Origin of the sequence: Paenibacillus solani (assembly GCF_001277345.1) — a bacterium.
GTDB lineage: Bacteria > Bacillota > Bacilli > Paenibacillales > Paenibacillaceae > Paenibacillus_AQ > Paenibacillus_AQ solani.
This window is the reverse complement of record NZ_LIUT01000005.1, coordinates 1-57,671: the sequence shown is the minus strand read 5'-3', so window position 1 is coordinate 57,671 and position 57,671 is coordinate 1. Positions and strand designations below refer to the sequence as shown.

37 protein-coding genes, 11 tRNA genes and 1 rRNA gene (1 of these 49 running past the window's edge) are annotated in these 57,671 nt (G+C 47.0%); 6 read left to right on the top strand and 43 right to left on the bottom strand.

Annotation, left to right across the window (positions count from 1 at the left end):
* The 8 genes from AM231_RS20615 to AM231_RS20580 all read right to left on the bottom strand — a co-directional run.
* On the bottom strand, positions 1-383 hold the beginning of the coding sequence (locus tag AM231_RS20615; protein ID WP_054404308.1) for a helical backbone metal receptor. It extends 682 nt beyond the left edge of the window; 383 of the gene's 1,065 nt are visible here — the first part of the coding sequence; it begins with the start codon at positions 381-383; its stop codon lies off the left edge, out of view.
* Positions 384-614: 231 nt separating this feature from the next.
* Positions 615-3,686: a GAP1-N2 domain-containing protein gene (locus tag AM231_RS20610; protein ID WP_054404307.1), complete on the bottom strand. Its 3,072-nt coding sequence runs from the start codon at positions 3,684-3,686 to the stop codon at positions 615-617.
* Positions 3,683-4,945 carry a hypothetical protein gene (locus AM231_RS20605; RefSeq protein WP_053491361.1) on the bottom strand — a complete coding sequence of 421 codons (1,263 nt, stop codon included), beginning with the start codon at positions 4,943-4,945 and terminating at the stop codon, positions 3,683-3,685. The genes AM231_RS20610 and AM231_RS20605 overlap by 4 nt, the downstream gene beginning before the upstream one ends.
* Before the next feature lie 80 nt (positions 4,946-5,025).
* Positions 5,026-5,673 carry a hypothetical protein gene (locus AM231_RS20600; protein ID WP_054404306.1) on the bottom strand — a complete coding sequence of 216 codons (648 nt, stop codon included), beginning with the start codon at positions 5,671-5,673 and terminating at the stop codon, positions 5,026-5,028.
* A gap of 17 nt (positions 5,674-5,690) precedes the next feature.
* Positions 5,691-6,956 carry a vWA domain-containing protein gene (locus AM231_RS20595; RefSeq protein ID WP_054404305.1) on the bottom strand — a complete coding sequence of 422 codons (1,266 nt, stop codon included), beginning with the start codon at positions 6,954-6,956 and terminating at the stop codon, positions 5,691-5,693.
* Between the two features lie 37 nt (positions 6,957-6,993).
* Positions 6,994-9,390, bottom strand: a complete 2,397-nt coding sequence (locus tag AM231_RS20590) for a hypothetical protein (RefSeq protein WP_054404304.1) — start codon at positions 9,388-9,390, stop codon at positions 6,994-6,996.
* Between the two features lie 3 nt (positions 9,391-9,393).
* Positions 9,394-12,783 carry a tubulin-like doman-containing protein gene (locus tag AM231_RS20585; RefSeq protein WP_054404303.1) on the bottom strand — a complete coding sequence of 1,130 codons (3,390 nt, stop codon included), beginning with the start codon at positions 12,781-12,783 and terminating at the stop codon, positions 9,394-9,396.
* A 26-nt stretch (positions 12,784-12,809) separates the two neighbouring features.
* Positions 12,810-14,594: a vWA domain-containing protein gene (locus tag AM231_RS20580; protein WP_054404302.1), complete on the bottom strand. Its 1,785-nt coding sequence runs from the start codon at positions 14,592-14,594 to the stop codon at positions 12,810-12,812.
* Between the two features lie 335 nt (positions 14,595-14,929).
* Here AM231_RS20580 and AM231_RS29235 point away from each other — a divergent pair, with 335 nt between their 5' ends.
* From AM231_RS29235 to AM231_RS20570, 3 genes are read left to right on the top strand one after another with little or no spacing between them, the layout of a single operon-like run.
* Complete coding sequence (locus AM231_RS29235) at positions 14,930-15,082, top strand: hypothetical protein (RefSeq protein WP_165593450.1); 153 nt, start codon at positions 14,930-14,932, stop codon at positions 15,080-15,082.
* Complete coding sequence (locus AM231_RS20575) at positions 15,075-16,010, top strand: hypothetical protein (protein WP_054404301.1); 936 nt, start codon at positions 15,075-15,077, stop codon at positions 16,008-16,010. Before AM231_RS29235 ends, AM231_RS20575 begins: the two co-directional genes overlap by 8 nt.
* A 15-nt stretch (positions 16,011-16,025) precedes the next feature.
* Complete coding sequence (locus AM231_RS20570; RefSeq protein ID WP_054404300.1) at positions 16,026-17,942, top strand: hypothetical protein; 1,917 nt, start codon at positions 16,026-16,028, stop codon at positions 17,940-17,942.
* 177 nt (positions 17,943-18,119) lie between these two features.
* On the opposite strand, the gene AM231_RS20565 is transcribed toward AM231_RS20570, so the two are convergent.
* Both AM231_RS20565 and AM231_RS20560 read right to left on the bottom strand, forming a co-directional pair.
* Positions 18,120-19,217, bottom strand: coding sequence for a hypothetical protein (locus AM231_RS20565; protein WP_131724789.1), 1,098 nt, complete (start codon positions 19,215-19,217; stop codon positions 18,120-18,122).
* Positions 19,218-19,903: 686 nt separating this feature from the next.
* Complete coding sequence (locus AM231_RS20560) at positions 19,904-21,016, bottom strand: MFS transporter (protein ID WP_106406116.1); 1,113 nt, start codon at positions 21,014-21,016, stop codon at positions 19,904-19,906.
* Between the two features lie 210 nt (positions 21,017-21,226).
* On the opposite strand from AM231_RS20560, the gene AM231_RS20555 reads away from it, so the two are divergent.
* On the top strand, positions 21,227-21,850 hold the full coding sequence (locus AM231_RS20555) for a TetR/AcrR family transcriptional regulator (RefSeq protein WP_053491351.1): 624 nt from the start codon (positions 21,227-21,229) through the stop codon (positions 21,848-21,850).
* 118 nt (positions 21,851-21,968) lie between these two features.
* Here the strand turns inward: AM231_RS20555 and AM231_RS20550 are convergent, their stop codons facing one another.
* The 6 genes from AM231_RS20550 to AM231_RS20525 all read right to left on the bottom strand — a co-directional run bounded on the left by AM231_RS20550 (position 21,969) and on the right by AM231_RS20525 (position 26,832).
* Complete coding sequence (locus tag AM231_RS20550) at positions 21,969-22,247, bottom strand: helix-turn-helix transcriptional regulator (RefSeq protein ID WP_207383660.1); 279 nt, start codon at positions 22,245-22,247, stop codon at positions 21,969-21,971.
* A 176-nt stretch (positions 22,248-22,423) separates the two neighbouring features.
* Entirely contained in the window at positions 22,424-22,729 is a 306-nt protein-coding gene (locus AM231_RS20545; protein ID WP_054404296.1) for an AraC family ligand binding domain-containing protein, read from the bottom strand.
* Positions 22,730-22,746: 17 nt separating this feature from the next.
* Positions 22,747-23,991: an anaerobic sulfatase maturase gene (locus AM231_RS20540; protein WP_054404295.1), complete on the bottom strand. Its 1,245-nt coding sequence runs from the start codon at positions 23,989-23,991 to the stop codon at positions 22,747-22,749.
* A gap of 78 nt (positions 23,992-24,069) precedes the next feature.
* Positions 24,070-25,563, bottom strand: a complete 1,494-nt coding sequence (locus AM231_RS20535) for an arylsulfatase (protein WP_054404294.1) — start codon at positions 25,561-25,563, stop codon at positions 24,070-24,072.
* Between the two features lie 48 nt (positions 25,564-25,611).
* On the bottom strand, positions 25,612-26,145 hold the full coding sequence (locus tag AM231_RS20530; RefSeq protein WP_054404293.1) for a chromate transporter: 534 nt from the start codon (positions 26,143-26,145) through the stop codon (positions 25,612-25,614).
* A gap of 12 nt (positions 26,146-26,157) precedes the next feature.
* Complete coding sequence (locus tag AM231_RS20525) at positions 26,158-26,832, bottom strand: chromate transporter (RefSeq protein ID WP_054404292.1); 675 nt, start codon at positions 26,830-26,832, stop codon at positions 26,158-26,160.
* 150 nt (positions 26,833-26,982) lie between these two features.
* On the opposite strand from AM231_RS20525, the gene AM231_RS20520 reads away from it, so the two are divergent.
* On the top strand, positions 26,983-28,191 hold the full coding sequence (locus AM231_RS20520) for an ROK family protein (protein WP_054404291.1): 1,209 nt from the start codon (positions 26,983-26,985) through the stop codon (positions 28,189-28,191).
* 187 nt (positions 28,192-28,378) lie between these two features.
* Here the strand turns inward: AM231_RS20520 and AM231_RS20515 are convergent, their stop codons facing one another.
* The 6 genes from AM231_RS20515 to AM231_RS20490 form a co-directional block, all read right to left on the bottom strand.
* Entirely contained in the window at positions 28,379-35,854 is a 7,476-nt protein-coding gene (locus AM231_RS20515; RefSeq protein WP_207383659.1) for an endo-alpha-N-acetylgalactosaminidase family protein, read from the bottom strand.
* A gap of 199 nt (positions 35,855-36,053) precedes the next feature.
* On the bottom strand, positions 36,054-38,228 hold the full coding sequence (gnpA, locus tag AM231_RS20510) for a 1,3-beta-galactosyl-N-acetylhexosamine phosphorylase (RefSeq protein WP_054404289.1): 2,175 nt from the start codon (positions 38,226-38,228) through the stop codon (positions 36,054-36,056).
* Between the two features lie 15 nt (positions 38,229-38,243).
* Positions 38,244-38,423 carry a DUF6903 family protein gene (locus tag AM231_RS20505; RefSeq protein ID WP_053491341.1) on the bottom strand — a complete coding sequence of 60 codons (180 nt, stop codon included), beginning with the start codon at positions 38,421-38,423 and terminating at the stop codon, positions 38,244-38,246.
* Positions 38,424-38,433: 10 nt separating this feature from the next.
* Positions 38,434-39,327: a carbohydrate ABC transporter permease gene (locus AM231_RS20500; protein ID WP_053491340.1), complete on the bottom strand. Its 894-nt coding sequence runs from the start codon at positions 39,325-39,327 to the stop codon at positions 38,434-38,436.
* Between the two features lie 12 nt (positions 39,328-39,339).
* Complete coding sequence (locus AM231_RS20495; protein ID WP_054404288.1) at positions 39,340-40,233, bottom strand: carbohydrate ABC transporter permease; 894 nt, start codon at positions 40,231-40,233, stop codon at positions 39,340-39,342.
* A gap of 94 nt (positions 40,234-40,327) precedes the next feature.
* Complete coding sequence (locus AM231_RS20490; protein WP_054404287.1) at positions 40,328-41,686, bottom strand: carbohydrate ABC transporter substrate-binding protein; 1,359 nt, start codon at positions 41,684-41,686, stop codon at positions 40,328-40,330.
* Between the two features lie 209 nt (positions 41,687-41,895).
* Here AM231_RS20490 and AM231_RS20485 point away from each other — a divergent pair, with 209 nt between their 5' ends.
* A complete protein-coding gene (locus AM231_RS20485; RefSeq protein ID WP_054404286.1) occupies positions 41,896-42,732 on the top strand; it encodes a helix-turn-helix domain-containing protein in 837 nt (278 codons plus the stop codon).
* A gap of 121 nt (positions 42,733-42,853) precedes the next feature.
* Here AM231_RS20485 and AM231_RS29230 read toward each other — a convergent pair whose 3' ends face one another.
* From AM231_RS29230 to rrf, 21 genes are all read right to left on the bottom strand, one after another.
* Positions 42,854-43,018 carry a hypothetical protein gene (locus tag AM231_RS29230; RefSeq protein ID WP_165593449.1) on the bottom strand — a complete coding sequence of 55 codons (165 nt, stop codon included), beginning with the start codon at positions 43,016-43,018 and terminating at the stop codon, positions 42,854-42,856.
* Positions 43,019-43,196: 178 nt separating this feature from the next.
* A complete protein-coding gene (locus AM231_RS20480) occupies positions 43,197-44,171 on the bottom strand; it encodes a class I SAM-dependent methyltransferase (RefSeq protein WP_082341760.1) in 975 nt (324 codons plus the stop codon).
* A 774-nt stretch (positions 44,172-44,945) separates the two neighbouring features.
* Entirely contained in the window at positions 44,946-46,778 is a 1,833-nt protein-coding gene (gene glmS / locus AM231_RS20475; RefSeq protein WP_054404285.1) for a glutamine--fructose-6-phosphate transaminase (isomerizing), read from the bottom strand.
* A 723-nt stretch (positions 46,779-47,501) separates the two neighbouring features.
* Positions 47,502-48,842 carry a phosphoglucosamine mutase gene (gene glmM, locus AM231_RS20470; protein WP_054404284.1) on the bottom strand — a complete coding sequence of 447 codons (1,341 nt, stop codon included), beginning with the start codon at positions 48,840-48,842 and terminating at the stop codon, positions 47,502-47,504.
* 39 nt (positions 48,843-48,881) lie between these two features.
* A complete protein-coding gene (locus tag AM231_RS20465; RefSeq protein WP_054404283.1) occupies positions 48,882-50,342 on the bottom strand; it encodes a CdaR family protein in 1,461 nt (486 codons plus the stop codon).
* A complete protein-coding gene (gene cdaA, locus AM231_RS20460) occupies positions 50,335-51,165 on the bottom strand; it encodes a diadenylate cyclase CdaA (RefSeq protein WP_053491330.1) in 831 nt (276 codons plus the stop codon). The genes AM231_RS20465 and cdaA overlap by 8 nt, the downstream gene beginning before the upstream one ends.
* A gap of 325 nt (positions 51,166-51,490) precedes the next feature.
* Positions 51,491-52,105, bottom strand: coding sequence for a zf-HC2 domain-containing protein (locus AM231_RS20455; RefSeq protein ID WP_053491329.1), 615 nt, complete (start codon positions 52,103-52,105; stop codon positions 51,491-51,493).
* A gap of 224 nt (positions 52,106-52,329) precedes the next feature.
* Positions 52,330-52,899, bottom strand: coding sequence for an RNA polymerase sigma factor SigW (gene sigW / locus AM231_RS20450; RefSeq protein WP_053491328.1), 570 nt, complete (start codon positions 52,897-52,899; stop codon positions 52,330-52,332).
* A gap of 245 nt (positions 52,900-53,144) precedes the next feature.
* Entirely contained in the window at positions 53,145-55,931 is a 2,787-nt protein-coding gene (ppc, locus tag AM231_RS20445; protein ID WP_054404282.1) for a phosphoenolpyruvate carboxylase, read from the bottom strand.
* Between the two features lie 281 nt (positions 55,932-56,212).
* A tRNA-Gly gene (locus tag AM231_RS20440) sits at positions 56,213-56,286 on the bottom strand.
* Positions 56,287-56,297: 11 nt separating this feature from the next.
* Positions 56,298-56,371: transfer RNA gene (locus tag AM231_RS20435), tRNA-Pro, on the bottom strand.
* A 21-nt stretch (positions 56,372-56,392) separates the two neighbouring features.
* A tRNA-Arg gene (locus AM231_RS20430) sits at positions 56,393-56,469 on the bottom strand.
* 4 nt (positions 56,470-56,473) lie between these two features.
* Positions 56,474-56,548 (bottom strand) — tRNA-Gly (locus AM231_RS20425).
* Between the two features lie 6 nt (positions 56,549-56,554).
* Positions 56,555-56,638, bottom strand: a tRNA-Leu gene (locus AM231_RS20420).
* A gap of 14 nt (positions 56,639-56,652) precedes the next feature.
* Positions 56,653-56,728, bottom strand: a tRNA-Lys gene (locus AM231_RS20415).
* 68 nt (positions 56,729-56,796) lie between these two features.
* Positions 56,797-56,871: transfer RNA gene (locus AM231_RS20410), tRNA-Gln, on the bottom strand.
* Between the two features lie 54 nt (positions 56,872-56,925).
* Positions 56,926-57,001: transfer RNA gene (locus AM231_RS20405), tRNA-Val, on the bottom strand.
* A gap of 135 nt (positions 57,002-57,136) precedes the next feature.
* Positions 57,137-57,211, bottom strand: a tRNA-Glu gene (locus AM231_RS20400).
* 39 nt (positions 57,212-57,250) lie between these two features.
* A tRNA-Thr gene (locus tag AM231_RS20395) sits at positions 57,251-57,326 on the bottom strand.
* A 3-nt stretch (positions 57,327-57,329) separates the two neighbouring features.
* Positions 57,330-57,405, bottom strand: a tRNA-Asn gene (locus tag AM231_RS20390).
* A gap of 10 nt (positions 57,406-57,415) precedes the next feature.
* Positions 57,416-57,532: ribosomal RNA gene (rrf, locus tag AM231_RS20385) — 5S ribosomal RNA — on the bottom strand.
* Between the last annotated feature and the right edge of the window lie 139 nt (positions 57,533-57,671).

The following is a 57,671-nucleotide window of genomic DNA, read 5'->3' as shown; positions in this document are numbered from 1 at the left end:
GCCGGAAGCTGGCTCTGCGTGGAAGGAACGCCTGCCAGCTCAAGGCCCAGCGCGTTATACAATTCCGTAATGGCCACCGAGAGTGTTACCGCCGTTTCCGGGGTTTTTCCACCGAATTGCGCCAACAATTCGCTTACTTTTGCTTCATCAACTGCAACTTGTTCACCCGACGGTTCCTTGTTATCAACCGTGCTGTCCGTCGAAGAATCCTGATTGTCAGTTTCTTTTCCAGCTTCCACCGTGTTATCTGCCCCATCATCCCCAGAAACCACCTGCTGATTCGTCGCAGCTGCCTCACTTCCTGCTGGTTCTGTATTTCCACAGGCTACAAGCAAAATCAAGCTAATGATAAATATGTATAACTTCCATGAACCTATGCGCATTACGAAATCCTCCCATTAATTTGTAGTGTGTAATTGATAATGATTATCATTATACATAGAATGATAATCATTATCAATACTAAAATTTGAAATAAAACCCTTTGAGAACACACACCACGCCTTGTTGTTCTAAGATTTTCAAGTACATTGTAAATCTTGACGTGCTTTATGCCGCAGGGTAATCAAAAAAAGAGCAGACGGATCTACCGTCTGCTCTTGCCGTGCATATATTTATTCTCCTTCATCAGCCGTGCTCTTCGGAGCTTGTTCTTCTGAAAGCGAGCTTTCGTCAGCCAACGTATACGTGATGCCATCTGCAACAACCTTTTCGACTAATGACAAGTCGAGCACCTTATCCAGCTTCAAGACAACCTGACTTGTGTAAGACTGGTTTTCCTGAACATCATCTACGCTGCCCGAAGATAGAACATCTTCGTTCTCAGTGGTATCAGAAGAGCCTGTGCCCGCCCCTGTTGAAGAAGGAGTATCTTTTGCTTTTAACCCACCCTCAACAGCATCATCGGAGCCAGCCTCACTATCTTTTTCGGTGTTCCCAGTGGACTTATCCGCTTGTTGCTCTGTGTCAAGCTTTGTCTCCGGAGAGTCAGGGTTTGTCTCTGCAGGATCGGCATTTGTTTCGTCAGCCGTTTCCTGGGCACATTCCTTTGATAATTCTGAGCCTGTCGTCGAATCATACAAATTGCTTTCATCCTTGCCTATAATCTGAAGCTTGTCCACTTTGAATTCCTGGCAAGCCGCTGGCTGTTTAAAATGGAATATCAACTCGGTCTTATCAGCTTCCTCGCCTTCTCCCTTCACTGTCTTCGCAGTCAGGATTGGCTGCTCAGGATCGGTAACCGGTGAGGCAGGTTGTGAATTAACGGGAGGTGTCCCATCCGTATTCGGATCGGCCTCGCCATCCGCAGGTGTCTTCCCATCTTGGACCATAAAATAGATGCCGCCGGCCATGACAATCACAAGCAAAGCCGAAACTATTTGCACGAGCCGGGAATTCCGCCGCATGAAACGCACGAACGGCGAAGCCAACTCAGCCCTAACCTTCGTATATACCGGCTTAAGAGCAGGTGAAGGAGAACTGAAATAGGTTTTCACGTACTCTTTATTCTTGAAGGCCTCGCGGTCATATGTTTTAAAATATTGGACAATCGCATTTGCATAGGCCGGCACAAGCCCCCGTGCTTTAGAGAAAAGCGGCTGCTTGACAGACCACTCGATGTATTGGTATACCACTTCCGGGCTTTTGCCATGCTTATGCAAATAAAGGAGCAGCCCACGATAATCTACCGCACCGGACTGAATCTCGGTACAGAAGGCTAATGTGATGTCCTTAAAATTGGATGACACCACATCCTGTTGCAGCCACTTCCGCATAATATGCTGGGTTCGTTCCCGCTCCTCGGCTGAGAGATCAGCCAAGACTTCCTCCACCCTATCCTCTCCTGGAGAGCACCACTGGTAGAGCGCAAGCATGACAGCAGCCTTTGAGCGAATTCGGGAATCAAAGCGCTCCACCCACGCCTGGAACTCCTTCGGCATCCGCAGAAACCCAATGTCCAGCAGCTGCTTGCGGCTTAATTGTTCAGGTTCTAATTCGCGCAAGAGAAAGAGATTAGCCGCGTAGATTAAACGGTCCGCAAACGCAGTTCCGCCCGAATAACGACCAATTCCCTGCTTTGGATGATGCTCCAAAGAATCCAGTTGGTCCAGTACGGCATTTACCGCACTTACCGGTTCTGAGTCATGATGGAGTTTATCCACGAGCTGTGCTTCCGCCAGCCGGACATAGTTCTCCTGCTCCAGCAGGAGTGGATGATTCCGAACCCACAAGCTGATCAGATCGATCAGATCCGTAGGGGTTGCCGTTTGCTGCATGCTCTTTTTCATATAGGGATCGAACAGCAGAGCTGGCAGCCCTGGGCTGGTCAGCACCCTGGCATAGAAGGCTCGGCTTAGAGCCGGACTTTCCTCCAGCAATTCATAAATCGCTTGGGTCACATCCTGACGCTGCTTCGATAAGGCATTATTTAATGAGCGGATAAAAAACTCCACAATCCCGTCATTATGCTCCCGGGGGTTGATGTCGTGATAATCACGAACATATCCAGCAATCGCTGCATCCGGTACATGCCCGCCTTTGACAAGCTCAAATTCCTGGGCAAAAAGGATATGGAATAACTGATCCAGCCTTCTTTTTGCATTCAAGGCGCCTACCGGCTTCAAATAGAGCAGCAAGGCTCGCAGCACCGCATGCTTATGCTCACGGTATAGGTCCACTCTGCCTTCCTCGATCTCAAACAGCACACATAAGTCATCATAGCTATCCAGCGAGATCCTAAGTGAAGGCTCCATATCCGCAAGCATCTGCTCCGCAAAGGCATAAAAGCGTTCCGAGCGTTCCGGGTCCAGGAGAGTATCCCACGCAAAATTAAGATACGGCTGCTCGGACTTTTTCAGATCCACGTTGATGACTCTACCCGCCGCCAGTTCGAACAAGTAATCCTTCTCAATGCTGCGATCGCCCAGGCGTAAACCGCCCTTCTCCACAAACATGACGTGCAGCCCCTTCTTGCTCTGAGGCTCCTTGGCATAAGTGACAAAACCAAGCACTCGGCGCAGCGCATAGGGCAAGCGGCCAAACAACACAAAGAGCAGTTGCTCCGCCTTCGCGGACAACTGTTCCACCGGGACATCCAGCACAATGTATACCTTTTTCTTCCCTGCCGCAGCAGAAATGCATGCATACACCAGCTGCTTAAATACCTTCTCATCGATCCCCAGTTCCTGCAGCAAAGCCGGCGCAGCCTGGTTTGATACCGCCGCCTGTGAATCGGCTTGTACCGGAAGGGCTTGAAGCTGCGGTAAATCCATGCCCTCTTCGATATCATAATGATCGGCAAAGGAAGCCTGCAGCCAGGTCTGATAAGCGGAATGCTCATTATCATGGAAACCATCCGGAATCACATAATGATGCGTAAAGAAGGCACTTCGAAGTCCGGTGAAATCTGCTGGCTGAAATACACTTCGTCCCAGCACCGTCTCCCCTGTTTCCGTATGGAACAGATGCAGGGCAGGAGGATATGCTCCCGCTTCCTTCTCACTGCGTGCGGTTAACTCAGCGGGCGCTTCGTACTGGCAAAAGGGATGCAGCACTTTTTTGATAAAGGCGGCATCCAGGCCGGACGAACGGGCCACCGTATCAAAGCCTTCCGCCGAGCGGAATATGCCCCGCCGCTCCCGCGTGTACATCTGCTGCTGGATGGTTCGGGATGGGAAATCCGTCACGATTCTTCCCTCCCCTGAATATACTTCAGCTTATACAGAAGCCAAATAAACGGCTCATCCACGCGAATCGGGCTTACAACGCTCTGCAGCTTCTGATCGACCGGGTTGCTGCCAAGTGCCGATACGGCAAAGTACGCAGTATCCGAGAAATACACATCCATCGTGCCTTTGAACGGTCGGTCGACCTTCTCAATAAACCGGCTGATTTCGCCGTTAATATTCTCAAATTCGGTCATATTCAAATACTTGCGGTGGACCACATTGTTAAAAATATTGCTGTTCAGCTTCACATATTCGCCGTCCTCATCCTTAAGCGCGTGAAGCATATCACTCTTGGTTAAGACGACAGCCGTCGGAATATCCGTTTTTCCCTTATCCTCATAAGCGATGAAATCGCCGAACATTGTCAGCACGACATCCCGCGGCTCATCATACTGGGATACCCATTCCCCGGGCCGATCTCCGAATTTCAGGCGGATCTTCTCCCGGATGGAGCGGATTTGAAGCGGGTCCACCATAAACAGAATGCCTGCGGAATTCTTGATATGCTGACCATGGAGACCCAAATAATCCTCGTCTACCATGCCTTCACCTGCTACGTCAAAAAAGACAAGCGTTAACGGCGGCTTGGTCTCATCCTTGAACACGAATTGGAAAATGAACGGCTCCTGCATCTTCTCTTTCTGCGTAGACGCCAGCAAATCCCCGCGCTCGAACAACGGCTCTTCGTAACCTGTTCGGAACTTACGACTGATCTCGGCATTCAGCGGCATGCAGGCCGCATCAAAATGATCCGCAGTCGTATGCTGCAGCGTATGAATCAGCGAAGTCATATACACCGACTTGCCCACCTGCGAAGCACCGATGATCGAGATGATGTTGCTCGGCACCTTCCCGGCCGTTACCGGAAGCTCATTATGGCACTTCGGGCACAACCGTCTGCGCGTGACGACACCATAACGGTCGTTCAATCCAACCAGTACATGATCCGAATAGATATGCTTTTCCTCCGGTATATCGCTTGGACGGAGGATCGCTTCCATATCATAAACCGAATCCAGTCCGAAGCGTTCACGGTAACGATTCAGCTCTTCGTCTTCCCCAAGCGCATAATCCTCGTCGTCCTCACGGTCGTGGGCAGCCCGGAAGACCACCTCTTTCGGAGCAAACTTACTGAAACAGTAAGGGCATACGATATCATAAAATAGCGGCCTTGGCTCCGGCTCCGGTTTCTTCTTGAATATGTCAAAAATACCCATCGTCTGTACCTCCCTCTGAACCCATGAATTACTCCTCTGGTGCGTTCAGCATGATTACTGCTTCTTCCTATGATGATCTCTTATTTATAGACCAGCTTGTACAGTTGCCCGTACTTCTTCCCGTCGGTAAAAAACAAACGGATATAATCGTTTTTACCAACTTCAATCGCAGGCAGAACATTACGCCCCGCCACAAAATCGGTAACGAACGGATATAAGATTCCGTCTTCTTTATTGAGCGGGAAAGCCCCTGTCTTCTTCACGTAGCATAAAACTTCCTTTGGTACAGGCACTTCAGCAGTCACCTGAATTTCAATCGTCTTATAGGGCTGCAGCCATCGGCTTTTTTCGCGAATGGAGTACACCAGCAGGGCTTTACCCGTGCTGAACTGAATGCGATTAGCTGCGTCAGGCTGCGTAATTAACGTCATCTCTTCGCTGTCCGAAGACAAGGCATATACCGTATACGTAATTTGGCCAATTCCATCCAGCCGGTCCCGATACCCGTTATTTGCCTTATACTCATCGCGGGTATACAAACGCAGGTTGCCTGGCTCCAAGTGCGGGCTGCCTGCCAGTGAATGGAATCCGTCATCCAGCATGCGATGAATGTACACCGCCTGAAGCTCAGGCGGCCAGTTCCAACGGAGGGTACAGTACTCTTCGTCTAATTGATAGCTAAGTCCTTGAATGACCCATTCTCCGGGCTCTGCATTTTTAAAACGCATATTGAACGCTCCCTGCTTTAAAATCCTCGGCTTGTTGAATCATTCGACCGTTGTCCTCGTCCCGTTCGGCCCGGACGCTCCGCTCCTCGAGTTAACTTGTTGTTCTCCTTAACAGGTATTACCAACGTGAATAAGGCTATAACCCCCGCGAGAATGAAGCAGGCAAACAGACGAACTACCGCATCCTTTACCTCTCCACCGGAAAGGCCATATTCCAAAATAACGCCTGCCAGCAAACCGGCTACCGCACCGCCTACGCTAAAGCTAAGCGCAAGATGACGGTTATCAAATATGAGTCCGAGGGCGAGGCCCATGGCAACACCGATTAATAACATGGCCGCGATTCTTCCAAGTTGATAATACACGCTATCTTCCATAGCGCCCGTACGCTTCGTCAGCAATGTCCGGTCCCCGACATCGTTATAGATCTTCTGAAACACAAAAGACAGGTCCGTCGCATTCTGTACGTCATAGTATTGTCCGCCCGTTTCGTCTGCAATGGTCTGCAGCAGCTGGGCTCCTTCCGTATATACAAGGCTGAGGCCTATCGTATTTACCGCAATTTGCTGCTGTTTGTAGTCGGCAAGCACGCGCTCATGATCGGTTTCACTAAAACCGTCCGATAACATAATGACCATGGCGCTGCGGTCGGCAGCATGGCTTTCACGAATATGCGACATGGTATCTTCAAGCGCGAGACTAATATCCGTACCGCCATCCGTTGTGGCCAGGCTGTTGATTTTGGCGACAACCTCATCCTTCGCTGCCTGATCCTTAACAGGCGTAAAAGGCTGCAGCAATGTGGTGGCATGATCGAATACCATCACAGCTACACGGTTATCCTTATCCATACGGTTGATGAGATTCTTAGCAGCTGTAAAACGGTCCTGGTCGGGATCCGTTTCTATCATGCTCCCCGAATTATCAATGACCAGCACAATGTCCTTCACCGGCTTGGTGCTGCCTGGATTCAATTGGTACACCCATTCAAACAGCATGCCAAGCAAGAACAGGGCGACCAATGTAGATGGAATCAGCAGCTTCCATGAGGTGCCTGTGTATCGCTGTCTCCATGAGTTTCCATTCAAACGGGGAGAGATCAACTCGGCCACTAAACAAGCCAGGCCAATACACAAAGCCAGAACCCCGAAATAGATCCCCGTTACCACGATGACCGGGAGACCTGTCCCCCACTGGCGGAGCAGAAATTCCCCAATGACAAATCCAATTCCCCCACCGACTAGACTAAACAGCAGCAGGAGAGGGTTTATTTTTCGTTGCACAATATACCCCTACTCTCTGTATCAGAATCGAAGAACACTAGCGCAGCTCCGGAAGCATGGCCGGTTCTATTCCATGAAACTCATAACCATTTGCCGTATAGGTCTCGTAGTAGGTTCTGCCATTCCGGTAATACATCAGATCCTCCAGGTGGAAGCCCCCCATCAGGTTCAGCTTCTCGACCCCGCTCGAGCGCTTCTCATGCACGATACCCAGCTTGTATACACGCAAGGCTTCATCGGCTCTGATTGCATAGCGGACGAATTCACTATCGGCATCGCCAAAGAAGTATTTCTCCTCGTACCGATGCTCCTGTGTGTAGTCTAGCAGCCTGACCAAAGGAACCGAATGTTCGTCAAGCATACGGTACAGCACCTTAAACAGATCCTCCTTGGCCAGCACCTGTTTATTGTGATAGTCAATCGTTACATTCGCCCGCCGCAGCAGCTCTTCCTCAAACGTCTGCACGAACGGCTCTGCTGTCAATAGATCTCTTTCGCAGACCCGGATCAAATTCGCGAGGATCGGCTCCGTCCCTGCATCGGTAAGAATGGAAAGATTGCCGACATACCGCTCCTCGAAGAAAATACCTTGACCGCGCTTGCTCTCCAGTTCTTGCATCAGCTCTTCAGTGACCAGTCCATAATACTCCATAAGATTCTGGCCGATATAATCGTCCGCAGTACGTATGCTGGACTTTGCCGTTTCCAGCAGCTCCAATTCTAGCTGATCCAGTCTGTTCACCTGCTGCTTATAGTGATTATGAATCTGCTCAAGCCCCGACTCATACTGTCTGTACAAAGCAAGCTCCGTTTGAAGCCGAAGCAGCTCATATCTGCGCTGATAGACCACGCCTACAAAGTAACGAATGAATTGTCGTACGTTCTGCTTATCACGAAAAAGAAGTCTCTTAAACGGCTGGCTTTCTACACTCTCTTCATAATAACGGTCCAGTTCATCCTGCTCCGCCTTCAGAAGACTGCGGAGATCACGGATTCGGGAACGAACCGCTTCAAGCAAAATTCCTGTACCCGCATTATCGGCCGTCCACTCCACAATTTGGTAGCAGCCTATTTGCCGATGGCCGTTCATAGCACGCATAATCGCCACATGAAGCTCTTCAGAGGCCTCCATCTCTCCCAGCCTCTTCTGGATTTCTTGTTCGTAATTGCTATGAAAAAACTGTCGGCAGCCCTCACCGAACAGCGCCGCTTCCGCCTCGCGAATATTCATCTGCTTCAGCCCGGCATAACTGACGGGATGTGACATCATCCCCTTCAGCCCCTCCAGATGCTCAGCGCCTGGCAGCATCCGATCCACTCTTGCCGCTACGGCTTCAGGATCAAGATCGAAGTACGACAGACATTCATGAATCCCTGATTCCGCCCCGCTCTTCATTCGCCGAAGGAGTCCTCGATACAAGTGATACAGGACCGTCAGTGCAATCGGCTCGTTAGGCCGTTTTACCCTGGCAAACCCAGCGGAGACAAAGCCTTGGCGACCGGACTCGGTCATGATATTGCTTTTGAACGAAGTATTATTGTATATCCCTCTGATACCATCATAGGTTTCTTCCTTTTGCTTCCGGTTCTTAAGTAAACCCACATGGCAGATGATATCATAGATATCCTGCATCCCGGCATACCCGGTAATGCCGCGTTCATTCTTGTCGGACAGTACATAGACGAGGTCAAAGAGCGGTGATGGTGGGTGGGCGACCGGGATTGTCAGCCCATCCTCGGTTACTTGAAGCGGTGCGGAGAAACTGTACGTTCGGCTCTGCATCAGCTCCAGCTCCCGCAAGAAAGCAACGCCCAGCGAGCTTGCATGACCAAAGGAGTCAATCTGCTCTCCTTCATTAATAAGCGCGTACAAATCCATTTGTACAGATTTGAACGACTGCTGAAAGATGGACTCCGCCAACAGCGAAATTTCCGGGATGAACACATTACACGGGTCATCGACCCGTGTAATGATAGACAGATGAATTCGATCAAACGACGAATAGCTGCGTCCATAGTCCGAGATCTGATGACTTAGCCTCCGAATTGCTTGGTTCAACTCAGACAGAAGATGCAAATCTTGATAGAAATTCCGGTGCAGCTCTTTGCGCATCGATTTGGATGCTGTGCCGCCCGTTTCCGGCCATGGCAAACGGTATTGGTGCAGACGAGCAGAGGCCTTAGAGGCTTGGGTGCTTTCGGATGCATGTCTGCCTCCCTGTTCCATTCCCACATGAAAGTAGATGACACTTGCGCTGTTCTCCCATTTACGGTCATGAATTTCCATGATTGGTTCAATCGCCGTCGCCGTCTTATCCCCAATGAACAAATATACCTCTGGATAATGGATGACGCTCTGATCATCCCCCATCCGTGTAAGCTGCTCCTCCGACTTGGCATAGCCGGCAGCATACTCGCGAAGAATTTCCCTCATTGTCTATTTCAACCTTCTTCGAATCTCATTTAGTTTCGATGATATCTGTCTGTAGAACTGATAACGCTCTTCCCCATCGGCAAGCTCCACTTTCTCATATTCCAAGCGGTCGCGTGCCTCCAGGAAACGTTCAGCCAATTCATCCAGCTTGGACAGCAGCGGCGCAATATCCTCGGAAGCTGTCAGCTCCTGATCACGGCGGGAAGATTTACGAAGGAGCGTGCTGCGGCTTTTCTCATCCAGCTGACGGAAATGCTTATACACTTCGTATTCCACATCATTCACACTCTTCAGCAGATTGGCGAACGGCTCCCAGGAGTCCTCTTCCGGATCGCGATCATAGACGAAGAGCGCACCCTTCTTCGTAATCGTTCCGGTGTACAATGCTTCTATAAATTGGTCGAGCCATTTCTCCTCATTCTGATTGTTGCTGATCAAAAGTTCGAATTCAGAGATTTTGGCAGCGATGGAAGCATACTTCTTCAGCTCTTCCCGCACGCTGCGGATCATTTCAGGCGAACGGATCAAATTATCCTTGGCCATCTCTTCGTTGATGCTGTTGAAAATATCCTTGGAACCGACCGGCTCCAAGCCCTCGTTCATCAGTCGCTTCAGCTCGCTCCAAGCCCGCTTGACTTCGCCAAGATTAGGCTTAGGGGTGTCCAGCTGCAGATCATATGCCCGGAGCAGTTCGCTCAGATCAAACGGCTTCGTAAATACGACCGCATAGCGGCTGCTTGTATTCTGGTCAGCATCCTTCTCCGTGATGACTTTCATCTCAAGCGCCTGGTTAAACTCGGCGCGAACCCGGGCGTTATAATCTTGAACCCGAGGATTGATATAGGTGTCTCCCCAAGACTTCTCCGGAATCGGCGATGGCAGATACGTCCAGTTATTCCGGTCTGTCTGCACCAAGTGACGCCCTACGCCCTCCTTGTCCAGGATCGTGCGTTCATAGCTCTCCTCATAAACCTTGAGCGGTGTATAGACAAACAACGGCACGCCGTTCTTCGTATTTAACCAGAAGATCCGGTTCTTCACTTCGCTCTCCTTCACGGTAAAGTGTGACTTCCCGACCGAATTGTTCTGATAGTTGCGAATCCCCTTCAGAATGCTTGGCGCCTGTACAGGCACGGACACAAAGCCCCAGGAAGGGAAATATAAATTGCCTGCGCTATTGCTCAGATGGAATACCGGCACAGCTTCATCATCAAGCTTGCTGGCAATGTTGCGTTCGACGAATTTCTCAATGGTGTCCTCCTGCCCGAATTTCATGATCAGGAAATCTTCCATGGAGCGGGTAATCAAATCGCCGAATTTATCGGTAAGAAACTCCGAAATGGATCTGACGATATCAATTTCCTGTTCGCGAATCCAGCGGTTCGCATGGTTCAGCAGCTCCTGTGAGAAATCGCGGATAAGATCGTCCACATCCTTTTGATCCATCAATTTATTGATGACATCGGATATATCAGGCACACTAACCAGATTCCAGTAATACGTCTTGTTCCCTTTATGATCCTGCTGTTCTTCACCGTTGACGAGAATATCCCCGTTCTTGGCGAAAATCGAATTCAGGGCGTTCAGAATTTCTGTGTATACACTATAAATCCGGTTATTCTCCTGGTTCAGCAGATCGTACAGATCTTCATAGAACTCAATCATCTGCTCTGTGCGTTCTACGTCCGCCTCTAACCAATATTCATTGATTTTGGCTTCAATATAGATATTCTTCTTCTTGTCTTTCGAGACAAAAGCACTCTTCGCATCGCCCAGTCGTTCGATTGCCTGTTCTCTCGCCGATTCAATGTCACGAGGGATGCGAGTCAGGTTCTCGCGCAGCGTTTCGATATAAGACAACAGCATCTTCAGCAGGCTGAAGCCCTTCTCCGTATAAATCAGACGAGATACGTAGAATGGTCCTTGCTGTGGATGCAGGAACATCCGGCGAATTTGCTCGCTGAATTGACCTACGATTTCACCGGGAAGCTGCTTCTTCGCTTTGATGTATTCCTCTCGGGCCCTCGCCAGGAAGTTCTGCTCCAATTCCGTGTCCATATTAATGACCTGATTCTTTACAACGTTCGCGTAGCTGAGTCGTTCACTGTTCTGGTATCCAGGCAGCGGCTCCGGTACGCGGGATTCGAAATTCTTCGTCATCGAGTCCAGATCAATGCCCAGCTTACTTGCAAATTTCTCAACATCCTCCTGGCTTGGCGCTTTCTCAAACATGGTTTGCATTTTGCCGAATACACGGTATGCCAGATAAGTTGTCATCTCTTCGATCGGCAGCACAGCCGAGGAAGCACCGATAATGTTGTAGTCATAGTTCGCAGGATACGCCTTATTCATCTGCGCGATATTCGTCCGAATGTTGCTGATATAGTCATGGATCGCGAATTCTTCCCCAGACTGCTTTTCCTCGCTGGCCATGAAGTTCGTGATATTCTCTGCGGTAACGTTCATGCAGTAATCATAAGCATTTTCCAGCAGCTTGCCTTCCGTGTTCGTCGCCGAGATTAGATGGCACAGATTAAACGGAGGAAGCGGTGAGTTTACGGTCAATATATTGCCGTATTGCTGCTTGAACCGCTCACCCCTGGAATCCACGTTCATCCAGTAATCGAGCTCTTTAAGGGCAGCGTAACCGTTCTTCTTGATGTATTCTCGTGTATGCTCACTCAAGCTTTTGTTCGCCAAATTAATATCCGGTGTAAACAGATAGCCAAGCGTGTTCACGCGGTCGATACCGGCAGAGCCATGATCCCGTTCAATAATACCGCGAACGATATAGGCAATGTCCAAGAAGCAGCCGCTGCCTGTTCCGCCAGATAATCCCGTCAGCAGGAAAACCATCAGCTTCTTATTCGTACCGACCGACAATGTCTTAATCTTCTTATCCATGGCTTGAACGACTTGGGTAATCTTCGTGAACAGAAGCAGGCGGCCTGCTTGGCGCACGCCTGCCGCCCCGTTCATACCGTCCGTAATGCTCAGCTCGGGCGACAGCCAATCCGTGATGTACGGCTCCAGGATGCTGCGGTTCTGAAGCAAGCCTCCGATCTCGGCATTGGATAGAAGCACGAATTCATTGATCGGATCAAGCCCGATGCCCTTATAGCGTTTGTTCTTATCCTGTTCATTGGTCTCAAAAGCGAGAAATTCTACGTTATTCGGTTTGTCCATTCTTTTCTTGGACAATGGATCTTCCGGCAGCTTGAAGCGGCGGTTAATCTGATATTTCAAGCGCAGAAGCGCATCGATTCCCGTACCTCCAAGTCCGATAATAAGGATCGGATTGTCAATGGTGTCCACTCGAATCTTCTCACTGACAATCCCGCCTCCGAGTGAAACGTCAAGCTGTTGTATATGTTCTCTAACTACCGGTTTCATAGCTTCCCTCCTGATAAGTCATGGTATTAAACCAAATATTCAAACAGTATCGTTTTGTCCGCCTGCTGAAGAGATACTCTGAGCCGATCTCCACTCTTCAGCTCCATCCCATTCGTTGCATCCTGAGCCCGTCCGGACTTCTCTACTATGGCAGAAGATTGGTTCTTGAGTATAATGCGGTCATTCTTGCCCGGCAAGAACAGAATTTTCTCCGTTTCTGTCAGTTCCGGGGCAAGCTGCAGAAGCTGATGCAGATTGAACTTCCCTTTGAACGAAGTCAGCTTCTTATATTGCGGAGAGGTCTTCTCGCCGGTATTCTCATCCCTAATCTCAATCACAATCTGACCGACAAAGCCTTTATTCGCTTGCTTGATCGCACGAAGTATGAAATAAGCAGCCACTCCAACTATGAGCAGCGCAGCGATGCCTATGATTACGGGCCATAATGGAAAAGGTTTCGCATCCTCGCCTGGGGACAATGCATTTCCACCGTTCCCGGAGCCTGAGGCTGCCGCCTTGGCACTGACTTTCACTGGCGCACTCTCGCGATAGAAGCTCTGCTCCTCCGCCCGTACCTTCAGCTCGTAGTCGTGCTTCTGAGGAATCTTAAATTCTCCTTCAAAGCTGCCTCCTTTATTCTCAAGCTCGACCTCTGACTCATCCCCAGTATCCAGATCCTTAACCAGCAGCTTCGCGGTCATATTGCCGTATAATTCCTGATCCTGCAGCTTCTGTCCATTGCTGACGAGATATGCCTTAATATCGATGGTATCTCCTGCCTTTACGGAAGATGACGGCGGATCCATCGTCAGCTCCAAATCATAGTTGAACACAAGGTTAATGTCGATTTTGTCCTTGGATACGCCCTTCACCTGCAGCTTCCAGTCACCCTGCTGCGGCTTCAGCAGCTTCAGCAGCGAATAGGAATTAGAGGTGGATCGCAGGACATTGGCCGAGGGAATGATGCTCTGCTCAGCGCCGGCAGGATCCATCAGCTTAAGGTCCACGGGGCTTGAGGACATAATCGAAACGTTCGCCTCCAGCACATTAGCGTTAGGCACATGAATAACGACTTCCTGGTAGCTGCCGTTACCGGTAATCGATTGAACCGGTACAATCTTCAGCTGCTGATGGCTGGCAAAAATCTCACTTAATATTTGTGGAAGATCATCGGCTGAACTGGTAATGAAAGACTTGCCCCCCGTTTGGTCGGCCAAGTCCGCCAATGTTTCCTTGTTCAACTTCCCGTCGGCATTGAGCCCAATCGTATAAATCGGAATGCCGCTCCCTTTGGCCTCCTGAACGGCCTGGTTTAAATCATCTGTCGCTTCTTGACTCGACTTCCCTGCCTTCGGCAGATCATTGTTACCGTCAGCCAGCACCACAATCATGGGTGCATGAGCCGGGTCCGCTCCCTGCTGGAGCACCTTCACCGCTTCATCGAGACCTACGGAAATGTCGGTGTACGGGCCGCGATCCAGTTGATCGATAAACTCCTTCAATGCGGTTTTGTCCGCCTCTGACTGAATTTCTAGCAGTGCCTTCTCTCGCTGAATCTTATCGGTATATGATACGATGCCTACCTTGTCACCAGTCGTGGCCAGCATGTCGATGAACATTTTCATCGCCTCGCCGCTAATCCTCTCCGGGTCACTATTTTTCATCGAGTTACTGGCATCCATCACCAGTACAGCATCAATGCTGGAGCCTTGCGGGGCAGCCATTGCCTTAGGCAAGCTGCCTCCGCCCCAGGTTAAGATCAATAGCGCTGTCACCATTAAACAAAGCAGCCATTTATTTGTACGTAGCATCGAATTACTCCTTCATTTATGTAGTTAAGCATCAGGGGATGCCAGCATTTTGTTTGTCGCTTCTCCCGCTACTCTCATTTAAATAATCTAACTATAGGCCATAAGTCTTAAGAAAATATTAAGAAGAACTTAAAGCCATCATCAGAACTTACATAACCTCGGTGGAATCCCACAAAAAATACCATAGGCGTCACTAAAATCTCCCAGCGTTATGTCAATATGATATAATTATAACTGCCAAAGTTCAACATAAGCAGTCGTATTCCCTGACTAAAGTCACCCTGACTGTTGTCTATTGATTTGTACACATTACAATATAGGAAAGGAATATATACATGATTACATACGGATGTCTCGGGATTTTGTTTCTTTTTGTCATCATCAAAATTTCGGCCTATTTCAAACGTAAGAAGAATGCTCCAACACCAGAGCAGCTGCATCAGACATTACTTGAAATAGCCAACACACAGAGGGAACAGCATGGATAAAAAAAAGCCGGTACAACTTCGCCCCTATCATAAAACGAGATACAACTACCAAAAGTTAAGAGTTTGCAAACATTGCCACAATTTTACGATCCTATGGGAAGATAGCTGCGCGTACTGTAAACGTCATGCTCTCGTTCCGGTTATGGAACAGGCAGAGAAAATGGCCAAGCGATCCATGCAGAGCGACCGGCTTCTTTTCTATATTATAGGGCTTTCTGCCGTACTTGTTGGCCAGACTTTCTGGCAGATCGTAATTTCCTTTGCATGTATGGCTGTTCTGCTCGTTCTCTTATTGATGGTCCAGCGTAGAATGCTGCATTCCGAGACTCTGCACGCCCTCAATAAGCTGCTGCGAACTCACAAGGAAAAGATTGTTCATGGACTTGATCTTAACCAATCGACGGCCTCTGCCGCCATGCAGGAGGATGCTCAGCTAGGCTATGAAATCGTCCGGGAGATTGCCTCGCTCGTCAAGAATGACTCGATCCGTTTACAACAAATCGTCCTTCTTCAAGGCTTCAGTCTGCGAAAAGATATGGAGCTGGAGCTGGAACCTCTGCTGCTGGATGAGTTCAACCCTGATTTGGCCGCCTATATCGGGGAGATTGCCAAGCTCAAGCGCGAATTGATTAATAGCAAAGCTATCAGCTACCTGCTCACGCATGAGGCGGAAATTTTGCATATGAAGCAAGGATCGCAGATTATGATTGACGCCGCCGGAGCAGCGGTACGGAAGAAAAATTATATCGATAGATTTCCTGATTTTATTAGCCGCTATGCGGATGGATTACCGAAGGCTCGCTTCCTCCGCTTGTATCAAATCGTTCGCCGCAATCCCGGTTTATCGTGGAACGGCCTGCGGGACCGGGTATCTGCTATTTACAATGAACAATACCGCTCGGACCCTGATTTTCAAAAATGGGATTAGAGGGGCTACACCGATATGACGATGAAAAACACGCTAACCCTGCGTAATTTGTATTTTTTTATATGTATAGTCCTTCTGCTGCTGATCGGATATAAGGGAATTCATATCTATCAGAAAATCGAGATGATAGATCAAGCTGAACGTTGGTATGCAGAGAAGAGACTGATCCAGGCAGAAGATGCATTTCAAAAGGCGCGGAATAACCGATCTCTCCTATATAAAGAAGATCTACTTGCTGCAAGACTGCAAGAACTTGAACCTATTACTTCCATGAAGCAGATTCTCTCTACTTTGGATTATCGATTGAACGAGGTGGGAGAAGCAGGCGATTTCTCCGGCTTCATGAATGTATATGCCGAGCTGCTGGATACAGAATCAACGATGGCAGGGAATCAAGGCCCTTACGCTTCATACTATGATGAAATTGCTGCATATTATGGCATCCCTGATGATGTGAAACGGATATTTCTGCAATTCATCGGCCAACTTACGGGTGAGGCCGACGAGCATCTTGATAAACAGCAATATGACGACAACAGTTTTAAATGGAATCTGCTTAAGATTCCGGACTCCTTCTACGGCGGCGAAGAACAGAAGAATGAGAAGCTGCTTAGCCTGTTTCAACGATACGATGAGTCGGTTATGACTCGTTTGGCAGGTGGCGGTCAGTATACCGAGCTGCTAAATTGGTCACATGCCATGAGTTCCGAATATGCCAGCCGCTCACTGTCCGCTGCCTGGTTGAAGGACAAAACAGATGGACTTGTACACATCATGCTGCAGAAGGACGCAGAGCGTGACCGGCCGGCCGATTTTATATCCCATGCCTTAGGTTACAAAGACTATTTGAGCCGCAGCAAGCGGGAGAACACCGATATACTGAAGTATATTCAGCAGCAGATTAAACAATGGATCGCCTCCGCTGATTCAATGCTAAAAGCGGATAATTACGAAGATGCTGTAGCTCTCTATGAGGTACTGTCCGGATACGAGGATATGACGAATAAATTGCAGGCTGCCCATCTGGCCTGGACCATTCACGATCCAGTTCGCCTGTTCCATATGGCGGGTATGGACGGAAACTTCAGTTTTGTTAGCGGAGGCGGGAACCGTTTTGGAGGATTGGCTTATGCCATTGGAGTCGCTGAGGCAAATACCCTGTATTTCGCAGTCATGAACGATGACGAAACCGTAAAGGTATTCCAAAACCGTGACTTTCCATCCGAAATCTCGATCCAAAAAGTTTCTATAGAAGAATCGCTAAGCACACAGAACAATCCGGTCATCCTGTTAGAAGGTGATACTGGGGGCCTGATATTGTATTCAGCCTATGAAGTTCGAAACTCTAATCTGACAAAGCTCTTCGGGTTCACAGCCGAGGGCTATCAAGTGCAGCCGGATAAATCCTTGCTGGTCATCAATCTGGAAGGAGCGAGCCCAGAGGAGATGGCCATCTTCGAACGCCAAGGCGATCAATACGGATTCACAGGGTATAAGCTCAATTATACTGACATCAATATTCCCAATATCGAGCAGTACCCGAATGAGAAAGTACGGTTCACTGTCAATATCCTGAAAGGCGGCTATGGCCAAGCCCTTGCGGAGCGTGGCGGCCACTATGTTATCTTAAATGGAGTCATGGCTTTCCCTGAGGGGAGCGTGACCCTGATCGGAACGTTCGAAAACGACTACCAGGAAGTAGAGATACCAGGAAGCCAAACTCCAGCTGCTCCAGACCCTATGGAACCGGAGACCAACCAGGTAGAGGAGGACACAACGGATCTCGATCAGACAGAAGACCTTGACGGCTCCCCCGCTACCGAGGAAACCAATCCACAGGGTGACGAGCAGGACAACAGCGGGAATAGTAATAACTATAGAGCTCCTCAGGTTTTACGCGTTCCTCAGGTTTATGTGTATATGATTGAGTAAAAGGCAGACTCTTTCTATGTTCTAATAATGACAAAGGCTTCGCTCCTATCATCAGGAGCGAAGCCTTTTTATAAATTCCATTAGCTAAATATACAGAATTACGGCTCTCTATAACTCTGAACCAGCAGATTTGGTGAGCAATGATGATACCTTATTTATAAAGCCACTATACTTCACCTATTTCTTTGTCTCGTATTTTTCAACTAAGTTCCTTATATCTTCCAACAGAGTAACTTCTGCGTTAATCACATTGTTTAAATGGTCAATGATCGTGTTTTCTTGGTAATTCCCTCTAGATATCGTTAACCGCAACATAGTTATTAAAGCAAACCACATCTTATTTGCATGTTCTAACGAAGACAATAAATGGTTTATGCCTTGTATTTCAAATTGGTTTTGTTTCAAATACTGAAGAAATATATAAGATTTCTGCTGTATAATGGATAGTCTCCATTCGAGTAATTCACAATAATTACAGTTATAAAAATGAGCTTTACCTTCTAAATTGATCATTTCATTTTTCAGGAGTTCGATTAGTTTCTTGAGTCCTTTAATATTTGGATGATGTATACTATTTTCGTTACTCTGCGACTGTGAATCACTGAAAGCGAGTGTTTGCTTACAGAAATCAAGTAAATAATCCACTTCGGTGAAAAGGCTAATTTTATTGGTGTCGATCGTAATCTTGAAATACTTAAGATAGCAGCTAAAAGCAGGTTCGACTTCAGCTAGATCAATAATTCCAAAATTTCTATTTCCGTTATAAGGAACATGGCTTTTATTGAGTAGCGAAGGGTTTTCTATATAAATTAATTTATTGTTTTCAATTTTAATTGCCATAAAAATATGATCAAATACTTCATAGTGTTCTGAAATATTAAATTCACTTTCAACAGAAACAAAGTTTTTATAAAATGGAACCCTTTTTGGGAAAGTACTGAAAGGTACTAAATGTCCTTTGCTTAACTCCAAAGCGAAATTATTAAATAGTTTATTCCCGAGATTTGAATACATTTCAACATCAAAAATATGATGGGTTCTCGGGTTCCAAGGAAACCGGATTATGATGTCCTTTAGCATTTGATTATTCTCATCAATATCTACATAGAAAGAGGGATTTTCTAAAAAAATCGCATAAGGTTCTGCTTCCAACTGCATTCGATCTTTAAGCGCAAAATAAAGAGAGAGCTGATAACAGTCTAAATATCTCCATAGATCATCTGGTCGTCCATTCATTTTAAAATAATCATTTGAATCAACAGTTATATCCATCAAGATTTGTCCTCCTTATCGCTGGCGCAGACCCAGCGTTTTATTATGGAGTGTCTTTGAACAAAAATGACAACTTCATCCATTGTGGACTTATTCGCCATCCTTAAAAATTCATGTATGCGCTCACATTTAATTAAAACTCCGAAAGGATTTCTTCATACACCAACACAAAATTCTGACATATGCAGAGTTATGCCAAATGGTATTGTGGAGCTCTTTATGAATCGATCCAGTGACATGGGAAAATTTCAATTCTAAGGGGGGGATGCTACTTGCTACTATTTGGAAGCTATCGCTCTTCAATTGAGTCAAAGGGACAATTTATAGAGGTATAATTTCACAAAATATTAGCATTTCGCTTGCAGTAATTGTGGAATAAGAGTTATATAAGTTCGGATTCGAGATACTGAGAAGTTAGTAAATAACTCTTAAAATAATACTTTATATTTGATAAAAATTCAATTTTTTTAATTCCTCAGTCTGATTCGCACATATAATAATATTCCGTATTTTATCAAAAAATGCTAGTGTTTTTGTAACACAAATGAGGTCAACCAGATCAAGCTGGTTAACCTCATAATATGATCTGTTTTACGCTTTCTTATTAACATCGGGAGCATTGAACCTAATCTACAAAACTTTTAATTCACCTGAATTCGTAGGCTTCGCTTGTAATTCATCATGTTCTATTATCGGGAGAAACCGTGTCTCTTCGCACTCCACGCGATAATCAATGCTACAATCAGCAGAATCAATAGCACTCCTGGAAACGATTGTACACCCACGAGCTCCAGCAAAGTACCACCTACGATACCTCCGCCAGCAATGGCCAAATTCCATACTGTGGTATTGATGGGCATTGCGATATCTAGGCCTTCTTCACCGCTTGCAACAGCTTGCGCAGTTTGCAGCAACGTGGCTGCGCCGCCGAAGGTAAATCCCCATAACGTCACGGCCGCATAGACAATCGGTGCGGATGCGCCGCCTATCCATAGGGCAACGGACGCAAGTGCAAATCCGAGCAGGCTGATCAATACCAGCAGGCGCAGCATGCGGTCGATGAGCAGGCCAACGACCCAGATGGAAACAAGGGCAGCTAAGCCAAATACCAGCAAGACTAGATCAACTCGTCCTCCGAGTCCAGAAGGCTCGAGAAACGGAGCTATATAGGTATATAAAATATTGTGTGCCAACATCCAAGTGAGCACAACCATGAGAATTGGGCGCATGCCAGGCATAACAAACACCTGCCCTACGGTCATTCTTTTATTGGCAGGTTGCCCGGGATAATCCGGCACTTTCCACAGCACCCAACCGATTAAAAAAAGAGCAAGAAGAGACATGACCCCGAATACGGCACGCCAGCCGATCAGGTCCCCGAGTAAGGTACCGATTGGTACGCCGAAGGTTAGAGCAAGCGGCGTTCCTACCATTGCAACCGCCAAGGCGCGTCCTTTTAAGACACCTGGTACCATACGGCGCGCGTAACCAGCGATCATTCCCCAAGCCGCTCCGGCGGCCACACCAGCCAAAAATCGAGCAACTAACGTCAAGGCATAGCTGGCCGACAAAGCGGTAATGGTGTTGAATACCAGGAAACCCGCAATAATGGCAAGCAGCAGTGGACGCCGCCGAACCCCGCCGGTAAACATGGCGAACGGAATGGCTGCCACGAGCGAGCCTATCGCATATAGGGTGACGAGCTGCCCTGCCATCGCTTTTGTTATGTGAAGCCCTTCTCCGATTAACGGTAGCAAGCCGGCTGGAATGGTTTCGGTAAGAATACAGATGAATCCTGTCATCGCGAGCGCGAGCAGCGCAAGCCAGGGAAGCTTGGCAGGAATGTTAGCCGGTTCTGCCGCACTCGTAATTGATGGATATTGAGACAATCGAGTCTCCTCCTTTAGCTGAAATGAATTATGGATCAATCATTCCATATATTAAATTAACGAAGTTTGCTTGTCAATGAATTCTGGATCAATTAGTATAGAATTAATAAAGGAGGTCATATTATGCCACGAACGGGACGCCCACGCGCATTTAACCGTGACGAGGCGGTTGCTGCCGCCATGCATCTATTCTGGGAACACGGCTTTGAATCCACTTCACTTGCTCAGTTGCGCGCTGCGATGGGAAATATATCGGCGGCAAGTTTTTATGCGGCATTCGAATCCAAGGAAGCGCTGTTCCACGAAGTGGTTGATCAATATATTTCATCTTATGGACAAGTTTCGGAAAGTTTCCGAGATGCAAGTATACCCTCGAAAGAAGCCATCGAGCAGGGATTACGACGGTCGGCAAGGATGCAGACAGAGAAGTCACACCCTTTAGGCTGTCTATTGGTTTTGTCCGCTGTAACCTGTTCTCCTGAGCAAAATCACATCCGACTGATGCTCACCAAGGAACGAGAAAGAGTCCGCAGTTGGTTAAATGACTGTATAGAACGTGCCGTAGCAAATGGCGAGCTGCCCGATTCTACGGATATCACCGCGATGGTCGCCTTGTTTGAAACATTTCTTCAAGGAATTTCGACACAAGCCCGGGACAATGTTCCGTATGAGGCAATTGACGCTGCCATAACTCAACTGATGAGTGTATGGGATGTACTGTCTGGAAAGACGGTGGATCAGGGCTAGATTTGAGAGAGGACAAGTTAGGGTATTATCCATAGGACAGACCTTAAAGTTTGTTTTATCATCCTCATGAAATAAGTATAGGGAGAGTCCAATCGGCTCTCCCTGTCTAATAATTAAATTACGATTTCAAGTGAGTCGATGCGTCGAAATAACCGCATTTTTGAGCGATATGCTCCAATGTATAATCCGTACTCTCCAGCATCTTTTTCGCATGCTGCAGACGCAGCTTTCGCACCATCTGCATCGGCGTTAATTTGTATATTTTCTGAAATGCCCTGCTAAAGTACACGGGATTCATGTGATACAGCTTGGCAAGCTCCTCCCGGGTGATGCCCTCTCCATCCGGTTTTCCATGTATTGTATTGCAATGCCTCGTTGAAACGATCCGTAATGGCATGATCATACGTGGAGCGGCACCCTCCCTGTGTGGCGCTTTCCGCAACTTCATAAAGAAGGTACAAGGCTAATGAACTGATCCGAACATTCCGAAGATTGTCCTCCTCCTGCAGCCACAGGCTTCGCATCTCGTCAAACTTCCGTTCATATTCGTTTCGGTCCCGAATCCGAATTACTTTACCTAACGGGAATAGCTTGAAGAAGTCTTCTTCCTCTCCCACTGCTGACTTGGATGTTAAACAGATAGTGGACTCCGTCTCTTCTGGAGATTACATTGAAAGGATCGTTTGGACGGTGAATCATTACATCCCCGGCCACTGCCACATATTCTCTCTCGGAGGAGGTCGTTGTCACCTCGCCCTTCTGAATGTAAGCGACGGTATAGCAGGATTGGACATCATCGAACAACAGCCGTGTTTTGTACTGGAACTTGATGACATCCAGCACCGTGATGCCAAATTGGCTTTGAACGATTGCAGACAAATATACTCCTCCCCCTTTTAGAGCTGCTGGCAGCAATGTTTGAACTTTTTGCCGCTTCCGCAGAGACAAGGTTCGTTACGGCCCGGAAGCGGTTGGCCACTCTGCCTGTAGTGCTGAATCTGTTCGCCCTTCAGTCTGCTGGCAAGCGCCTTCATTGGTTCCAGGGCATGGGCATAAAACATTTGGTAACTGCGGCAGAAATAATCCACCTCGGACCGGTCGTTTACGTCCAGCCAATTCCGGTTGCGGGGACATCCCCCATGACAAAAGCTTAGGAATTCACAATGACTGCAAACTTCATTCATCCTCGGCTTCATCTGCAAAAAGTCATCATAAACCGGGCTTGCCAGCAAGGTTTCCAAATCACTTTGTCCGATATTTCCCAGCTTGTGTTCCTCGTCAATAAAAAAGTCGCAGGGATAGGCATCTCCGTTCGTTTCGAGCACCATCATCTTTGGGCAGCATGAGCTGTGAACGCACAGCTGTGCCGGGCGATGCAGCATGGTCAGCAGCATATTCTCAAACATACGGACGGAAATTTCCGGCTCCCCATCGTTGTACCACAAATCAAACGTGCGGCACAAAAACTCCCCGTACTGCTCCGGCGTGATGCGAAAGCGCCCGGGCATCCCGCTTTTTTGCGAGACAAAATCCATGCAAGGGATGAATTGAATATAGGCAAACTTCTGTTCCTTATAAAAGGCCATCAATTCATCCGGCTTCGTTACATTATCCTCATGGATCACCGTCAAAATGTTGTAATCCACGCCCGCTTGCTCCAAATGACGGACTCCCCGCATTACCTGTCTAAAGCTGCCTGACCCCGCACCTGTGATGCGATGGGTATTATGGATTTCCTCAGGTCCATCCAGGCTGATTCCGATCAGAAAGTTATAGCGTTTAAAAAATGCCGCCCATCGCGCATTGATCAGCGTTCCGTTACTTTGCAGCGAGTTGCTGATCAATGTGTGGGGAGGCGCATACTTGGCCTGCAGTGAAATCACCTGCTCAAAATACGGAAGCCCGGCCAGCAAGGGCTCCCCTCCCTGCCAGGCGAAAGCCGCCTGTCCGTGGGACCGTTTCATATATTGGGAGATAAAGCGGTCGAGAAGAGCCGGCTCCATCACTCGAACCGGATGATGAGGTACACCTCCGGCAGCGCTGTAATAACAATAATCACAGGCCAAATTGCAGTCCTCGGAAACCGTCTTCCACATGACTTGAAGAGGCTGCCGTGGGGAAGTTTGTACACATGCGCTCATTGAGCTCAATCCTCCATGATGGTATTAAGAAAACAGCTTTCCGTTTGGGTTAGCCTGCGGAAAGCTGCCTCGTTCAGCTTATTCATTTGATCTAAGATGCGCTAAAATGTTAACAGGCTTACGGCCGACAACGAGACGACCGTCTTGCACATAGCCTTCTTCCCTTCCTTCAAGTTCTTGAATCAACACCGAGCGCCAGTAATGAATCCGTTCCTGAGCCTGCGGACTGTCCATCAGGTTATGCAGTTCGCCGGGATCTTCCGCCAAATTAAAGAATTGCTCTTCACCGGTTTGAGAATACCAAATATATTTCTCCCAGCCGTCCGTGATCCACTGTGTGGAATCCATCCCTTGGGCATGCTCCCCGTGCAGGTATTCGCGCCAAGGCCGCTCAAGCGCTTTTCCGTTTGTCCGGGCCAAATCCCATATGCTATTCCCTTCCACAGTGTCAGGAATTTCAGTCGACGCGGCCTCCAATAAGGAAGGCATAATATCGCGCAATTCAATGATCTCGGAAACGACATTACCCTTGTCCAGCCCCAGGCAATCTCCCGGATCGTTAACGATAAACGGAATATGGGTGCTCCCTTCATATGGGAGCGTCTTTCTGAACAAGTGATGATCACCCATCAATTCACCATGATCGGAGGTAAACATAATGATTGTATTATTCCGTTCGCCGTATTCTTCCAGCACCTGCAGGAAACGTCCTATCTGATGATCGATATGGGTAATCAAGGCATAATAAGCAGCCATTGCATTTCTTAATCGCCGTTTGGGAACCAGTCCCTTCGAAGTCACGGGATTGAGCCCGCTTCCTTGCGGATCTTCCTTCATCGCCCAATCTCCGATTACCGGGTCGGGGAAATCCGCATCTTTATACAAGTCGAAATAAGCCTGCGGAGGATCAAGAGGAGAATGAGGTCGAACGAAAGACATCCACAGGAAAAACGGCTTGCTCGGATCGCGCCTGCGCAGGAAATCAATCGACTGGCTTACGGTCCAGTTGGTGGGATGCAGGTGCTCCGGCAGAGCCCAGGGTCTGGCTACGGTAGAGGCATTGCAATCCAGTCCCAAATCCAGAAGATCTGCACCCGGAACTTGTGCGCGCAGCCAAGGCAAATAATCGTCAACTTCATTGAAATGCTCCTGCATCGGAACGCTGTGCTTGTTCCGATTATGATGCAAATAGCCATCATGCAGTATAACATTATGGAACCCCAGCAAACTCCTTGCAGGATAGACGTGCATTTTGCCGACACATTGAGTGTGATAGCCCGATTTAGCCAGTTCCCCGGGCAGGGTCTTGTCATAATTCCAAGGTACCCGGTCCTGATAGCCGACTCTTCCGTGGGAGGTTTGTTTCTGGCCCGTGAAAATGGCTGCGCGGGCGGGAACGCAGGTCGGCGTTGCCGAGTAAGCATGATCAAATCTGACGCCGGTTCGGGCGAGTTCATCTAGATTCGGCGTCTCTATAACGGGATGGCCCAGCAGGCTTAAACAGTCATAACGCATCTGATCGACCGTAATCAGCAAAATGTTGGGGCGTTTTTCATGAGTTGACGTTGTCATTCTTCATATCCTCCTCGACTTGAAAAATCTGCCTATGTAAAAAAGGGACTAAAAAAAAGCAATGCCAAGAATTCCGGAAGCGAAGATAATACTGAGCGGGTGAAGTTTATGCTTAATTAAGCCATATAACCCCAAAACGACAATGATCAAGGTGCCAAGCGTCTGCCAGCTCATAAAGGCTTGTTCTTTTCCCATAAACCCGAAGCGAATCGCCGCAAAAATGATCAAGCCCGTAATGACTGGCCGCAAGCCGTAAAACACCTTTTTTATCCACTGATTATCCCTTGCCCGGTACAATAAAATCGAAAGTACAATCACAATGATGAGGGAAGGCAAGATCATACCGATGGTCGATACGACAGCTCCCCATGTACCGGCAACCCGATATCCAATCAAGGTCGCACTATTGGTTGCTACAGAGCCGGGAGCCATTCCAGCAATGGATACCATCTCTTGAAATTCCGTTTCCGATAACCATCCGCCCTGGAGCGCTTCATGCTGAATCATCGGGATAATGGCGTACCCCCCTCCAAAGGAGAGCAGGCCAATCTTGAAAAAGACAAAAAATAAATTCCAGATCACATGATGCCCTCCCTAGATGTAATATTCGGGGTAGTTCGACTCTTCCGGAGAAGTGTTCTGTCCCTCCTTCTCCATTCTTAGGTCAAGCCCCAGCCATCCTTTAATTTGCAGTATGATAAATCCAATAAATAGACCTGCAAGAATAGCATATAGAGGATTGATCCCAGTGAAGAGCAGAACAACCAACACAACAAGAGCTGTCGCGGCAGTAGCTTTATCAAAAATGGCACTCTTGGCCATTCGATAAGCAGCAACCACGATTAATGCAATGACAGCGGCGTGAATGCCTTTCATTGCAGCAGCAACCTTCGGCTGATCGGCAAGCTGCGTATAGATGGTGCTAAGTAAACAAACGATTGCAAACGTGGGGAGCGTGATACCTACAATGGCAGCAATAGCACCTAAAACCCCTGCCAGCCGATAGCCGATAAAGGCCGCAGCGTTGACCCCTACCCCTCCTGGGGCAGCCCCGGCCAAAGAAAGAATATCGTCCATTTCCTCTTCGCTAAGCCAATTCCGTTTCTCGGAAACTTCCCTCTCGATCATCGGGATCATCGCATATCCACCACCGAAGGTGACTGGACCAATGCGTAAGAATACCCAAAACAATCGGAATAAAAGACTTATCTTCAGGTTACTTCTCGTTATCGTATGGGTTTCAAAACCTCTTTTTATCGTTGTTCTCATAAACTTCATCCCTCTATGTTGTATCTGTCGTAATTTCATTATAACACTTTTTTCCGAAATGGAATTAAGTTTTTGTGAACGTGGAAATACATTTATTTCAATATGGGTTATACTTGATTGGAATAATTAAGGATTACTCGGAGGTATATCGTGGACAAACGCCCGGCATCCATTCCATCGCCAAAAAAACTACTATATGACTATATTGCAGAGCAAGGAACCGTATCCAAACTCGATCTTTTAAATGTATTTTCATTTACGAAAAGTACGATGACACGCATATTGGAAGAAATGACGAACGAGGGTTTGCTAATAGAATCCGGTTTTGGGGAATCTAGCGGAGGCAGAAGACCTATTTTGTATCAGATTAATCCATCCTACGGTTATATCTTGGGGTTAGAGATTTCCCGGGTGTACTCCTCCCTTGGATTATTCGATATGCATATGAACCCAAAATCCATTACGCATTGGCGGATGGATCAGACCTTCACGCCAGAGAGATTTCTGGAGCATGTCAGCCTTCAAACCCGTGCTTTTCTGAGGGACCATCAACTTGAAGAAAGTCAGATCATCGGTATGGGGATCGGAGCGGTCGGTCCGCTGAATCGGGAGAAGGGATTGATTCTAACCCCCCTGCATTTCCCTGCCGCAGGATGGAACAATTTCCCGATATGCAGACTGGTCGAGGAACAGCTCGGGTTCAAAGCCGTTTTGGACAACGGGGCTAATACGGCTCTGCTCGGGGAACGGTGGTCTATCCGTCATGCAAACATACAGCATATGCTGTATGTACATGCAGGAGCAGGTCTACGGTATGCGATGATGTCGCATGGACAGATTGTTCACGGCACGATGGACATGGAGGATGCAATAGGTGAAATGATTATCCAAACGGATGGCCCCCGGTTAAACAATAAGGGGAACTCCGGTGCTTTGGAGGCATTTGTTTCTCTCCAGGCCTTGGAACAGCGGGCACGCTCTGAGGCGAGCATGAGTCGTGATCAATTTCTCGACACCTATAAAGTAACGGCAGAGAATGTGAATTACGATGTATTGGTAAAGGCCCTCAGGGATGATCATCCCTATGCGTTGAAACTATTCACCGATGCCGCATTCCATTTCGGAATTGGTCTTGCCAACGTGATTAACCTGTTCCATCCTGAAACCATTATCCTGGGGGGCGCGCTAATTCAGTCCCATGAATTATTCTTCCGTACTGCCGTAGAGGTGGCACAGAACAATATTTACCGTTATCCCGAATACCGGCCTCAATTTTCTTTGGGTACCTTGAAGGAGGAAGCTGTTGTTACAGGCGCAGCGATTATGGTAAGAAATCAAATGGACCTCGGTATAAAATGAGTTTCTTCCAAACACCTATTCTTGTACATTCACAGCGACTTTGCTTCCGATAGTGTGTATTAAGGCGATTAACAATGGAATGATAGAGCCCTTGTGGAAGCAATCAACCGGTAGATTATAAAAAAAAATGGGTCTTGGATTTTTCTCCAAGACCCATTTTCCGTAGAGACTAAAATAATCGCTGCGATTACTGTTCCAAATACATTAACAATCTGTTGAACAAAACCGCTGCCTCAGCCCGGGACAAGTCACTTTTCGGATTGAGTTTAAAATCCGGTGTGCCTTGAATGAGGCCCAGATCGATGCAAATGGCCAATGCCTGCTTGGACCAGCTTCCTGCCCGATCCATATCTTTATAATTAGCCAGCACCTTGTCCGCATTAACTGACATTTCCGGCAGTTTGCCTTTCAATTCAAGCGCTCTTACCATAATAACAGCCATCTCTTCACGACTTAAAGGTTTCGCAGGTTCGAACAAACCGCCTGCATACCCCTTGAACAAGCCTGCATCCGTCGCAGCGCTAATATCATCTTTGTACCATTTGTCATTGGATACGTCCTTAAACGAGGTGGATCCACTCGCCTTAAGACCAAGTGCCCTGGTTAACATAGCTGCGATTTCTGAACGGTTAATGGTCCGGTTTGGAGCGAAGCTCTGCTCCGTTATGCCCTTGATAATGCCTCGGCTCACAAGAGCCTCAATATCCTTGTTCGCCCAGTGACCGACTGTGTCCACGAATGCCTTAGGCTTATTGGTATCGGTATCTGGCTTCGTTACCGGTTCATTATCCTTACCAGATCCATTGTCCGGATTTGAAGGAGTCTCCGGTTTCGTACCTGTGCCTGGGTTCGGTCCGTTACCTGGATCTGATCCTGTGCCTGGGTTCGATCCAGTGTCTGGATTTGTTCCTGGGTCCGTACCCGGATTTGTTCCTGGATTTGTTCCTGGGTTCGTACCCGGATCCGTACCTGGATTGCTGCTGTCCTTTGCCTTAACGTTTACAGTCGCAATCGCTTTGATGTCAGTCCCATTGACCGAACCTTTCACCTCGAATGTACCTTTCTGCGCATAACTCGAAGGATCTATCGATTCCCAGGCCACAGCAGCCTCCTGTGTTGTCTGATTGCTCAAGACCACCGTCACTTGTGCAGGCAGGATCGGAGCTGTACCAGCTACCGTTTCAACCTTGACATCTTTAATAGAAACAATGTTCAAGGCTGATACCAAACCTTTTATCGCGTTCTCAAGTTCTACTCGTGCTTCATCTAACAATGTGATCGTAGCGGTAGGATCCTTGATAAGCTTCTCGGCTTTATCCAGAGCTGCAGCCACATTGGCCCATGTCTCAGAAGTATAATCCGAACTCTTCAACATAAGAGCCTCATCGATCACTTGTTGCAGAAGCTCCTTCGAAGTGTCCACATCATTTTCCTTAATATAGAAGTTATCCAGAATAAAGGCGTAGTCGGATGTAGGGTTGCCCGCCCCTTTGGACACCATTTTAAAGATGACCTGGTAATCATCTTGATCACCCGTTGAGAACTGCTCCTGGAATCGGTTATAGCCGCCGGCTTCACCGACTTTATTACCGCTATTGGCTAAAGTGCTAAGTGTTTCTTTGAGCACTATATCTCCTGTGGAGCGTGACTGTACAGAGACTTCATAGCCGGCATACGCTTCCAGCGTGTAAATAAAACCCAATTCATATTCCGTGTTTGGTTCCAATTTGACACTGGATTCATTCATTTTAATTAATTGGCCAACATCCGTTTCATTCAATTTCAACGAATTCTCTCCGTCAAGAACCCAGGTCATCACTGGACCGACTTTATTCTCGGATGCTTGAACGATTGGATTATTGTCATGAGGGTTGCTTCGGTCAGATGCAATATGAATTTTTCTGCTTCCGCCGCCATACTCGAACGGCCCCCAACCTTCATACACATTTTCAAAATCCTCGTAGACAACGTAGCCCTTGTTCGTAGGATCCTTCTCCACCGTCGTATGCTTCCAAATGCGAGCATCATCAAATAGTACAGTACCCGCTCCCTCATCAGCTACAAGCCTGACGGTTGCCGTAGTAACCCCCTCAGGGACTTTGAATTCCACGCTCATTCTTTGCCACTTTGTATCCACGTATTTGAAAGACGATTTATGAATGCCGTCCTTCCCTGTCACTTCATTGGAATAGACTTTACCGTTTACCGTAACCTCAAGCGAGGACTTTCTTCCCTTTTCCGTCAGGGTCCATACCCCTACAGTGTAATCCTGACCCGGTTGCAGTCCGGTAATTTCCTGAGATAACACACCGGCTTTGCTGCCGACCTGTGCATATCTATTCCAATTCGAATTGTTCATTTCTTTGGTGATGTCGTATTCTGCATCTCCTTGAACAGTTTCGATTGTAATGTTAGCCGGATCATCGACTGTCCATGACCCCGGTTCATTGAACTGCTCTGAGTTGAAGGCAAAGTCCTTAATCAGGCTACCTTCTCCCCAATTACCTGCGTTAGGCACCAAGGTCAGCGCGTCGGCAGAAGCCGGATACAGTACATATGGCGTGTTTTTCTTTGCCTTGTCGATGGTAAGCGATCCATTCTGCGCATTAAGAGTTTCTACAAGAACTTTACCTTGTTGAGTCAACTCGTACATTTTAAACTGACCCACATCTTTAAATTCATCCGTCAATTCCCATGTGGTTGATCTACCCGTTGTATTCCAGTGGTACAGCTTCGCACCATCGTTAACGCCCAGGGTATTATTGGTCTTAATATCCCAAACCCATGGAATCAGAGAGTTGGCCTCGCCTGTATGACGAACCGATTCGTCGGTAGTCGTCCCCGTATCTTTCCAAGAAGAGATCAGCTTTCCGTTCTTGGTAAGCTCGATCATACCGGTGGCTTTATTCCGCTTAGACATTACTTCGTCATCAAAAGTGATTTGATCTTCCTCATATTTCAGCACACCGAAATGTTGCATATACTTCGTCGGTAGTACCTCATTGAAGAATACCGTTACACCTTGCTGTACATCCGGCTTGGAATCTCCCCAAGTTGTAACGCCCGGAATTTTCTGTCCTTTGAACAAGGCATTACCTACAAAAATATCCAGGTCATTCTTCACCATTCTTGAAAGAATACTGCTATTTCCTTTATTCGGGTATCCCAAATCCGGGCCCCAGTGAACAAAGCTTGCACCCGGCTCCATCGGACCGGCAAATTCTGTTCCGATTTTGATTCCAAGTTCATTGGCGTATTGCAACAACTTATAAGCGTTGTAGTCATTGCCTGTATACACGTCTATATAGTAGAAATCCAGCGCAGGGTCATTGGGGTCGTTAGGGTCCTTCGTGAGATTATACAGATTTGTGAACCGTGATTTCAGTTCCCCACCCAAAACTTCCTTCGTTTGATCTACATAATAGGCCGTATCGATCCAATCCCAACCTTTGGAGAGCCTATCTGTTTTCGGCCCATTCGCTGTGGCCCCGGTAAGGTTGGAGTAATACAATTCGTTGGCATCCAGTTGGTACTCTGTCGCATTCAAGTGAACGCCGACGCTGAGGTTGTACTTATCTCCCTCGTCAATCAAATAGTTGAATTCTTCCAATCCGCCTTGTCTTACGCCGATATTGGAATAGGAAGGAATGTCATCATCGTGCCCTTCCGCCTGATACCCCTTATGGAGGACCATCTGTCCAAAACCATCCGTATAGTTGTACAGAACTTTCCCTGTATCCAAACTGTTCAAGAACGGATCGTTCGCTTGGCTTGCAAAGTTGAAGGCAATGTACATCAGATTGTTCTTCATGTCCTGTGCGCCAAACGGCTCTCTGTAAATTTCCGTCCGGTAAGCGACGGCCGCATCCTGCCAATCCGTTTTCCCGTCGTTATTCCGTTCTCCGGTAATAACCACTTCATACCATGGCAGCGCTTCGGTCTCTTTGCTTTGAAGGTGACGATAAGTCCAACTGCCCGGCTTCACTGTTACTTTATTGACAAGCGGTTTCTTCTCGGTGGCAATAATCAATTTATTACCGCCGCTCATTACGTTGTTCTCTACCGATGCTCCGAGGCCATCTCCGCTTACCATAGCCATCGTAACTCCGCTCGTACCGCTTTGCTTCATAAGAGACAGGTTATCTACCAATTCTTCCGTAATTCCGTGCCACTGTCCATCCGATTTATTCCACGCATACGTTGCCTGATCCATCGAGCTGTTCACGTGGATCAGCGAATTGTTCAATTGGATTGAACGCACTAAGAAGTCTGAGTTCTCGGTAATTTTATCAATTTCAAAACGAACTACATGGTTCGCCTTGACCTCGAGATGTCCCTCCATCACAACGCCGATCTCATCAACCGTCATCGTATATTGATATTTACTGTCGCTCTCTTTTTTCGATACTGTGTGCGGCACATAATCCTTGTTGTTAATCTTCAAGCTGTTTGATTGCTCCACATCGGCCTGTAGCAAGTGATTATCGAGTTGATAATCTACAATACCCGGAAAATCCTTGTATACCGTAACCTTCAGGCCGTCCTTCTCGATCGTATCCGTCTCCGAATTTAGCTGCAGCTTAGGCAGTGACTCCAGTTCCATCATCTTCAATCGGCTGACGGTCAGATCCTTGGAGCTATACCAGGAACGAAGCCCAAACCAGCCTGGCTCTAAGGTCATTTTTTCTTCCGTTACCGTACCCAAATCCGTAGTTACGCCCTGGGAATCGGTAATTTTTAAACTAACCGTCGTTCCTACCAAACGAAGCTCGATGTGATAGAACGTATCTGCTTTCATCTGATAAGTACCAGGGAAGGAGACCTCATTCCCGTCTGCCGTGACTTTCCACTTCCCGTTAATATCGTGAACCACCGATACATACCGGTCGGCAGCCGACCCTCTTAATACAAATCCATACCGGCCACCATCGGATCCTGCAGACACGCTCGTTTTGAAATCAAAACTCACCTGCTGATCCATGAATTTCGGACTGTCCTTATCCACGGCGAGTGTCACTCCAGGCATGGTCAACTGAACTTGACCATCACCATGAGAGAGCACTTCCGGTTTACTACTATCAAGCGGGCCCCAGTTCTGCGCCGAATAGTCCGGTGTGTACACCCGAATTTCTTCAGCCGTGATTGCGTCAATCTGAATCTGGATCGCTTCGTGGCCGGCATTATAAATGCCAAAGTAGCCTTGCGCATATCCATTCACATTCGTACTGCCAACCTTAATTCCATTCACATAAAGACCTAACTCGTTCTCAATGATTTCTACGCGCAGCGTATAATCTTTGCCGGGTGCAAGGGCTGTAGCGCTGCCAATGTCAATGGCATCAGTGCTGCCGTCTTGCTTGTATTTCCAACTTCCCGGAGAGTCTTCATAAATCGAGATGTTCCCTACTTTGATGCCGGCAGCTCCATCCGCCTGCATTTTCACTTGATATATCCCGTTTGCCACTGGGGATACGTCTTTATTGACAGCAGTTGATCCCGCTTCAAGTGTGCCGTGCAGATATCCGCCCGAGATCTGCGGCGTACCGCTTAAACCTTCCCAATTGAGTACGGAATCGCTTTCATAATACTCTTCATACCTCATTTTATCGGCACCCACAGATGTATTCATCTCAGGGAACTCTTCGGTAAAGAGAATATTATCAATATAAATAGAATCCTGGGCACTCACCCCAAAACGTCCTTCTCCGAATTGCTGTCCTCCAGATAAGCTTGCGTGCAATTCAGCACCGTTAATGCTTAAGGTAACGGCTGAATTGGAATACTGGAGACCGATTTTATTCCAGCTATAAGGTTTAGGACTGAAATCGGTAATATCGGATGCAACAAAATCAATGTTGTCGGCACCCTTTTTCAATGTCCACTTCGTGCCTTCATATTTAACAACTGCGTCATCGCCGATCACAAATCCGAGATCATTTGACGTAGGTTTTACATCCAACATAAAGGTCGCACTTTGTAAGGATGGTGCATCCATATTGATTGCTTTGTGCGTGATCCCGGAGAGCTTTAATACTTTATTGCTGCCTTCCGTAAGAATCGTAGCATCGGCACCATTCCAGGTCCCCTTAATTCCATCTTCGAAATCATTGTTGTATTGTACAATTTGTTTGGGTTCAATGATCTGGTTCGTATACTGTACATTGTCAATCTGCAGCTCTACAGTGCTTCTGATGCGCAGACCGAAGCGCCCGGCCACTTCTGTAAATTGATCAAACGTAATGTCGCCTATGAGCTTTTTATTCATGTAAACCGTTATTGTTTTTTCGTTAAAATTGAACATGAGATTGTTCCAGCGTCCTTGAAGCGGGTAAGGGATATTCATCTTGCTTCCCCAACCGCTGCTGGATTCCGGTATCCATTGACTAGGATCTACCCCGATTTCACTAAAAATGCTCGCGTCATCGTTCATTCTGAATCCAAAAGCAAACCCTTGCCCACTCCCCAGCTTCTCCGGATTAATTAGTTTGAAATCTAAGGAGAGAGTGCCTTGTTGAATTTGCGGGGAATCCAAATCGACGCCACGTTCTTTTGACCCTTTTTTAAGGGAGAGTACTCTATTCCCCGTAAGATCAGTCACAACGGTGGCATTTAACCCTGACCAATTCGGGATATAACTCGGATCTTCATAATCTTGAACATAATTAATTACGTTTGAAGGTTTATCCTTCGTACCTGCGCCTGCGATGCGCAGCTCCTTAATGGTAACTTCTCCTGTTGCAAAGCGCTTGTATAGACCAACCTGGCCTAACCCGGACACCTGACTCATTAAATCCGTATCCTCATTGTAATACGTCTCTCCGTCCACAATAACCAAGAGCTTCGTACCGCTAAAGCCGATTTGAATGTGATAATCCGTATCCATTTTTAATTCCGGTCCTTTAAATGTTTCCCATTTGCCAGTCCCGTCCGGATTCTGAATGACCCAGGTAGTGCCGGCGTCATAACGGATAGACATCCCTTTTTGACTGTCGTTGGATCCCAGAACAAAACCGATATTACCTTGGCTTGTACTGGTATAACGCATCGTTGTATCAATGATGCCTGCGGAAAGCCAAGGAGCCTTATCCCATGTTGCTATCGCTCCGCTACTTCCCAAATTACTAATCGCTACTGTCAGTCCGTTATTAACAGAAGCCGATCCGTTTCCATGAACGAATGTCATGGCCTCGGGTTCCATAGACTGATAATTGTTCGTATAAGATACCATTTCTTGACCTTCAGGAACGTTGTTCTTTATTTCATCAAGAAAGCTCTCCAGATCTACCTTATCACTTGGAACCTCAGGCTTATCCATAACCGTGACTGCAGCTTCAGCTTTGACGCTCGTATCCTGCACGCTTCCCTCTACGCTAAAAGTACCCGCCTGCGCATAGTCCGAAGGATCGATCGAATCCCAGGTTACTGCAACTTCCGTGGTGGTGGTATCGCTATACACTGCTTGCACTACTGAAGGAAGTAACGGCTGCTCACCTACGTAAGTTTCAACTGAAATTTTAGGAATACTGACTATTATTTTTTCTTCTGCCGCAATGGGAGAATCTCCGCCGCCTTCTTCTGCTGCAAAAGAAGAGTTCCCCGGAATAAGTATCAACTGACTGAAAGCCATTAACAAAACCATCATCCAGATAAGAAATCTAGGCATCTTGTTATTACTTTTTTTCCGCACGTATTAGCCCCTCCTACTATGGTTTCAAATTGCCTTACATAACACGTAAGCGCTTGCAAATAATTTTTACCACCAACTCCTTTTGGGTTTTCATCTGGATTTTCAGTACATTGGTTGTCCCGGGATCATGTTCCTCTTGCCGGGACAACCTCTTCTATTTACAATGGGCCACATTTTAAATCTCGTACCACTTGATCTCATTCGCTTCCAGCTTCAGTGAGAAGCTGGAACCGTCACCGCGATAAACGACCGTTTCCTGCGGCTCATACGTATTGTTCACCACGCAGTATTTGCCGTTCTTTACATAGGCGTGAACTTCTACATTATAGTTCTCGCTGAACCAGCGGTTCAGCTCATGGTCACTGCTGGCGCTCCAAAGGATCGCACGGTACAATAGGCGGCTGTTCTCAAAGCTGTACGGCAAACCGCTAATATATACGCTTCGCCCCTGACCGAATTCATTCACTGCGAGTTGAACTTCCTTGTCCTTTTGACGGAGAATCGTAGTGCCTTCGAGGGCAAAAATATTCTTTTTGCCTTCGCCAAAGTCGATTTCCTTGCTTCCGTCCAGATTTGTTTTGCAATCCGCTGTAATGAAATGATCATGCTCCTCCCAGTTATACTTATCGTATCCCAGGGTAAAGCCGCGTTCTTCTTCTACGCCGAGAACATTTGCCAGCTGGAAGAAGCGTCCTTGGGCTTGATGCGCTGTGGGCTCGCCAACACCAATCAATCCGCCGCCTTTATGAACAAAGCTTTTTACCGCGGTAACGATATCGGTATCGAGCCACCACTCCCCGCCCGTATAGGCTGTATCCGCATCACCAACATTTAATATCACATCAATTCCATCTAAAACGGAAGGATCTTCTTTAATATCGTCAAAGCTGATGAATCTCACATCGAAAGGCGCCCCGGAAAGTGCTTCAATAATGCCGGCATAACTGTAATTTTGCTTGTAGTACAGTGCGTGATGGACCATATGGTTGCCCCAGGCCCGCATTTTACCCCAACAGTTAAGCACGGCTACCGTTTTAACATAGTACGGTGTCGTCCCCTGCACGTTGTCATAGAGGGTACGGAACTCATCCGTAACGCTTTCTACATAGTCAACAAACTCTGGAAAATCAAGGGCAAGCTTCAGATATCCGCCGTAGCCGATCCGGTCAATGGGTTTACGAAGGATCGCGCGTCTGGCGGTAACCCAATTCACTTTGGCTTCTTTAACGGGATCTCCACCTTCATGGAAGGTATCGGGAAAAAAGTAAGGCAAGAAACGGCCTTCCGTGTATTTAACGCCGGGAATGTCACTGATCAATCTTAGCGTCGAACCGTTGCCTACACTGCCTACTACGGCATCAAGACCGATCGAAGCAAATTCCTCCATAAACGGCTCGGTGCCGATCCAATGATCACCCAGGAACATCATGGCTTCCTTACCATATTCGTGGGTAATATCGACCATTTCTTTAGCCAGCTTTGCCACTTCGCGCCGCTGGAATGCTTGGAAATCTCGGAACTCCTTGCTGGGGATCCGATAGTTGTTGTTGTAATAGCCTTGATCGATTATAAATTCAGGTCTGAACCTATACCCGACCTCCTCCTCAAACTGTTCGAGGATATAGGGGCTCACAGACGCCGAATAACCGTACCAATCTACGTATTTCTCCCGAGCAAGCTCATCGAATATGAGTGTGAATTGATGGAAGAAGGTTGTGTATCGAATGACGTTGACATAAGGATGATCGTCAATGAATTTACGAATCCGCTGCATCGTGAATTCACGGGTTTTCGGCTGGCGAACATCAAAGGTCATTTGACGCTCGAAGTCCTTCCAATCGTTGGTGACCGCATTGTACATATGAACCGGGTCCCACATAATGTAAGCCAAAAAACTAACGGTATAATCATGGAACGGATGAGTTGAAATGGTCACATGGCCGGTTTGGTCGTCATAGCTCCATTGTTCGATCGGAACGACCTCTCCGGTCGTACGATCGACGACTTCCCACCAGCGCTGAATATCGTCGTGGGAGTTCACTTTGAGCATGTCCGGATAAAGACCCTTCATGAGGTGAATGGACAGGCTCCCGCCTTCTGCCGTATAAAACGGTGTCATCAAATACATTTGCTGAATTTCGTCTGGATTGGCTTTGGCCCATGTGTTATCCTTCCGGGTTGTATAGTAAGTGGAATAGACCTTGGCATCGACATCCTGCAGTTCGGCTGGGAATTCAGTGCCATCGCAGTCGCGGACAGCGTCCGCTCCCCAGCGTTTCATGATCTCCAGCGTTTGCGGAATGACGTCAATATCAGTAGGTATCGTCACACGTCCTCGTTTTGTATTCATGGATGGAAAACTCCTTTATTTATATTTACGGTTGTATAGCCACAGCAGCGTGATCAGCATAGCAAGCCCCAGCAGCATAAGCCCTAGTCCGGGAGCACCGATGTCCTTTTGCCCGACAATAACCAATCCGACCCCGACGATAAAAACAATCAGCATCAACAAAGTACGCAGATAATTCTTTAGGAAATCATTCATCGTAAGCACCTTATCCTTTCAGCCCGCCCATGGTCATGCCCTGGGTAAGCTTCTTCTGCACCAGCATATAAATAATCAGCGTTGGCAGCATGACTAGTACAAGACCTGCATACATCTGACCGTATTCCACCGCCGATTTTTGTGCGGCCATCAGGTTCATCAAGCCGACTGGCAATGTTTTGAGGGCCGGTTTGGTCAGGAGGGTCATGGAGATGATGTACTCATTCCAGAAAGATAGGAAATTGAAGAGGATAACCGTTACAATGCTGGGTTTAGCCATCGGCATAATAATCTGCACCATGGTGCGGAAATAACCAGCGCCATCCACGGATGCGGCTTCCTCGTATTCTTTAGGCAGGGATTTAAAGTATCCCGACATCAGGTAGATCGTGAAAGACAGTGACATTGCAGCATAAACAATAGCCAGAACAAACAGGTTGTTTAGCAAGACGGGATGTCCCAGAACACTGCGAAGTGCCTTGTCTCCGTTGTTGAGCATGAGAAAGATAGGAACGACGATATAGTTGACATTAATAAACAAGCCGGCCATAAACATCGTAGTCCAAATTCCGTTTCCTCTGAATTTGAATCGTGACAGCACATACGCCGCCGGTAACGCGACAATCAACAGAATTGCCAGTGCGAAGACCGTCACCAACACAGAGTTAAGCATGAAAGAACCCATTTTGGCCTTCAGCCAGGCATCGGCAAAGTTTTGAAGATGAATTCCAACCGGGAGCGCCCAGGGGTTACCATAAAACTCGCTGTCTTGTTTGACGGAGGCCATGAACGCCCATAGAACAGGAATAAGGATGATGATGGCTAAAGCAATCAGCACAACATAAATCAAGCCTTTATATAATTTGTTGCTAACGCCTTGGAGAGAGCGGTTGTCTGTTTTCATCGTTTTCCCTCCTCAATATTCCAAATGCTCTCGTCTGGTAACTGCGTTCAGGATGCCGGCGAGTGCAAATGAAAATAGGAACACAATTACGCCGATGGCCATTCCGTAGCCATACGAGGAGTTGGTATACGCTTCTTTGTACATATAGCTCAGGAATACTTCGGTTGCACCATCGGGCCCTCCGCTCGTCATCGTCATGACGAACAGGAAGCTCATATTAATCGTACTGATGATGAAAAAGGTGAGCGTCGTACGGATATTCGTCCAGATTAATGGGATCGTAATTTCGAAGAACTGAGTCATCCGGCCTGCACCCTCAAGCTCGGCCGATTCATATAGGCTCTCGGGGATATTGGCCATACTTGCCATGTACATGACCATGTAATAGCCGATGGCCTGCCAAATCATAGCGCCTGCAAGACTAAAAATAACGATTTTGTGATCTCCCAGCCATAGAATGGGCTCCCCTTGAAATCCGCGAAACAAGTTCAGGAATGCGTTCAAAAGCCCGCTGTTCGGGTCGTAAATCGCAGAGAAGATTGCACTAATAACGACCACTGACAGAATGTTAGGAATATAGAAGACAACGCGGAAGAAGTTTTGCCCCTTTAGCTTTTCACGAGTGAGCATCGATGCAAACAAGAGCGCGAAGGCAAAGGTCACGATCGTAACGATCACAATGAGCAGAACACTGTTCTGAAAGGTCTGATAGAACTTATCACTCTGAAACAGCTTGCTAAAATTCTGAAAGCCTATAAAGGTCTTGTTATCGGTGTAGCCGCCCCACTTATATAAAGACATCCGAAAAACATCAATTGTAGGAATGATTAAAAAAATAACGAAAAGGAGAACGGCAGGTGCTAGACAGAAGAAGATAAAACGTCCTCTTCCTTTTTTCGTATCCATGGTTTCTCTCTCCTTCATACGGTCAGAATAATGGTGGCCAGCACAGGCTGCCACCATTTATTCTGAGATATTCTTAAGACTTCCGCCCTCTTAATTATTTCAATGCACCACGAAGTTCATCACTAGCTTTAATGATTCCGTCAACCCACTCTTGCTGCGTCTTGGCACCTGTCACCAAGGAATCAATGGAACGGAATACCGTGTCTGAAATGTTCACGCCTTCAACGGGATCCGTTGTAGCAAATGCGCCCATAGCGGCCTTAGCGCCATTATCATAGATGCTGTAGAAGAGCTTGTTGTCTCCGTCCAACTTGTCGGACATGCCTTTAATCGGTTGAACCGCGCCAACTTTGGCAAAAATAGCCGCTGCTTCTTCGGAGTACAGATAAGCGATGAATTGTTTTGCCAGATCCGCGTTTTCTGCTTTGGCAGGAACCCAGATTTGTTCAAAGAAGGTGTAAGAATAACGGTCGCCGCCATCTTTCAAGGCCGGCAATGCTGTGAAGCCCCATTTGAACCCATCCGCGCGAGGAGCCTTGCTCATCTCACCGACGACCCAAGTACCGTTTGGCATAAAGAGCGCTTTGTTATCCAAAATTAACTGCTGGTTTTTAGTAAAATTGTCTTTGTTGGCATTTGCCGGAACTGTTTTTTCCGTGTAGGTTGTCGTTAGTTTAGAAATCAGATCAAATGCTTGCTGAGCTTCGGCCGTTTCCCATATTCCTTCGGTGTAGCTCGTTGCTTTATTGAAGAAATCTGCTCCGCCCACTTCGTTCAATAAAGCATAAAAGAAGGAATCAAAGTAACCTGGCATCGGATAAGCGAACAATGAAATGCCTTCCGCTTTGACTTTATCGCCTAAAGCCCACATTTCATCCCAAGTCGTTGGAACTTCCCAGCCCTTTTGCTCAAATAGACCTGCGTTATAGAACAAACCGGTAGGGCTGTAGAACATCGGCATAAGATACGTTTTACCGTCATTGTAAGGATTGGTAATCGTCGTATCAGTAAAGCCCGGGATTAGCTTATCTTTCACGGTAACTTCTTCACCTGGAACCGTCATAGACAGCACGTCCGTCAGATCGGTCAAGTTATTATCTTTTACGAAGGTTTCGGTCAAGCCTTTGACCTGACCTGTGGCCAAATGGATGACATCCGGAAAATCGCCCGATTTCATACCGGGTCCAATGACATCCTCAATATTTTTATCGATGGTCGTTTCAACATTTACACCTGGAGTGGCTTTTTCGAATGCGGCTGTGATCTCTTTCCATACATCAGCACCGTAAGCGGTTTCCAAAGCAGCTAACTTAAGTGTGCGCGTTTCACCGGAGTTTGCTTTTGTATCCGATGAATCCGTAGTCGTACCAGAAGCACTTTCTGTAGAACCGCCACATGCTGCAAGGCTAAGAGTTAATGCTGCCGTAATTGCAAGGCTAAGAATCTTTTTCATACATTCATTCCCCCTCGATATTTCTTTTTTTGGTGATGTAACGTAATCGCTTTCAAAATTCTTCTTACCCTTCTAACTTATCTTATCGGGCTGTTTTTCATCTACATACATGTTGCCGTTGATTTTAGATATCTTGCTATTATAATAAGTTTATAAATAAAAATCGATCAAATTATTCATAGCAAATCATTTAGAAAGGACGGGGACATATGGGGAATGTACGCTATTGGCTTCCTGGAAAAGGACGTGGGGAGATTCCCGCAAAGCTAATCTATGTCAGCTCCTCCATTTATGAAGGAGATTGGTTCAGTATCCGTCATACCCATAGTTTTGCCGAGCTGTTCTATGTCCGAAGCGGTCAGGGGAATTTCATTGTCGAGGACGATATTTATCCGGTAAAGCAGGATGACCTTGTCATCGTGAATCCGAATGTGGAGCATACCGAGGTTTCCGTTAGCAGTGATCCTCTGGAATATGTGGTGCTCGGGGTTGAGGGAATGAGCTTTGATTTTGGGAATCGAAGCGGCAGCCTAAATCATAAGATCATCAATTATTGGAATCAGAGAGATGAGCTATTGTTCTATTTTAATGCGATGCTGCGGGAAACAGAAAACAAGGAAGAGAATTATGAGGCCATCTGTCAAAACTTACTCGAGGTTGTCATCATAAGCTTAATGCGGAGCTCCAGTCACCCCTTCTCCGTTGTGGCTACCCAAAGGGCTAATAAGGTATGCAGCCGGATCAAGCGGTACATCGACTCCAATTATGCAGAAGATATCTCGCTCGACTCACTGGCAGACAAGGCGCACATCAGTAAATATTATTTGTCGCACACCTTTGCCAGATTTTATGGGATGTCACCCATTAATTATTTAAATGAGGTTCGACTACGTGCGAGCAAGGAATTGCTTGAAACCACGGATCTTTCCATTTCTCAAATTGCCGAGTCCACCGGTTTCTCCTCTCAAAGCTATTTCTCCCAAAGCTTCCGCCGAACCTGTGGCTTAACTCCAAGCGCTTACCGAAGTCAGTCGAAGCGGGTTTAGTTTTACATTCAGTAAAGAGGGAAATCCGAATTACTACCTCGGCTCGCCGATCCTAGATATACCATCGCCTAAAAAGAACTCCGAAAACCCTTGAATGTAGTGGTTTTCGGAGTTTCTTTCATTATTCCCATTTGATCATCGCCGGCGGCTTGATCGTGATGTCGCAGACGACGCGGAGCACTCCAGTCAGTGAATCGACAGGGAATTGACAAACGTTTACGGCGTCAAATCGGAAACCCCGATGTACGTCTTCGTTACTGGAAACTTCCTGGATTCTTGTCGACATTTTGCCTTAACCTCTTCGACTTGTGTTACTTTGAAAGTAAGTTTAATCAAAAATTCCTCACAAGCCAGCATTTTACGATAAATAAAAAAACAATCGCGCCCAATTGCCGAATATGGACAGCATATTTTTCCCTTGAAATTAGTAACAATAAGCCGTTTAAAAATCGAGTTTTATTGAATTAAAGGAGTCTCACACCTTCAACTGCTAACATATACATCGTTAAAGATTGTGCATCCTGAGTCATCCACTCCCGGTATTCTTTTTCTGCTTTCACATATTCTTTTTCAGTGATAAACCCGTCTCTTTCCATTTGAGGTCCTCTGCTTGATGCAGTATCAGCCCATATTCCAATGCGAGTTTGAAAATCAAGGTCTGTTCGCTTTGTTACTTCATGTTGAGGGGATATAGAGATTTCTTTAATACCAACTTTTTGAAACACTTCAGGAAGGTTATCTGCAATCGAATTATCCATACCTGCATCGGAACGCCATTTTAAATAAGCAGAATAGAAAGAAAGCATACTGGAAGGAGGCTGTGGTTTCCAGGATATCTTTTCATGATTATAATCAGCAATCAAGATACGCCCACCAATTTTAGCCGCAGATTTCATCATTTTCATTGCTTTTAACGGATCGGAAAGCCATACTAACACCCTGGAGGAGGTAACAATGTCAAATTGTTCTTCATAGTTAAGTTTATAGATGTCACCAGTTTCAAATGATAATCCTGGTATTTTATCATGGGCTTGGCGGGCTTTTTTAATTAGGTTTGAATTACTATCAATTCCTACAACACGACCTTTAGGACCTACTGCTTCTGCTATTCCACGTGTAATCGCTCCTGTGCCACAGCCAACATCAAGAACCGTCATACCTTCAGTCAATATTTCAGCAAGCCTTTTGTGAGAGTTTGTTAACGATCTAGAATCTAATACGTTTGTTAGCTTTCCTGATAATTCAGTACGGTTTTGTGCCTTCACAATCGCACCTGACTTAGATATTTCGTATGAAAGATCTCCCGTTCCACATCCCAAATCAAGTACTTTCTCTCCCCTTTGTGGTTTAAGTAGCTCAACTACTCCTTTACCATAACTGGATATAAAGCTTAATTTCTTATCATACAAATCCGCATTCCAAACATTCACAGAACTCATATACTACACCTCTTAATTTTGAAATATTGTTATTTTCATCATAATCTATAAACATCTATTCGACTAAGATATATAATCTATTATATTAATAGCCAAAGGCTATGGAGGAGTATTGTATTAATAGCCAAATACTATGGATGGGACATGAGACTATTTGAGTATGCATTAGAAATATACGACGATCTAAGACGTGAGATCCTTGAACGGAAGGAAGGAATTACGAGGTGAAATTAAAAAGATTGGCTCAACAGCTATTACAGGAGGACATGTTTTACCTCCACTTTTTAGAATCTATAACGAACAGTTTCCAAATGTCTGTATCTAACTAATTGAAGAATCTACGGAAAGGCTAATAGATTTAACCGCGAGAGGATTAGTTGATATTTCTATATGTCACTTCCCATAGAAGATTCCCGTTTAAATACGAAAACAATGCTGCCTGAGCCACTTTATCTTGTATTACCAAAAGAACCAAAACAATGAATGTCTGAAAAATTAAAACTGATAATCCAAGCTTATGGTTTCGCCGTACATTATTAGAATTATGTGCGAGAGGTAGATTTGATGGCAAAACAATTTACCATGACGAAAGTTTGCCCTAAAAACAGGCTGCCTTTTAAATGCACAAAGTGATTATAAGTTATGAATAACATTTAAAAAGAGGGCAGCCCGAATTATTATCTCAGGCTACCCTCTAGATACATTAATTAAATTACATGTTAGTTCCACACTTTTTTATCACATGACACCTAACTTCTCTATCCGCTCCCTACCTCACTCTACCGTCACGCTCTTCGCCAGGTTACGTGGCTTATCGACGTCGTTGCCGCGAGCAAGCGATGCGTAGTAGGCAAGCAGCTGCAGAGGTACGACAGACAAGGCTGCCGTCAAGATCGGCAGCGTCTTCGGAATGGCGAAGGCTTGGTCGACGGATTTCAGCAGGCCAGCCACATGATCTTCATACGTAATGGCCATTACTTCGGCTCCGCGGGCCTTCACTTCCTTGATGTTGCTTACCGTTTTCTCAAGTACGGATTCCTGGGTTGCCAAGGCAATCACCGGGATTCCCTCTTCAATCAGGGCAAGCGTACCATGCTTCAACTCGCCGGCAGCATAGGCCTCGGAATGAATGTAGGAGATCTCCTTGAGCTTGAGGGAACCTTCCTGTGCTACGGCGTAGTCTTGGCCACGGCCGATGAAGAACAGGTTGTCATGCTTCGCAATTTGCTCGGCATATCCCTTGATCGATTCTGCACTATTCAGCATGAACTCTACCTGTTCAGGCAGTGCTTCCATCGCTGCAATCACTTCAGCAACCGCATCCTCCGTCATCGTACCGCGTACTTGAGCCAAGTACAGACCAAACAGATAGAACGCAATTAACTGCGAGGTGTACGCCTTCGTGGACGCTACGGCAATCTCTGGACCAGCCAGGGTGCCAAGCACATCGTTGGCTTCACGGGCAATCGAGCTGCCTACCACATTCGTAATAGCAAGGACATGGGCGCCATGGCTTTGCGCTTCACGAAGCGCAGCCAAGGTATCTGCCGTCTCGCCAGATTGGCTGACCACGATCACTAGTGTCTCCGGTGTCACGATAGGCGAACGGTAACGATACTCGGAAGCTACGTCATTTTCAACCGGAATACGTACCAGCTCTTCAATCACGCTGCGTCCCACAAGCCCGGCATGGTAAGCTGTGCCGCAAGCCACGATCTGAACATTACGAATGTTCTTGATCTGCTCCTGGGTCAGCTTCAGCTCTGGCAGAACCACTGATCGTCCGCTCTCATCCACACGGCCCAGCATGGTGTCCCGGTATGCCTTAGGCTGCTCATGGATCTCCTTCAGCATGAAGTGATCGAATCCGCCTTTTTCCGCTGTCACGGCATCCCAGTCGACACGAATCATTTCCCGAGAAATAAAGTTCCCCTCAATGGTCATTAATTCGACAGCATCTGCCGTCAGCAGTGCCATCTCTCCATCGTTGAGAATATAAACGTTACGAGTATATTTCAAAATAGCCGGAATATCAGAACCGATGAAGTTCTCTCCTTCGCCAAGACCGATAATAAGTGGACTAGCTTGACGCACAGCCACCAAGCGATCTGGCTCGTACTCAGTCAGTACACCAAGCGCAAATGCACCTCTCATGTAAGAGATCGCCTTCTGCACAGCCTTCACGATATCTCCGTCATATTCACGGGCAATGAGATGGGAAATAACTTCCGTATCAGTCTCCGAAGCAAAATGGTGTCCTTGGCTGATCAGCTCTTCCTTCAGCTCCAGATAGTTCTCAACGATCCCGTTATGAACCACCGAGAACTTCTGGCTCTCATCGGTATGCGGATGCGAATTCACGTCCGATGGACGACCATGTGTTGCCCAGCGGGTATGGCCGATACCCGCAGTTCCCACAAGTGGTGCAGACTCCAGTTGCTCCTCCAGATTGGCAAGACGACCTTGCGCTTTCGCCACACGCAGTCCCTCATTCGTAAAAACGGCAATCCCTGCTGAATCGTACCCGCGGTACTCCAGCTTTCTCAATCCCTCGATCAGCACTGCTTGCGTTTTCTGATTACCAATATATCCGACGATACCACACATAGTATAATTCCTCCGTTCGATTTCCCTATAATAGTTAGGCGGAAATAGAACACGGCAGCTCCTGTGCGGTATCCGGAAAGAAGAATGACTATTCAATTATCAACGTTCAAAAAAACATTAGGATATATAGTTGATTAGACATGAATGCAATCTTCTTCCACCGCGCTGCCGTATTCCAGATCGCATATTCATGTTTTGTGTATGAGTAATGTTTAGCACCCGCGAATACGTTGTGGGAACGGTCGCCCATTCCTTTTCCGTGATCCGCTTACGGTTGGTGCAAGACCGAGAGGTCCCCGCCGAATAATCGAACACCTCTACCTCGTCAACTTGCGTTCTGCCGTTTGGTTATCCTTATCATGGCTATAACCAATCCCCGCGCAGGTACAAGCTCTGGCGCTTATGAAACTTGAAATAACCTCACGATCCTCGCTTTCTGTATATGAATGACATTCTTTATTATATTCATGCGTTATCACTTTGGCAACTCGGCCGCTTCATAGCAGTACCCAAGCTCTGCGTACGGTTAACCCCATAAATGACTCCAAATGGCCTATCTTCTTAAACACTGTTAAAAACCTAACATTTTCAGACAGGACAGGAGGTGTTGCGCTTTCATTCAACTGGCTTTTAGAAAAAGCATCAGGCCAGTGAACCCGATTGGCATAGTTCACTGGCCTGACAGATATTAGTTTGCTTTCCTTGAAAAATCCACCCTTAGACTTACGCCAATTCCCGCTCCACGACATCAGCGATTTGTGTCACGTAACGATCAAGTTCCTCTTTATCCGGACCTTCCGCCATAACGCGGATAAGAGATTCCGTTCCCGATGGACGAACCAGGACACGGCCGTTATCGCCCAAGATGCCTTCAATCTCAGCAATAGCGGACTCAATAACCGCATTGCCTTGATATTTGCTCTTATCGCCAACACGAACATTAACCAGCACTTGCGGGTACTTGCGCATGCTGCTCTTCAGCTCATACAGAGATTTGCCGGAAGATACCACTGTATCAACCAATTGAATTCCTGTCAGGATCCCATCTCCAGTCGTGTTATGATCCAGGAAAATGACATGTCCGGATTGCTCTCCACCCAGGTTGTACCCGCCACGGCGCATTTCTTCCATGACATAACGGTCGCCAACGGCGGTTTTCGCCGTTTTTAGCTTCAAGCTGTCGCATGCTTTATAGAAACCAATGTTACTCATTACTGTTGAAACGACGGTGCCTTCTTTAAGTTTACCACTGCGGTTCATGGCATCACCACAAATACACAGAATGAAATCGCCGTCTACTTCCTCGCCCTTTCCGTCAATCGCAATAAGGCGGTCCGCATCTCCATCAAAAGCCAGCCCGAGATCAGCACCATGCTCCAGTACAGCCTCGACCAGCTTCTCTGGGTGGGTCGATCCACAGTGATCATTGATGTTCAATCCATTCGGCTCGGCACCGATCGTTACCACATCAGCACCTAATTCACGGAACAGCTTAGGAGCGAGCTCGTATGCTGCCCCATTGGCACAGTCCAGGACGATTTTCAAGCCGTCGAACCGGTTCGTGACCGTTGTTTTTAGATAATCCAAATATTTATATTTGGTTTCATTATCAATCAGTACTTCGCCTAGCTCAGTTCCAACGGGACGCGGCAGATTATCCGTTTCCGCATCCATCAACTCTTCGATCTTCAGCTCTGTCTCATCCGACAGCTTGAAGCCGTCGCCACCAAAGAACTTGATACCGTTATCCTGTACCGGGTTGTGTGAAGCCGAGATCATGACACCGGCATCGGCTTTTAACAGTCTTGTTATATAAGCCACCGCTGGTGTGCTCACGATACCCAGGCGAATGACATGGGCACCGATGGACAGCAAGCCAGCAACCAAAGCCGACTCGAGCATCGCCCCGGATACACGCGTATCCATACCGATGATGACGGTTGGCTTCTCTTTATCTCCTGTAAGCACATAGCCGCCACAGCGACCGATACTGTAAGCCATTTCTGCTGTTAATTCCTGATTTGCAACCCCTCTTACTCCATCTGTACCAAAATATTTCCCCATGTTTGATATACTCCTTTATCTACTCTTCGATATGATCCATCATTCGTTGATTCCGCTTTCGGTTCTCCCATCGTCCGTCTCTTCCTCTGGCGGATGGACGGAGTTATCTCCGGTACCTGTATGGTCCGGATTCTCGCTTGCTGGAGGTGTTTCCGTATTCTCCGTATGGTCATTACCTGAGCCTGTTTCTGGTGAACTTGGCTTGCCCTTATCCGTATCTTCATGGTTAGAGCCTTGCTCCGGTTTCGTAGTCACCGGCTTAGAGTCATCCTTCAGCTCCACCTTGATGACAAGACGATCCGAATCCGCACGATTAATAAAATGAGGCAGCGTGATCTGTAATGGAATTTCATGCACGCCTGCCTTCAAACCTGCTGCGTTGGCGGTGACCCCAATATCTGCGGGCTCCAGACTATTCAGCAAATCAGGAGCACCGGTGAGCGTTAGGGAAATGGTCTGTACCCTCGGTTCAGTTATGACTGCGTCCAAACCCGAGGCTACTCCTGTTAGCGTTATGGGAATCCCTGTAATGACCCGTTCGCCATGCGATGACACTGCTGTAACATCCACATTGACAGTGCTCGGCTCGATTTTCTCAAAACCTTCGGGCGACGTCAAGTCGGCCGTAAGCACTGTTGTTCCCGAGTTTCTAACTTTTCCCAAGTCAATCGTTGCTTCTATATAGGTCTTTGCTCCTGCCATTGCTTCTTTGCTGCCGAAGAGCTTGACTTCTTTTACCTTTGTATCTACCTTGGACAATACCAACCCTTCCGGCATCTGCCCGGTATATTGCAGTTCCAGAGGCAGGACGACAAACCCGGGTTCAATCGGGACCTCAGCCGCGACTGTTCCCGGCTCTATAACTGCATCCTTCATCTCGGCGCCTGCTTTATCGTATGCAACCAGCTTGACGCGTTTGTCGGTTACCTTCTCCTTAGCGCCATCCAAATCCACGATGCCTTTGACTTGCCCCAGCTGAGCCATTGATGATTCAGGAAGTGTCACCGTGACTTGTCTGGAATCAATCAACACAGGAGTCCCGGCCCGGTAATCTTTAGCTGGCACGCCTTTCGTTCCAATACTTACCGTAACCGATTTCGATACCCTTGGTTCCACTGTTACCGTAACATGTGAAGGCTCCATCGATATCATTTCTACGCCGCTCGGAATGGAATATGTCAACGGCAGCGTATGCGTACCTGGTTCCTTGACCTTACTCAAATCGAGCTTCACTTTATATTCATCAGTCAAAAGCGCAATATTGGATTTTTTTCCCCGTACCTCAAGATTCACGCGGTCCTTATCAATGCCTGTCAAGGCATATTCACTGTCATCAAATCCATAGGTTTGGATCTCGACCCCTTCAATGACTCTTGTTTCATAAAAAGCCGTAGGTGGCGCAGGAGCGCCGCTGTCCATATGGACAATGGCCCACAATAAAATGCTGACTGCCAAAGCGATTAATTTACTGGCCGTATTGTTCTTAATCCATTTATCCATCGCTGTTTTTCCCCTTCCGTTTCCAGAAAAAAGAACGTTTTTCCTTTATGGATGCGGCAGGACGAAGCTCCTCATACAGTTTTGAAATTAGAGATTCTTCTTTAATATCCCGAACAACTTGTCCATTCAAGGCCAAAGACACTTGCCCGGTCTCCTCAGACACCACAATCGAAATGGCATCTCCCACTTCACTAATTCCAATAGCGGCACGATGCCTTGTTCCCAATTCCTTACTGATAAAAGGATTCTCCGAGAGCGGCAAATAACATCCGGCAGCTGCGATTTGTCCGTTCTGAACGATTACCGCTCCATCATGAAGCGGTGTGTTAGGAATAAAAATATTAATTAACAGCTCCGAGCTGATCATGGACTGCATTCGGATTCCTGATTCTACATATTCATTGAGTCCCGTCTTCCGCTCAAATACAATAAGAGCCCCGATTTTCCGACGCGACAAGTAATTAACGGACTTAATGGTTTCGCTGATTAATTTATTAGTTTCCTCATCGATATCCGACATCCGCCCAAACAGCTTTCCTCGGCCAAGCTGCTCGAGACCTCGTCTTAGCTCCGGCTGGAAAATGATAAAGATCGCAAATACACCATACGTAAAAATCTGATTCATCAGCCACTTGAGCGTGTACAGATCAAACCACGTGCTCAGCGCCCAGATGACCACCAGCACGAAAATCCCTTTGAGCAACTGGACCGCACGAGTACCACGGACGAGCAGAATCATATGGTATACAATATAAGTAACGATAAGGATATCGATGATATCTTTAACGGTTTCACCCCAGGTCATATCTGTGAAATACTCCATACAGCAACCCCCGTCGTTTCCTTTAAGTGCGGACTCACATAAGTCCGGTTATTCTATGATGATCGCTAAGGTCGATACGTCAACCTTCTCTCCACCATTCTTATGATTCATGCAGGAACTTTTTTTCAAAAACATGCTCCTCTTTAAATAAAGTATTAGCGACTATATATGTAGTATGTACTCTACACTCTCTAGGTTATAACGTTAATCTTTCCGATGCAAGCGGACCAGCCCCGCTTTTCGGGTTAAAACTGAAAAATCAACAAAAGAAGCGCCATCTTTTCTCTGAAAAGAGGCGCTTTTATCAGTAAGCTGCGATTTTCACCTATCGGTAAGCGGCATCTGTAAACAGATTGGAAATTTTGTACCATATCCAGTCCATGGCCCTATCGATATCTTTCACTTGACCGGCTATATGGGCGGTGGAAGCTTGAAATAGTTCTCCGTCAATCACGGTCAGATTGCCATTAACCTGCCCATAGACTTTCGCTTTTCCATTCTCAACCGTAAGATCTCCCGTGATGATTTGATCTTGAGGAATAATGACGGTATCCCCTTCAATCACCAGCTTCTCGAACTCATCACTCTTCACAACCAGTTGACTATCCTGACTCCAAAAACTGATGGTGCTAAAGAGCATGACGACCAAAAACAGAGCAGCAGCCGTAAGTGCCGGGTGATTCTTAACCCATTGGACCCAGACTTTTTGTTTCTTAGGCTTTGGAAGCATGCCCATAATACGTTCTGTTAAATCATCTGATGGCTTGGTTGCATGATGAGTTAGGGAATAAAGAAGCATATCGGTATGCTCCAGCTTTTCGAAGTAATTCCGACAGTCAGCACAATCCAGCAAATGCTTCTGCAATTCCAACTGCTGCGGGTCGGACAAGTCATTATCCAGATAATCATGCATCAAAGAGATAGCAAATTTGCAATCCATTTGTGAGCCAATCCTTTCGTTCAATCTCTTTGCTGGGTCTATCCCCCCGTAGAGGCATAAGACTTGCTTTAATTGTTCATACGCGCCGGAATCAAGGATGTTTCAATTATTTGAGGAATTATCAAAAAAAGTTACGAAAACTTAATTTCCCTATCATCGCAAGAAAAAAGCGCCCTTCAAGGCGATCTCTCTTCCTCAGAGAACGACGATAGGCGATTTTCCCCTCACAATTTAAACTCCAGTTTTTTTCGTAAAAATTCACGTCCACGATGTACTCGTGTTTTAATCGTTGTTACCGGCAAGTCCATAATATCGCTGATCTCCTGCAGTGATAGATCCTGTATGTATCTTAGAATCATAATGGTCTTGTACTTGGCGGGAAGCCCGTCTATCGCCTGATGAATAATGCGCTGTGTCTCGGACAACAGCATTTCGCTTTCTGGTGTACGGTTATCGCTCGGTATGAGGGAGTAGCCGTCCATGCCTTCACTTTCGTTCAGGTCCGCGTCCAGCGAGAAAGAAGGCTTACGTTTACGAAGCCGATCAATGCTAAGATTCGTACCGATTCGGTATATCCAAGTAGAGAATTTCTGATTCTCATCATATCGGTCCAGATTCTTATAGACGCGTAAAAATGTTTCTTGCACAACATCCTCAGCTTCATGCCGATTGCTCAGCATTCGGTAAGCCAAATGAAAAATCTTGTCTTTATACAGCTCTACAATTTCGGCAAAAGCTCTCTGGTCCCCTTTTCGAGCCAGCTTTGCCAGTCTTACATCTAAATTGTCCACCATAATTCCCCCAGAATGGTCTGATGGGTAACGTAAAAATAAGCATCATTCAAATGGTAATTCAACTGTTTCTAAAAATCAACAATAATTCAAAAAGAATCCCGGTTTCCGGGTAATCTCCTAGAGCGGATATTCCCATCCCTATCCTTCGAAGGTAACAAGCGGCCTGATCGATAAAAAAGCGGGGCCCCATTAGGGAGCCCCGCCTAATTACTATCCCTTCAAAACCTCATAGCATTTGTAAGGAATCAACCGGTATTACGAAGCCCTGCTGCAATACCGTTGATGGTCAACAGTACTTCCCGCAGCAGATCTGGATCATCCTGCTCCTGTTCCCTGAGTTCCCGCAGCTCATTGAGCAATTGCACCTGCAAATAGCTGAGCGGGTCGACATAAGGGTTACGGAGTCGAATCGATTCCTGCAAGACTGGCTGGTTATCCAGAATATCCTGTTGTCCTGTAATTTTGAGAACTAGCTCCTGCGTCAGATTGAATTCATTCTTAATCATTCCGAAGATTCGCTCGCGGGCGGTATCATCCTTCGTCATGAGGGAATACTCCTTAGCGATGATCAGGTCTGCTTTAGCAAGTGCCATCTGCAGCGTATTGATCAATGACGTAAAGAACGGATAACTCTCATACATCTTCTGGAGCACCTTTAGATTCTCTTCATCGCCTTGGTAGAAGCTCTGTAAGCCCGTACCAGCCGCATACCATGCCGGAAGCAGGTAACGACTCTGAGTCCAAGCAAACACCCAAGGAATGGCTCTGAGGTCCTCGAAACGGTCGCTGTTCTTACGCTTGGATGGCCGGGAGCCGATATTAAGTTCTCCCACCTCAGGAAGCGGCGTGGATTCCTTGAAGAAGCTAAGGAAATCCGGATCACGGAATATCAGATCCTGATATTTCTTCTGTGATACCGCAGAGATGTTGGCTGCGATTTCTTCCCAATCTTTTTCGATCGATTCCTTTTCAGGATAGCGAGCATGAAGAGAGGCTGTGATCAGCGCAGAAGTTGCCTGTTCCAGGCTGCGATATGCGATACCTTTCAAAGAGTAACGTGAGGAAATAACCTCGCCCTGCTCCGTGATTTTGATACCTCCTGCAATCGTAGATGCCGGCTGGGCTAAAATACTGCGATTTAGAGGCATGCCTCCGCGACCAAGCGATCCGCCTCTCCCGTGGAAGTATTTCACTCTAATTCCGTATTTATTGCCTACGTCTGTAATTTTCTTAAGTGCTACTTGAAGCTCCCAGTTTGCTGTAATGGCTCCGCCATCCTTATTACTATCGGAGTAGCCCAGCATAATCTCCTGCAAGTCGTTCATCGCGGTAATTGCTTCACGATAAATCGGCAGACTCAGGATTTTGTTCATAATATCAGGAGCTGCATGAAGATCTTCTATGGTTTCAAACAACGGGGCAGCCTGCAGTGTAGCCACGACAGTGCCATCATTGTCTTTGCGGAAGAGTCCTACCTCTTTAGCAAATACCATCACTTCCAGAATATCACTAGCGCCCTCTGACATACTGATCAAATAACTTGAAATGCACTTCACGCCAAACTCCTGCTGTGCCCGGAATACCGTTCGGAATACTTCAAGACATTCTTCAGTACTGTCGCTGTACTCTTGATATGGGGTAGTTAAAGGGCGAGGATCATTAAGCAATTTATTGAGTAGTTCAATCTTCTCATCTTCACTTAATTTCGGGTAATCCTGCGTCACATTCATTTTACGAAGAATTTCAGTCATGGCATTCTCATGCTCTTGGCTATGCTGCCTGATATCCAGCGTTGCGGTATGGAATCCAAACAGCTCGGCCTGGCGAATCAGCTTCTGAATATAGGTATCTGCTACATAGTCAGCAAAATGGAAACGTAAGCTTCGATCAATGATATTCAAGTCCTCGATAAATTCCTCTGGCGACTGGTAACGCTCGCTGCCTGTCATGTCCTCATCCAGAACATGATTCATTTTAGCTAACATATATACCAGTTTTACACGATAAGGCTCTTTCTCATTGTGCCAAATTTCCATCTTCCTCAGTGTCACATGCTCGCGGTCTTTTTCAATGGATTGAAGCAATTCATCCGATACACTCACAATAGAGGAGCTAAAGCTGAGGTATTTCATGAATTGGCGTAGAATCCGCTGATATTCACGTATCGCAAGTTTCCGCTGCATTTCAAGCGTTTTCCATGTGATGTCCGCCGTCACTGACGGATTTCCGTCCCGATCGCCACCAATCCACGAACCGAAACGTAAATAGGTTGGAACGTGCCAATGATGACCCGGATAATATTTGCTTAGGCAGCGCTCCAGTTCTTGATAAACTTCTGGCAGAATGTGAAACAGAGTCTCGTGAAAATAATACATCCCGTTTCTGACCTCATCAAGAACCGTTGGCTTACGGTCACGAAGCTCGTCGGTTTGCCACAGGGTGATCACTTCATTCAGGAGTTTCTCCCGAAGCTGCTCTCGCTCACGGAATGTCAATGTCGGGTTGTCCAATTGCATGACATCGTCTGCAATCCGTTTATGGATGTCCAGAATAGCCCGACGCATCGCCTCTGTCGGATGAGCTGTCATCACCAGTTCAAGGGATAGGCTTCCCAAAATCTCTTGAACTTCTTCAAACGGAATATTACGTTCCTTTAAATCCTGAACCGCACTTTCAATGGACCCAGGTTGAACGCTCTCCCCTGCAGAACGCTCGTAATCACGTTTACGGCGTATGCGATGATTTTGCTCAGCAATATTAACCAATTGAAAATAAATAGCAAACGCGCGAATCACCTGATGGCGAATGTCGGGTTCTAGTGTGCTGATGATCCTTTTGAAATCTGCAAACAATTCCGGCAGGAATACGGATCGCAACGATTTACTCGTTTCGCGAATTTTCTCAACTATTTCTAAGAGCTCATTGCCTCCTTGATGGACAAGAACTTCTCCGAGAATGTTGCCGAGAAACCGTACATCTCGCCGCAGCAGATTGTTGGAATTGCTCTTTGCCGTTACAGTAAGTTCAGTCATGCTACTCCTCCCATCTCAACCCGTTTCAGCAGTTTATCTCTAGGACTTAATGCCTTCCTAATATCATACAATAAAAGCGCATGAAAATCTGCATTTTACAGGCGAAAAAATTAGCCAAATTGACAAAACTCAAGCTCATGACAGCTACCTCATCATGACTCTCGTAATACAAACGATCGATACGACTCAGTTTCTTTGTTTCTTTATCACATTAACTCTTCGCAGGACAGTCGTATGAATATGTAAAAAAACATCACACAAGGTGATGTCCTGCTTATGTATGGAGCGGGTGATGGGAATCGAACCCACGCTACCAGCTTGGAAGGCTGGAGTTCTACCATTGAACTACACCCGCAGATGTAACAATCGGGATGACACGATTTGAACATGCGACCCCCTGGTCCCAAACCAGGTGCTCTACCAAGCTGAGCTACATCCCGATATTAAACTTTTGTAAAGAATGGCACGCCCTGAGAGATTCGAACTCCCGACCTTTTGATTCGTAGTCAAACGCTCTATCCAGCTGAGCTAAGGGCGCATAATGGAGCGGACGACGGGAATCGAACCCGCGACCCTCGCCTTGGCAAGGCGATGCTCTACCGCTGAGCCACGTCCGCAATAAATGGTGCGCGTGGAGGGACTTGAACCCCCACGTCAAAGACGCTAGATCCTAAGTCTAGTGCGTCTGCCAATTCCGCCACACGCGCACAAGATAAAACACTGGTGAGCCATGAAGGACTCGAACCTTCGACACCCTGATTAAAAGTCAGGTGCTCTACCAACTGAGCTAATGGCTCGCATTTCAGGAGCCTCCGGTGATTACCCGGATTACCTTCAAAGCTTAACTTCATTTTAGGGAATGAAGTGGCTGGGGATATAGGATTCGAACCTATGCATGACGGAGTCAAAGTCCGTTGCCTTACCGCTTGGCTAATCCCCAAAATCGTTAAATATCTTTGCAACTCATTAATTCCCGTTGGAATTTCAAGTTATATGGTGGAGGCTGAGGGGATCGAACCCCCGACCCTCTGCTTGTAAGGCAGATGCTCTCCCAGCTGAGCTAAGCCTCCATATTCGGATTAAAGTAATTGTGTTGACCCGTAGGGGATACTCTCACTTCGTTCGAGACTGCGAAGTCTAAGCTTACGAAGTTGATGCTCCGACAAACCGTGGTGGTTCTCATCCCTTGAAGCATTTAAAGTAAATGGTGACCCGTAGGGGATTCGAACCCCTGTTACCTCCGTGAAAGGGAGGTGTCTTAACCCCTTGACCAACGGGCCACAATGTCATGCTGCATGTCCATTTCAACAAGTCGAATCTGGAGCTTCCAACCGGGATCGAACCGGTGACCTCATCCTTACCATGGATGCACTCTACCTACTGAGCTATGGAAGCAAGTGGCTCCCCGAACAGGACTCGAACCTGTGACAACTCGATTAACAGTCGAGTGCTCTACCAACTGAGCTATCAGGGAATATGTATCCGCTTGGCGACGTCCTACTCTCCCGGGACCCTGCGGTCCAAGTACCATCGGCGCTGGAAGGCTTAACGGTCGTGTTCGGGATGGGTACGCGTGGAACCCTTCCGCCATCGCCACCAAACGGATTCAGATGCTTGATCACCTGAAAACTAGATACGAAACGTATTTGCAACACATTGAAATATTTAGGATAAGCCCTCGACCGATTAGTATTGGTCAGCTCCATGCATTGCTGCACTTCCACCTCCAACCTATCTACC

Coding starts and splice junctions, on each gene's coding strand:
- AM231_RS20605 (WP_053491361.1), bottom strand. CDS start 4,945: ATGGGTATTTTTGACATATTCAAGAAGAAACCGGAGCCGGAGCCAAGG.
- AM231_RS20600 (WP_054404306.1), bottom strand. CDS start 5,673: ATGCGTTTTAAAAATGCAGAGCCCGGAGAATGGGTCATTCAAGGACTT.
- AM231_RS20590 (WP_054404304.1), bottom strand. CDS start 9,390: ATGAGGGAAATTCTTCGCGAGTATGCTGCCGGCTATGCCAAGTCGGAG.
- AM231_RS20585 (WP_054404303.1), bottom strand. CDS start 12,783: ATGAAACCGGTAGTTAGAGAACATATACAACAGCTTGACGTTTCACTC.
- AM231_RS20580 (WP_054404302.1), bottom strand. CDS start 14,594: ATGCTACGTACAAATAAATGGCTGCTTTGTTTAATGGTGACAGCGCTA.
- AM231_RS29235 (WP_165593450.1), top strand. CDS start 14,930: ATGATTACATACGGATGTCTCGGGATTTTGTTTCTTTTTGTCATCATC.
- AM231_RS20575 (WP_054404301.1), top strand. CDS start 15,075: ATGGATAAAAAAAAGCCGGTACAACTTCGCCCCTATCATAAAACGAGA.
- AM231_RS20570 (WP_054404300.1), top strand. CDS start 16,026: ATGACGATGAAAAACACGCTAACCCTGCGTAATTTGTATTTTTTTATA.
- AM231_RS20560 (WP_106406116.1), bottom strand. CDS start 21,016: ATGACAGGATTCATCTGTATTCTTACCGAAACCATTCCAGCCGGCTTG.
- AM231_RS20555 (WP_053491351.1), top strand. CDS start 21,227: ATGCCACGAACGGGACGCCCACGCGCATTTAACCGTGACGAGGCGGTT.
- AM231_RS20550 (WP_207383660.1), bottom strand. CDS start 22,247: ATGCCATTACGGATCGTTTCAACGAGGCATTGCAATACAATACATGGA.
- AM231_RS20540 (WP_054404295.1), bottom strand. CDS start 23,991: ATGAGCGCATGTGTACAAACTTCCCCACGGCAGCCTCTTCAAGTCATG.
- AM231_RS20535 (WP_054404294.1), bottom strand. CDS start 25,563: ATGACAACGTCAACTCATGAAAAACGCCCCAACATTTTGCTGATTACG.
- AM231_RS20525 (WP_054404292.1), bottom strand. CDS start 26,832: ATGAGAACAACGATAAAAAGAGGTTTTGAAACCCATACGATAACGAGA.
- AM231_RS20515 (WP_207383659.1), bottom strand. CDS start 35,854: ATGCCTAGATTTCTTATCTGGATGATGGTTTTGTTAATGGCTTTCAGT.
- gnpA (WP_054404289.1), bottom strand. CDS start 38,228: ATGAATACAAAACGAGGACGTGTGACGATACCTACTGATATTGACGTC.
- AM231_RS20505 (WP_053491341.1), bottom strand. CDS start 38,423: ATGAATGATTTCCTAAAGAATTATCTGCGTACTTTGTTGATGCTGATT.
- AM231_RS20500 (WP_053491340.1), bottom strand. CDS start 39,327: ATGAAAACAGACAACCGCTCTCTCCAAGGCGTTAGCAACAAATTATAT.
- AM231_RS20495 (WP_054404288.1), bottom strand. CDS start 40,233: ATGGATACGAAAAAAGGAAGAGGACGTTTTATCTTCTTCTGTCTAGCA.
- AM231_RS20490 (WP_054404287.1), bottom strand. CDS start 41,686: ATGAAAAAGATTCTTAGCCTTGCAATTACGGCAGCATTAACTCTTAGC.
- AM231_RS20485 (WP_054404286.1), top strand. CDS start 41,896: ATGGGGAATGTACGCTATTGGCTTCCTGGAAAAGGACGTGGGGAGATT.
- AM231_RS29230 (WP_165593449.1), bottom strand. CDS start 43,018: ATGTCGACAAGAATCCAGGAAGTTTCCAGTAACGAAGACGTACATCGG.
- AM231_RS20480 (WP_082341760.1), bottom strand. CDS start 44,171: ATGAGTTCTGTGAATGTTTGGAATGCGGATTTGTATGATAAGAAATTA.
- glmS (WP_054404285.1), bottom strand. CDS start 46,778: ATGTGTGGTATCGTCGGATATATTGGTAATCAGAAAACGCAAGCAGTG.
- glmM (WP_054404284.1), bottom strand. CDS start 48,842: ATGGGGAAATATTTTGGTACAGATGGAGTAAGAGGGGTTGCAAATCAG.
- AM231_RS20465 (WP_054404283.1), bottom strand. CDS start 50,342: ATGGATAAATGGATTAAGAACAATACGGCCAGTAAATTAATCGCTTTG.
- cdaA (WP_053491330.1), bottom strand. CDS start 51,165: ATGGAGTATTTCACAGATATGACCTGGGGTGAAACCGTTAAAGATATC.
- AM231_RS20455 (WP_053491329.1), bottom strand. CDS start 52,105: ATGGATTGCAAATTTGCTATCTCTTTGATGCATGATTATCTGGATAAT.
- sigW (WP_053491328.1), bottom strand. CDS start 52,899: ATGGTGGACAATTTAGATGTAAGACTGGCAAAGCTGGCTCGAAAAGGG.
- ppc (WP_054404282.1), bottom strand. CDS start 55,931: ATGACTGAACTTACTGTAACGGCAAAGAGCAATTCCAACAATCTGCTG.